The following is a 56,411-nucleotide window of genomic DNA, read 5'->3' as shown; positions in this document are numbered from 1 at the left end:
ATTTCGTCGGTGCGCCGGTAAATGCGGTCGATCGCGGCCAGCACTTCGGTTTCGTTGACGACGGCCAGCTCGATGTTGCGCTTGACCAGGCGCGTGATTTCGTCGTACGCGAACAGGTCGGTCGGATCGGCCAGGCCCACCAGCAGCGCGCCGCGCCGGTCTTCCAGCGCCAGCGCGCGGAACCGGCGCGCCTGCGTTTCGGGCAGCAGGCGGACGATATCCGGATTGGTATTGTAGAACTTGAGGTTGATGTACGGGATGTCGAGCTGCTTGGCCAGCGCGCCGGAGATCTGTTCCTCGGTGACGTAGCCGCTCTCGACGAACACGCGGCCGAGCTTGCGGCCGGTGCGCTTCTGGTCTTGCAGCGCAAGGCCGAGTTGATCTTCGGACAAGAGCTTTTGTTGAACAAGGATTTCGCCTAGTCGGACTTTTTCTGGTCTTGCCATGGGCTTACCCTCGCGTTATGCATGTTGCGAACCATTCTATGCCAGAAACGAATAAATTTTGTCATAAGGAATGATTTTGTGTGTCGGGTGTGCCCAGGCATTGTGAAACCGCGACACTATCGCTTATTCAACAGGCAAGGCGATCATCGGCTAGAATTAAAAAGAACAGCATCAAACAACGCAAGCTCACCCCCACATCGTCCTCGCGAACGCGGGGACCCATAGAACGGCTGGACAGAGCAAATGTTCCTTGGGTCCCCGTGTTCGCAAGGACGACGTAGGGGGCGCTCACACCTCGGAACTTATATGCCCCCCTCCCCCCGCCGTCGCATCTACCTCATGCGCCACGGCAGCGTCACCTACTTCGACGCCGCCGGCAAACCCGTCCTCCCCGAACTGGTTCCCTTGAATGAACTGGGCCGCGCCCAGGCCAGCGCCGCCGGCCGCCTCTTCGCCGAGCACCAGGTCAGCTTCGACCGCGTGATCGTCTCCGGCCTGCCGCGCACGGTGGAAACTGCCAAGCGCGTGCTGGCGGAAACGGGCCAGCACATCCCCCTCGAAACCTGGCCCGAGCTCGAAGAAATCCGCGGCGGTCGCCTCTCCACCATCCTTGATGCCGACCTGAAAGCCGCCTTTACCGGCGCCTTTGAAGGCATGGTCGGCGAAGACAAGCGCTTTCTGGGCGGCGAATCGGTCGGCGAACTGATGGACCGCATCCATCCCGCCGTCACGCGCTTGCGGGCCGATTCCGGCTGGGACACGGTGCTGCTGGTACTGCACGGCGGCGTCAACTGTGCGATCCTGTCGCTGGCACTGACGGGCCAGCGCATGTTTTTGGGCGCGCTGGCGCAAACGGCCGGCTGCATCAACGCGCTCGACGTGGGCGAAGCCGACGCCGACTGGGTGCTGCGCTTCATGAATTACGCGCCGCCTGCCCCGCTGCAAGGCGACACCCGCAGCACAACGATGGAACAGTTATACGAGCAATACCGCAAATCGCGCTGAAGGCCGCCACAAATAAATAGTACGGGCGTGCTTTTCATCGGCTAGAATAAGGCTACCAATTCCAGGGAGAAGCTTGTGTTCGAAGAAATGATGGGGACCAAACCGGTATCGGAGCGCCAGCGCTTCGACGTGGACGCGCTCGACGCGTACATGCGCCAGCACGTGGAGGGTTATCCGGGCAGCCCGGCAAGTGCGATAAGTGTGGAGCAGTTCAAGGGCGGCCAGTCCAACCCGACCTTCAAAATTACGGCAGGCGGCCAGCATTACGTGCTGCGCACCAAGCCCGGCCCGGCCGCCAAGCTGTTGCCCTCGGCCCACGCCATCGACCGCGAGTTCAAGGTCATGGACGCGCTCAACAAGGCTGGCTTTCCCGCTCCGCGCCAATACGCGCTCTGCCTGGATGAAACAGTCATCGGGCGCGCCTTTTACGTGATGGAATTCATCGACGGGCGCGTGCTGTGGGACCAATCGCTGCCCGGCATGACGCCGGCCGAGCGCGCTGCCATCTATGATGAAATGAACCGCGTGATCGCCCGGCTGCACACCACCGACTACCAGGCCATCGGCCTGGGCGACTTTGGCAAACCCGGCAATTATTTCTCGCGCCAGATCGAACGCTGGACGCGCCAGTACCAGGCCTCGGCCACGGAAACCATCGACGCGATGGACCAGTTGATTGCCTGGCTGCCCCAGCATATTCCAGCGGGCGACGACACGGCTATCGTGCACGGGGACTTTCGCCTCGACAACATGATCTTCCACCCCACCGAGCCGCGCATTCTCGCCGTGCTGGACTGGGAATTGTCGACGCTGGGCCATCCGGCGGCCGATTTTTCTTACCATTGCATGAGCTGGCATATCGCGCCCGGCCAGTTCCGCGGCATTGCCGGGCTGGACCTGAAGGAAATGGGCATTCCCAGCCAGGAAGAATACATCGCCTCGTATTGCGCGCGCACCGGCAAGACGATCCGCATCGAAGACTTCAATTTCTACCTGGCTTATAACATGTTCCGGCTGGCCGGCATCATGCAGGGCATCATGAAACGCTATGTCGACGGCACCGCCTCCAGCGCCCAGGCGCTTGAGAACGGCAAGGCCGCGCGGCCGATGGCCGAACTGGGCTGGACATACGCGCAGCGCGCAATCTCACTTTCCAAGGATCAAGCATGAACTTCGACTATTCCGACCGCTGCAAGGAACTCCAGGGCCGCCTGCTGGCCTTCATGGACGAACACATCTATCCGAACGAAAAGATGTTTAAACAGGAAGTTGATCACAATGGCATTACCAAAGGTAATCGCTGGATCCCCACCGAGCTGATCGAACGCCTCAAACCATTGGCGCGCGAACAAGGCTTGTGGAATCTGTTCCTGCCCAAGTCGGCGCGCGCGCCGGAAGGCTTGTCCAACCTTGACTATGCGCCGCTGTGCGAAATCATGGGCCGCGTGGTGTGGGCGCCGGAAGTATTCAATTGCGCCGCGCCGGATACGGGCAATATGGAAACCATCGAGCGCTTCGGTACCGAAGAGCACAAGCAGCAGTGGCTCGAACCCTTGCTGCGCGGCGAAATGCGCTCGGCCTTTGCGATGACCGAGCCGGGCGTTGCCTCGTCCGACGCCACCAATATCGAGACGCGCATCGAGCGCGATGGCGACGACTACGTCATCAACGGCACCAAGTGGTGGATTTCCGGCGCGGGCGACCCGCGCTGCAAGATTTTTATCGTGATGGGCAAAACCGACCCGAGCGCGGCGCGCCATGCGCAGCAATCGATGATCCTGTGCGCGGCCGACACGCCGGGCATCACCATCGTGCGCCCGCTGCCCGTGTTCGGCTACGACGACGCTCCGCACGGGCATTGCGAAATCACCTTTGAGAATGTGCGGGTGCCGGCCTCGAACCTGCTGCTGGGCGAAGGGCGCGGTTTTGAAATCGCGCAGGGGCGCCTGGGGCCTGGCCGGATTCACCATTGCATGCGCGCCATTGGCGTGGCCGAGCGCGCGCTGGAATTGATGTGCGTGCGTCTGGGCAGCCGGGTCGCGTTTGGCAAAAAGATTTCGGACCAGAGCATCTGGCGCGAGCGCATCGCCGAGTCGCGCATCCAGATTGACACGGCGCGCTTGCTCACGCTCAAGACGGCTTCGCTGATGGATACCGTAGGCAACAAACACGCGCAAGCCGAGATCGCCATGATCAAGGTGCTGGCGCCGAATGTGGCGCAGCAGGTGCTGGACTGGGCGATCCAGGCGCATGGGGCCGCTGGCGTGTCGGACGAATTCCCGCTCGCTTACCAGTGGGCGGGCAATCGCACGCTGCGCCTGGCCGACGGTCCGGACGAGGTGCATCGCAATGCGATTGCCAAGCTGGAGCTGGCCAAGCATATAAAGCTTGGCGAAAGTTTGGCGTTGCCGGTGACGCGGTCGTAGAGCGCAAGGCGCGGGCGGCGCTTGGCGCAATGCGCCCTACCGTGCACGAGATGCCACGGTTGTCATGACATATGTCGGGGTGGCAAACTGTAGGGCGGAAAAGCGCGCAGCGCGCATTCCGCCAAGCGCCGCCTGCCCCTGCGCACCACAGCGCTTTCGTAAAGTACTACCAAGAAAGCTTGCTCTCGGCTACCATCAGGCATATGGTGCCGCTTCCGCGGCGCCGTGATGTGGCGGAGGCAGTACCGGTGCACTTAAAGCGACGTCATACCCAACCTTCGATCCGCGCCAAGACGGCCAAGCTGGTGCTTGCCGGCCTGGTGCCGTCCTTGATCGGCTTTGGCACCCTCGCCTTCGACTCGTTCCAGCGCGAACGGGCCAACCTGCTGCACGAAGCCGAGCGCATCGCGCAAGCCTTGCGCAGCGAACTCGAACGCGAGCTCGATACAACCGAGATCGCCGGGCGCGCGCTGGCAACTTCGCCCAGTCTGCAAACGGGCCAGCTCGATGCCTTCCGCGCCCATGCCCGCGCCATGCTCGATGCAGGCTTGCCGGCCAACGCTTTTGTGCTCAGCGACACCACCGGCCGGCCGCTGGCGCATACCGGCTTCGACCCTGGTGCCACCCTGCCGCCCAACCCGAACGCGGCCTCGATCGTGCGCGCCGCCGCCAGCGGCCTGGTCGCAACGTCCAACCTTGCCCACCTCGGGCCCGGCCAGCAATGGCTGCTCTCGATCGAAATACCGGTGCGCGTCGACGGCGCGGTGCGCTACGTGCTCTCGGCTCACATCGCGCCGGCGCGCCTGGGCACGCTGCTGCCCGCGCTGCACTTGCCCGCGCAGTGGTCGGCCGCCGTCTATGACGGCGCCAACGTCACCATCACGAACACCAGCACAAGCGCCGTCGGCGCGCCCGAGCATATCGGCACGCGGGCCAAACCGGCCCTGGCCGCCGCGCTGGCCAACGCCGATGCGGGCACGCTGGAACTGACCGCGCGCGATGGCCTGCCCGTGTTTTTGGTCTACACGCGCCTGCCGCAGCGGGGCTGGGTGGCGGCGATCGACGTGCCGCGCGCCGCCGCCAACGAAACGCTCAGAAATTCGCTGGCCAGCGTATTTCTGAGCGTTGGTGCGCTGCTGGTGATCGGCTTTGCCATGGCCTGGCGCATGGGTGCACGCATCGGGCGCTCGATGCGGGCGCTGAGGGAACCTGCCATCGCGCTCGGTCGCGGCGAACCGGTGCTCATTCCCGAGTTGGACATCCGCGAAGCGGCCGAAGTCGGTTCCGCGCTGCGCCACGTGGAGCAGGAACTGCTGCGCTTTCGCGCCGGGCTCGAAGACGGGGTGCGCGAGCGGACCGAGGAACTGGAAAACGCCAATGCGCTGATCGCCAACGTGTATGCGACGGCGCCCGCCGGCTTGGCCATGCTCGACACCGACCTGCGGGTGGTGATGGTCAACGACTACCTGGCCGCGATCAATAACCTTCCCGTGGCCGACCACATCGGCAAGACGCTGCCCGAACTGCTCGGCGAGCAGGGCGTGGAATACGAAAAGGCTTACCGCACGGTGCGCGACACCCAGACGGCGCTGCTGGCAATCGAGTCCCACGGTCAAGTGCCGTCCGAGCCGGGCGTCGAGCACCACTGGATCGTGAGCTACCATCCAATCTTTAACAAGGACCACAAGCTGGTGGGCGTGTCGGGCCTGGTGGTCGATGTGAGCGAACGAAAGCAGCTCTCCGACAAGCTGCGCGACGTCAGCGAGCAATTCCACGTGCTCTACGAAATGTCGGGCGACGCCCACATGCTGCTCACGCTCAACGATGGCTACGTGGGCGGCAACCGCGCCGCCGCCGTGCTGTTCGGCTGTACCGACGTGGTGCAGCTGATGACGCTCTCGCCGGCGGCCACCTCGCCCGAATTCCAGCCCGACGGGCGCCGCTCGGACGAGAAGGCCGAGCAGTTCATCCGCTACGCCCTCGAGCGCGGCAGCCACCAGTTCGAGTGGCTGCACCAGCGCATCGACGGTTCGCTGTTTCATGCCGATATCCTGCTTACCAGCCTGAACGCGGGCGGCAAGGGCGTGATCCAGGCCACGGTACGGGACATCAGCGAGCGCATCGCCGGCGAAGCGCGTTTGCAGTCCCTTAACGAGCAGCTGGCGCACGCGCTGGACCGGGCCGAAAGGGCCAGCAGCGCGAAAAGTGAATTCTTGGCCAACATGAGTCACGAGATTCGCACCCCGATGAACGCCATCATGGGTCTGGCGCGCCTGCTCGAAGAGTCGCCGCTGGCGCGCCGCGAGCGCAGCTATGTGGCCAAGATCAAGATGTCGACCCGCTCGCTGCTGGGCATCCTGAACGATGTACTCGATTTTTCCAAGATCGAGGCTGGCCAGCTGATGCTCGAATACACCTCGTTCCGGCTCGACCAGGTACTTGACAGCATTTCCGTGCTGCTAGCCCCGAGCGCCGCCAACAAGGGCCTGGAACTGGTGTTCGCCGTGGCGCCGGACGTGCCCCTGCAGTTGACGGGCGACCCAATGCGGCTCGAGCAGGTGCTGCTCAACCTGGTCAGCAACGCCATCAAGTTTACCGGACAGGGCGAGGTGGTGTTGACGATCCGCGCCGCCGGCGCCGTGGCCGACGACCATATCACGCTCGCCTTTTCGGTGCGCGACACCGGCATCGGGATTGCGAGCGAACACCAGGGGCACATGTTCGCCGCTTTTTCCCAGGCCGACAGCTCGACCAGCCGCAAATACGGCGGCACCGGCCTGGGTTTGGCCATCTGCCGCCGCCTGGTTGCCCTGATGGGCGGGGTCATCGGCGTTACCAGCGAACCTGGCAAGGGCGCCGAGTTCTTTTTCGAGTCGACTTTCGGCGCGCCGGTCGGGGCGCCCTTGGCCGCCCTGCCGGACCTGCCCGGCCTGGCCGAACGCTGGCTGCTGGTGGTTGACGACAACGCCAGCGCGCGCGCGGCGCTCGCGGCCCAGTGCACCGCCTTCGGCTGGCATGTCGACACCGCCGCCGACGGCCACCAGGCGCTCGCGATGCTGCGCGCGGCCAATGGGCCGCAGCGGCACTACGACTTCATGCTGATTGACGCGGCCATGCCGGAACTGGACGGCATTTCAGTGCTGACCCATGCGCGCGCCGAGCGCGGCGTGGAACTGCCGCGCACCGCGCTGATGGTGGCCGAGCCCACGCGCGAACAGCTGGCGATGCTGTCGGAAGACTTGAAACTGGACGCCACGCTGTTCAAGCCGGTTACCCGCGAAGCGCTGATCGCGGCCCTGGTCGAACTGCACACCGGCCGGGCGCAGGGGGCGCCCGGCCAGGCGCAGGCGCTGGCCGGACGCCTGGCCGGCATCTACGTGCTGCTGGTCGAAGACAACCAGCTCAACCAGGAAGTGGCCAACTACCTGCTGCTGCACGCCGGCGCGGCGGTCGATATTGCGGGCGATGGCCGGGTCGCAGTGGAGATGCTCAGCGCCACGCCCACCCGCTATGATGCGGTGCTGATGGATATCCAGATGCCGGTGATGAACGGCTACGAGGCGACCGAGGCGATCCGCAAGATGGGCATGGCCGACCTGCCGATCATTGCCATGACGGCCAACGTGATGGAAGACGACCGCGCGCGTGCCATGCAGGCCGGCATGAACGCGCACATCTCCAAGCCGATCGACGTCGACAGCTTGATCGAGACGGTGGTGCGGGTGACCGGCGGCGCTCCCGAGGCACCGGGCGCACCGGTGCGCACCGGCTACCACGGCACCGACCATGCCACGCCGCTGCCGGCCAGCATTCCGGGCATCGATCTGCGCTCCACGCTGCCCCGTTTCGGCGGCAACTTTGGCAATTTTGTCACCTTGTTCAAGCGATTCGAGCGTTCCCAGGGCGGCACGCTGGCCGAGGTGCGCCAGCTGCTGCGCGCGGGCGAGCGTGAAGCGCCGGTCGCGCTGGTGCACCGGCTGCGCGGTGTGGCTGCCAACCTTGGCGCGGCCGACTTTGCGGCCTTGGCGCTCGACTTTGAACACGCACTGCGCAGCGGCGGCATGGCCGACCTGATCGAGCGGCTCGATGTGCTCGACGGCGAATTGGCCAGGCTGATGGCGGCCGCGCGCCAGCTCGACATGCCGCGCGGCGTTGAAACGGCCGCGCCGAAGGGCGATGGGCGCGCGCTGCACAGCAGACTGGCGGATCTGCTCGGATTACTTCAAAATAGCGACCTGAAGGCCATGGCCGAGTTTGAAGCGCTGCGCGCCGAGTTGGCCGCCGTGACCGCGCCGGACGAGATGGCGTCCTTGGCAGAGTCGGTCGCCACACTGGCCTTCCCCGGCGCGGCGGAGCAGATCCGGGAACTAATGAATAGAAAAGGTACGCCATGAGCTGGAACGATATCGCACAAAAGGGGCGCGTCCTGATCGTGGACGACGCGATGGAAAACATCCAGATTCTGCACCATGCGCTGCAAGATGAGTACGATGTGCTGTTTGCCATGAACGGCGCCAAGGCGCTGCTTATCGCCCAGAACCAGTTGCCCGACCTGATCTTGCTTGACGCCGTGATGCCCGACATGGACGGCTACGCGGTGTGCGCGGCGCTGCGCGCGTCGGCCGTCACGCGCGACATTCCCATCATTTTCGTCACCGCCCTCAAGACCCCCGAAGACGAAACACGCGCGCTCGACGCCGGCGCGGCGGACTTCATCAGCAAACCGGTCAACGCGGCGGTGGTGCGCGCACGCGTGCGCACCCAGCTCACCGTCAAGCGCCAGAGCGACGTACTGCGCGCACTGACGCTCACCGACGGCCTGACGGGCGTATCGAACCGGCGCGCCTTTGATGAAAAGCTGCAGGGCGAATGGCGCCGCTGCGCGCGCGCGCGCATGTCGATTGCCTTGATTTTGGTCGACATCGACCATTTCAAGCTGTTCAATGACCACTACGGCCACCAGGCCGGCGACGCCTGCCTGCAGCAGGTGGGCGCGGCCATGCGGCGCGCGGCGATGCGCCCGCAAGACATGGTGGCGCGCTACGGTGGCGAAGAGTTTGCCGTCTTGCTGCCGCAGGAAGACCTGGCCGGCGCTGAAGCGGTGGCGCGCAGGGTGCTCGAGGAAATCGCCGCACTGAACATCGCCCATGAACATTCGTCGGGCTGCCGGCAACTGACGGTCAGCATGGGCGTGGCAAGCGAGATGCCGAGCGAACTGACTGATCCGGGCCAACTGATCAAGGCGGCTGACGCGCTGCTGTACGAAGCCAAGGCGCGGGGGCGCAACCGCTATCTGACGGGCGCCAAGGGCTGAAGAAGTGTGCGCGTCTGCCTGCGCCTCTTTATGTCTCCCTGCCTGGCTGCCTGCAACGCAGGCACGTCCGGAACCAGCCATGCATATGCAAGCTTAGCTTGTATTTCGACTGAGTAATTTCGCCGCCTGCTCCCGAAAAAGAGCGTTTCGTCGCAAATTGCGCCCGCTACCTCTTGTGTTTACGTACCATCCAAATTGACAACACTTCAATCCCTGGAAGGCGCTAACCCATGACAACAGACCTGAACAAGCCGCTCGCGCCCGTCGCCGGCACCGAGCGCATCGCCGCGCTCGACGTCGTGCGCGGCTTCGCGCTGATTGGCATCCTCTTGATGAACATCGAGTTTTTCAACCGCGCCACCACCGACATCGGCAGCGGCATGCAGCAAGGCTTGTCGGGCGCTAACTTGTGGTTCAGCTACTTTGTCCAGTATTTCGTCGTTGGCAAGTTCTGGACCATGTTCTCGCTGCTGTTCGGCATGGGCTTTGGCGTGATGCTGATGCGGGCCGAAACGGCGCAGCGCAACTTCATCGTTCCCTATCTGCGCCGGATCGCCGCGTTGGCCACCTTTGGCGCGCTGCACCATATTTTTCTGTGGAGCGGCGACATCCTGTTCAGCTATGCGGTGGCGGCCAGCGCCCTGTTGATCGTGCTGTACGGGCGCGCGCTGTTCATTTTCCTCAGCATCCCCGTATTGATCGGCGTGGGTTTTATCCCCGGCCTGGACTGGGCTTACGGCGTTGCTGGCGGTGTTGCCTTCTTCGGTTTTACGGCCTGGCTTCTGCGCAGCCCGGACCAGATTCGCATGTTTGGCAAGAACGTACCGATTTTTAAGATCGTCGTCGGCCTGATCATGGTCGTCTCGGTCGCGGCCCTCTTGGTCGGCTTGCTGGTTCCATCGTTGCCGCGCGAAGCCAAATTTGGCCTGTCGATCTCCGGCTTCGCCTTCCTGGTGCTGGGCATCTTGATGGCACGCTTTCACAACCCCGTCCAAGCGCGTCCATGGCGCATCGGCGTCGGCGTGTACGCATTCAGCTTTTTCATGATGGCGGCAATCGGCGCGACCCAGTATTACTTTCCCAACCCGGACGACGCAGTGATTGCCAAAATGAGCGCGGCGGGGACCGCGCCCGTCGCTGCTCCGGCAGCTGCCACCACCGTGTCCACGCCAGCTCCCGCCGTCAAAGGCGCCGTCAAAGGCGCCGTCGCCGCCAAAAAGCCGCAAACTGACGCCGAGCGCATTGCCGAGCGGCGCCAGAAGCGAGACGAACGCCTGGCCGAGCGCAAGACCAAGATGGACACCGAAATCAAGGTACTGACCAAGGGCAGCTGGGCTGACGGCGTCAAGATGCGCGCCGCGCAGTTTGTCGAGCACGCACCCAACGAAGTCGGTTTCGCCACCGTGCTGATCGGCATGTTCCTGCTGGGCCTGTGGTTTGTCCGCTCGGGCGTGATGGCCAATACCCGCGCGCACCTGCCGCTGTTTCGCAATCTGGCGCTGTTTGCGCTGCCGTTCGGCGTGGGCCTGGGCCTGATCGGTTCGCAAATTACCACCCACGCCACGCCCGGTACGCCGAACGGTTACCAGTTTGCCTCTGGCCTGCTGATGCTGGGCAACCTGCCAGCCTGCCTGGGCTATGTCAGCGTGATTGTGCTCATGCTCAACAGCGGCCTGTTCGCCGGCATCAAGGTGCTCGCCCCGTTTGGCCGCATGGCCTTGACCAATTACCTGACCCACAGCCTGGTCTTTTCGACGCTCTTCTACGGTTATGGACTTGGCCTGTTCGGCCTCGAACGCATCGGCCAGCTGGGCTGTGTGATCGCCATGGTGGTGGTGCAAGTGCCGCTGAGCCACCTGTGGCTCAAGCACTTCCGCTACGGTCCGATGGAGTGGCTGTGGCGCGCGATCACCTACTGGCAAATCCCTGCCATGCGCGTCAGGCCGGCCAGCAGCCAAGGCCCCGCGCTTCAGGTGGCCTGATTCAAACTGGGGCGGACCGGCTGGTCCGCCCTCTTGCCTTGCCGATTAAAAACGCGCCGCGCCGCAAAATCATTTGCTGTGCGGCGCTGTCATTACGTACTATGCAAGCTCATAAAAATATACGCAAAGGGGCAACCTTGGCCACATCTGTCGACACCCACCCGTCCATGCTGCTGGCCCCGCTGGAACGCGGCGAGCGCATTGCCGCACTGGACGTCGTGCGCGGGTTTGCCCTGATCGGCATTTTGCTGATGAACATAGAATTTTTCAACCGGCCCACGTCCGACATCGGTAGCGGCATCCCGACCGGACTTTCCGGGGCCAACCTGGTTTTCAGCTTGTTTGTCCAATATTTTGTCATCGGCAAATTCTGGACCATGTTTTCGCTGTTGTTCGGCATGGGCTTTGGCGTCATGCTGACCCGCGCCGAAACGGCCGGGCGCAATTTCCTTGTGCCGTATTTGCGCAGGATCACGGCGCTGGCCGTGTTCGGCGCCCTGCACGGCATCCTGGTGTGGAGCGGCGATATCCTGTTCAGCTACTCGGTCGCAGCACTCTGCCTGCTCGTTGTGCTGTTTGGGCGCGGCAAGTTCATCGTGCTCGCCATTGCGCTGCTGGGGGCCGCCGGCCTGCTTCTGAAACTGACGTGGACCTATCAGATCGCCGGCTGCCTGGCCTACTTCGGCTGGATGGCCTGGTACCTGCGCTGCCCCCAGCACATTGACGTGTCCAAGCGCAGCGTTCCGGTTTTCAAGATCGTCACGCGCCTAAACATGATGGCCGCGGCTGCGGCCATTGCGGCCGGCTTTCTGATTCCTGGCCTGCCGCGCGAAGCGAAGGTCATGATGCCTATCGTGGGCAGCATGGTGCTGCTGCTTAGCCTGTTGATGATACGCTACCACGCGCCGGTGGCGGCCCGGCCGTGGCGGATCGGCGTTGCCATGTACGTGTTCAGCTGCCTGATGCTGATCGGCTTTGGCGCCGGCCAGTATTATTTTCCGGAACCGGTGGCCGCCGGCGCCCCAAGCCCCGCCGCCGCCCTGCGCAGCGCGGAGCGCGCCAAGGCGATCACCGAACACAAGGCGGAAATGGCGGGCGAGGTGGCCGTGCTGACCAAGGGCAGCTATGCCGACGCCGTGGCCATGCGCAGCACACGCTTTATCGCCCATGCGCCGGGCCAGTTCGGCTTTTCAACCATTATCGTGTGCATGTTCCTGCTCGGCTTGTGGTTTGTCCGTTCCGGCGTGATCGCCAATGCCGGCGCGCACTTGCCGCTGTTTCGCAAGCTGGCCCTGTTCGGCTTGCCGCTTGGAATAGGGCTGGGCCTGCTGGGCGCGACTATCGCCGTGCGCGCCGTGCCGGGGACGCTGGACGGGCACATCCTGGCCACGGGTCTGCTGCGCCTTGGCAACCTGCCCGCTTGCTTGGGCTACGTGGGCCTGGTGGTCGTGATGCTGCACAGCCGCTCGCCGTTCGCGCGCATTGCCGTGCTGGCCCCGTTCGGCCGCATGGCGCTGACCAACTACCTGACCCACAGCGTGCTCTTCACGCTGGTCTTTTACGGCTACGGCCTGGGCTACTACGGCATTGAACGCAAGTGGCAACTGGCCTGTGTGGTGGCAATGCTTGCCTTGCAAATTCCGTTCAGCCACTGGTGGCTGTCGAGATGGCGCTACGGCCCCATGGAGTGGCTGTGGCGCGCGATCACTTACTGGCAGCTGCCCGCCATGCGCATTGCGAGCGCCGCCAACCTCCCCCTGCGCCCGGCCTGACCGTCGCGCCCGACCCAGCTTTGAAGAAAGAATACTGCATGGTTTCTCGCGTTCGCATTGTTGCCGCACTGGTTGCGGGCCTGTTCCTCCTGGACGCCTCGCAGGCACTGGCAGGCGCGCCCGCGCGCGCCATTGCGCTGCCGGGCCTGAAGCAAAACGCCAGCATCCTGGTAGACCGCTGGGGTGTCCCCCACCTGTATGCCGCCAGCGAAGACGACCTGTTTTTCGTCCAGGGCTTCAATGCGGCGCGCGACCGCCTGTTCCAGATCGACCTGTGGCGCCTGCGCGGCCTGGGGCAACTGGCATCGGTCTTTGGCCGCAGCTACGTGGACCAGGACCGGGCTGCGCGGCTGTTCCTGTACCGGGGCGACATGCAGCAGGAGTGGCACGCCTACGGCGACGGCGCCGAAGCGGTGACGGGCCGTTTTGTGGCCGGCATCAACGCCTATATAGACTACCTGGCCGCGCATCCCGCGCAGATGCCGTTCGAGTTTCGCCGGCTTGGCTATACGCCTTCCAAATGGTCGGCGGCCGACGTGGTGCGCATCCGCAGCCACGGCTTGACGCGCAACCTGCTCGCGGAAGTGGCGCGCGCGAACACGGTGTGCAAGTCGGGCCTGGCTGCCGACCAGATTCGCTACGGCTTGACACCGGCCTGGGTCACCAAGGTGCCGCAGGGCCTGGACCCGTGCCTGCCGCCCAAGCTCTTGGACGTGTTTACGCTGGCCACTCAGGCGGTCGTCGTCGGCGATGTGGCGCCGTCCGCGCCGCTGGCCGCCTTGACGGCGAGCGCGCCAGACCAGGACGCGTCCATGGAAGGCAGCAACAACTGGGTGATAGCGCCCCGGCGCACCACGACCGGACGCGCGATCCTGGCCAATGACCCGCACCGCGCCTACTCGGCGCCGTCGCTGCGCTATATTGCGCATTTGTCGGCGCCGGGACTGGACGTGATCGGTGCGGGCGAGCCGGCGCTGCCGGGTATTTCGATCGGCCACAACGGCAAAATCGCCTTTGGCCTGACCATTTTCAGCATCGACCAGGAAGACCTGTACGTGTACGAGCTCAATCCGGCCGACGCCAGGCAATACCGATACCGCGGCGCCTGGGAGAACATGCAGACGGTGCGCGAAACGATCGCGGTGCGCGGCCAGGCGCCGGTGACCGTGGAGCTCAATTTCACGCGCCACGGCCCGCTGATTTTCTCGGAGCCGGACAAGCGGCGCGCCTTTGCGGTGCGCACCGGCTGGATGGCGCCCGGCATGGCGCCCTACTTCGGCAGCATCGACTACATGCGCGCGCGCGACTTTGCCCAATTTCGGCGCGCCATGAAGCACTGGGGCGCGCCGACCGAAAACCAGGTGTATGCCGACACCGACGGCAATATCGGCTGGGTGGCCGGCGGCCTGGTGCCGATTCGCCCCAACTGGGACGGCCTGATGCCCGTGCCCGGCGACGGGCGCTACGAGTGGGCCGGCTATTTGTCCGGCGACAAGCTGCCGTTTTCGTACAATCCCAAGGCCGGCTGGTTCGCCTCGGCCAACGAAATGAACATCCCCGCCGCGTTCCCGTACAAGGAACGCAAACTCGGTTTCGAGTGGCCGCACAATGGCCGCTACACGCGTTTGCAGGAGCAGCTATCGCGCAGCGGCAAGAGCGGCATTGAAGACGCGATGCGGCTGCAAAACGATGTGTATTCGGTGCCGGCGCGGCGCATGGTGGCGTTGCTCAAGCCGCTGGTGACGATGGATGCGCGCGGCGCCGCGGCACTGCGCCTGCTCAAGGACTGGGACTACCAGGAACGGCGCGATTCGGGCGCGGCGGCGCTGTACGAGGTGTGGTGGTCGCGCTATCTGGGCGGCGCCTTCACGCACGCCGTGCTGGGCGCAAAAGACGCGGCCAGCGTGCCCGCGCCGGACCCCACGGTACTGATCGATACCCTTGAGCGCCCGGGCTCGCGCCTGGGCAAGGATGGCGCGGCGGTGCGCGACCAGGTGCTGCTGGGCAGCCTGGTGGCGGCGTATGCGGACATGGAACGGATGCAGGGACCGGATGCGGCGGCGTGGCAATGGGGGCGGCTGCACACCCTGTATCCCATGCACGCGCTGGGCGCCGGCGCCGACCAGGCGCTGCGCGCGAAGCTCAATGTGGGGCCGATTGCCGTGCAGGGCGGCGCCTACACGGTGAACCAGTCGAGCTATCGCAACACGGACTTTGTGCAGAACAACGGGCCGTCGTTCCGGGTGGTGGTTGATGTGGGCAACTGGGACAATTCGCGCGCGATGAACATGCCGGGCCAGTCGGGCGACCCGGAGAGCGCGCATTACCGCGATCTGGCACCCAAGTGGGCCGGCGGGGAGTATTTTCCGCTGCTTTATTCAAGAGCGGCGGTGGAGGCGGCTGCGGAGTTGAGGATTGATTTGGTGCCGGGACGGTAGCGCTGGGGGTTGAATGCAGCCCGGAAAAGCGCACCGGGAGCTGCGCCTCCGCTACATCGTCCCCGCGCACGCGGCGGTGCGAGGACGATGTGGCTTTTATCGCCTACGGATAGCGCCGCATGATGAGTTCGGCGACGCACACGGGCTTGGCGTCGCCTTCGCGCTCCATCAGCACGCTCCATTCGAGCTGGGCGCCTTCCTGAAGCTGGTCGATCTTCAACAGCGTCAGGCGCGCGCGCACTCTGCTGCCCACCGGCACTGGTGCGGGAAAGCGCACCTTGTTCAAACCATAGTTGACGACCATCTTCGCGTCCGTCATGCGCAGCGATTGCTCAAACAGGCTCGATAACAACGACAGCGTCAGAAACCCATGCGCAACCGGCGTCTTGAACGGCGACTCGCGCACGCAGCGTTCGGGATCGACATGGATCCACTGGTGGTCGTCGGTCGCGTCGGCGAACATGGCGATGCACTGCTGGGTAATTTCCACCCACGGCGAAAGCGCCACTTCCTGCCCCACGAGCGCGCGCATCTCGTCGAGCGTTGCGAATTCACGCATCAGGCGCTCCCGCCGGGCGGCGCCCGAACATACCCATGCCTTCGACCGTGCAGACCAGTTCCCCGTGCTGGTTCAGCGCGCGCCAGATCGACCAGACCACGCCGCGGTCCGGCTTGGAGCTCGAGGCCTTGACGGCGGTGGTCAGGTAGCTAACGGTGAGCGTGTCGCCGGCGCGCACCGGCAACAGCCAGCGTACCTTGTCCAGCCCGGGCGAGCCCATGCTCGACGAGGCCGCCATCAGACCGTCGACCACCATGCGCATCATCATGCTGCAGGTGTGCCAGCCGCTGGCGATGACGGCGCCGTACATCGATGCGGCGGCGGCGTCTCGGTCGACATGGAAGGGCTGCGGATCGAACGCGCTGGCAAAGGCGATGATCTCCTCCTCGGTCACGGTGCGTGAACCGAGGGCGATCTCCTGGCCGGCGTAAAAGTCTTCGAAATACCAGTTCACGGTTCGCCATCCGTGGCAAAACCCGGCTGCGCAATAAAACGCTGCAGGTGGTGGTCGCAGTCGCCCAGCGTCAGTTCGATCATGGTCAGGCGCTTGAAGTGGTGCGCGGCCATGACTTCGTTGGTCACGCCCATGCCGCCATGCAGCTGGACCGCCTGCTGGCCGACGAACTTGAGCGCCTGCCCGACGCGAAACTTGGCGGCCGAAACGGTGCGGCGGCGCTCGGCGGCGTCGCCCGACGCCATCTTGACGGCGGCCAGGATCGCCATCGAACGGGCTTGTTCGAGGTGGATATACATGTCGGCCATGCGGTGCTGCAGCGCCTGGAATTTGCCGATCGGCGCGCCGAACTGGGTGCGCGTCTTGAGGTAGTCGAGCGTGGCGGCGAAGATCGCCTCCATGGCGCCCAGCGCTTCGGCGCACAACAGCGCAGCGCCATAGTCGGCCGTGTGTTCCAGCGTGTCCCAGGCCGCGCCCTCGGTGCCCACTAGCGCCGCAGCCGGCAACTGCACGTTGGTGAACGTGATATTGGCCGCGCGCAGGCCGTCCAGCGTGCGAAAGTCGGTGATGGCAACGCCTGCGGTGGACGATGGCACCTCGAATAGCGAGATGCCCGCCGTGTCGCGCTGCGCGCCGCTGCTGCGCGCCGATACGAGCAGGCTGCACGCCTGCGCGCCGTGCAGCACGATGCTCTTCGTGCCGTTGATGACGTAGGCGCCATCTTGCGCCGTGGCCGTGGTGGCGATGTCGGCCAGGTCGTAGCGCGACTGTTTTTCAGTAAACGCGCACGCCAGTTTCAGTGCGCCGACGGCGACTTGTTCGAGCAGTTGCGGATGGCCCCCGCCAGTCTTGAGCGCTTCGGCGCCCATGACCGTGGCCAGGTAGGGCTCGACCACCAGGCCCCGTCCCAGCTCCTGCATCACGACCAGCATGTCGAGCGCGCTGCCGTTGAAGCCGCCCTGTTCCTCGGGCACCGGCAAGGCCGTCATGCCCAGTTCGACCAAGGTAGCCCAGGCCGCGTCGGACACGCCGGACGGCGAGTGCACGATCTTGCGGCGCGCGTCGAAACTGTAGTCCTTGGTGACCCAGCGCTTGAGCGCGTCGGCAAAAGCCAGCTGCTCTTCTTTGAAGTTGAAATCCATTCAGTACCTCACAGGCCCAGGATCATCTGGGTGATGATGTTGCGTTGAATTTCGTTGGAGCCGCCGTAGATGGAGGTCTTGCGAAAATTGAAGTAGTAGCCGGCCAGGGGCGCCGCGTCGTCGTCGCCGGCCGCGCTATGCTCAGTGTCCGATTCGAGGTAGGCCGGGTCGAAGGCGAGCGCCATCGGCCCTGCCGCCTCGACCATCAGTTCGGTCAGCGTCTGCTGGATCTCGGTGCCGCGCACCTTGAGCACCGACGCTTCCGGTCCCGGCGCCTTGTGTTCCTGCGCCAGCACGCGCAGCACCGTCATCTCGAGCGCCATCAGTTCGATTTCAAGCGTGGCCACCTTGGCCGCGAAGTACGAGTCCTGCAGCAGCGGCTTGCCGTTCTTGGCCTGGGCCGACGCGTAGCGCTTGACGAAGGCCAGCTCGCGCTTGGAACGCCCGACCGCGGCAATGCCGGTGCGCTCGTGGCCGAGCAGGTACTTGGCGTAGGTCCAGCCGCGGTTTTCCTGGCCGATCAGGTTTGCCGCCGGCACGCGCACATTGTCGAAAAAGACTTCGTTGACCTCGTGGTCTTCGTCGAGCATCAGGATCGGGCGCACCGTCACGCCAGGCGTGTGCATGTCGATCAGCAGGAAGGAGATGCCCTCCTGCTTGCGCACGCCGCTGTCGGTGCGCACCAGGCAAAAGATCATGTCGGCGTGCTGGGCCAGCGTGGTCCAGGTTTTTTGTCCGTTGACGATGTAATGGTCGCCGTCGCGCACGGCGGTGGTCTTGAGGGAAGCAAGGTCGGAGCCGGCGCCCGGTTCCGAGTAGCCCTGGCACCACCAGTCTTGGCACGACAAAATGCGCGGCAGGAAGTGGGCTTTTTGCGCGTCGCTGCCAAAGGCCATGATGACCGGCGCGACCATATTCACGCCGAATGGCAGGATGGGCGGCGTGCCGGCCCGGGCGCATTCTTCGTCGAACAGGTGACGCTGGACGGGGGACCAGCCGGGGCCGCCAAATTCAACGGGCCAGCCGGGTGCGACCCAGCCTTGCGCGGCCAGGATCTGATGCCAGCGTACATAGTCCGGTTTGGACAAGCGCAAATGCATGCGCACCTTGTGCTGCAGGTCGGCCGGCAAGCTAGCGTCGAGAAAGGCGCGCACCTGGTCGCGAAAGGCCAGATCCTCGCTCGTATAGTTCAGGTCCATTTACTCTCCTTGTTTTCGCCGCCAGAAAAAAGCACGACCGTTCACAGAATTGTACATGAAATCATTCCGCCTGCAAGCACCAATTCACCACCTCCCCCGGGGTGGAAGGACAGGCGAAAAAAAACCGCTCAGCTTGTGGCTGAGCGGCTTTCGGTGCGACCGGGTGGGTCGATTTACTTGTTGCGGCGGCGCGTCATGAAGCCAGCGCCCAGCAAGCCGGCCAGCATCAGCATGCCGGTCGCAGGCTCAGGTACTGCTGCCAGGGCTGCGGGGGCATTGGCGCTGTCGATGCCGTCAGCGCCCAGCACGATGGCTGGCATGTCGGTCGCGGCAGGCGCGGCGATACTCGCCTCGGGGGCGGCCTTGGCCGTTTCGGTGAAGGCTACCGGTGCCGCCGCAGCTTGCGCCGGAGCCGTCGCGCTCGCTGCTGCGACAGGCGCTGCTGAAAAACCTGAACCCGACTGCGAGAACAACATCATCGACGTCGAACCAATGTCGCCCATGCGCGACTGTGCGCTCCACGAGCCGCCAGGACCGGCCAGCGACGACTGGAACGCCATCACAGGCGCAGCCGAAGTGGCAGTAGCGAAAGCGAAAGCGGGCTGAACCGACGCGGCGGAAGCCTCCACCGTACCGGCGTTGGCGAATGACGCTGTAGCAAACAGCCCGGCAAAGATTATGTGGCGAACGATCATGAAACTCTCCTGAATATTGTTAGTGTTGGTAGCGCTGCATTTGAGTAACCATCCTAGCATCAGTAGAAAATAGACAATGTTCGATTGAAATTCAATTGTGCCAAGCAAAAAAAAGGGATCTCCCTATGAGGAGACCCCTTTTGCATTGCGACAATTTCAACAACACAACAACGGATGTGTGATATCCGCAACAAGTTTTTTAATCGGAAGCCTTGCTTGGCATGTAAGGCATCAGGCGCGTCGCGAGCCGGTTGTCGGTCTTGACCATCCCCACCGCGTCGCTCAGGATGTGCGCGGCCTCGGTCAGCATGACATCCTTGGCGTCCTTGGCCGCTTTTTCGGCCGCCAGTTCCGCTGCCAGATTGCGCTCGTCAGCCTGCAAACCGTCGTCCTGACGGCGCTTGGCCTTGGCCGCAGCAAGTACCTTGTTGCGCGCGGCATCGCCGGAAACAGCGGCAATCGCATTCTGGCGCTCTTCGCGCTGCTTGGCGCGCGCTTCCTGGGTGTCGCGCTCCTTGCGGCGCACCACTTCATTGAGCGACACCGAGTTTTCCTTGCGCAGCTTGCGCACTTCAGCCAGGTCTTCCTCGAGGTACTGGAAGTCACGGTCTTTGGCAATGCGCGCGTCATGGCGCTTTTGCAGCGGCGCGATCAGCTCTTTCAGGTCGCCCGACGGTACGTACGATGCCGGCTTGATCGCCACCCACGGCAAGGCATTGTCATAGCTGGACTCGCCGAAATTCTCGACGTCCGACAGCACCGGCAGCTTGATGTCGGGGCTGACGCCGCGCAGCTGCGTGGTGCCGCCGTTGATGCGGAAAAACTGGGCGATCGTCATCTTCAACTCGCCATACTTGGGTTTTTCGCCCGCTGGCGCATTGCGGTCAAAGTTGACCAGCGACTGCACGGTCCCCTTGCCAAAGCTGGACTCGCCGATGATGAGGCCGCGCCCGTAATCCTGGATCGCGGCGGCGAAGATTTCCGACGCCGAAGCCGAGCCGCGGTTGATCAGCACGCCGACCGGACCGTCCCACGCCAAGCCCGGAACCACGTCGTTCTCGACGCCCACGCTGCCGTCTGCCGAACGCTGCATCACGACCGGGCCCTTGTCGATGAACAGGCCGGTCAATTCGACGGCTTCGGACAGCGAACCGCCGCCATTGTTGCGCAGGTCGATCAGCACGTTGTCAACCTTGGCCTTTTTAAGTTCGCCCAGGATGCGCGCTACGTCGCGCGTGGCGCTCTTGTAGTCCTTGTCGCCGCGGTGGCGCGCTTCGAAGTCGAGGTAGAAGGTGGGCAGCGAAATGACGCCGACGCGGCGCTTGACGGCGCCATCGGCCACTTCGATGATCGATTTTTTGGCGGCCTGCTCTTCCATGTTGATTTTCTTGCGCACCAGCGCCACGGTATTGTGCTTGCCGTCGGGGCCGGCATCAACCGGCAAGATGTCGAGCTTGACGGTGGAATCCTTGGCGCCGCGAATCAGCCCAACGACGTCGTCGATGCGCCAGCCGAGCACTTCCGTGAACGGGGTTTCGCCCTGCGCCACGCCCACAATCCGGTCGCCCACTTTCAGCTTGCCCGACAGGCCGGCCGGGCTGCCCGGCACGATTTCGCGGATGACGGTGTATTCGTCGCGCGACTGCAGCACCGCGCCAATGCCTTCGAGCGACAAGCGCATGGCGATGTCGAAGTTTTCAGCCGAGCGGGGACCGAGGTAATTGGTATGCGGATCGATCGAGGTGGCGTACGCGTTCATGAAGAGCTGGAACACGTCTTCGCTGTCGACCTTGCCCACGCGGGTGGCGTAGTTGTCGTAGCGCTTGTCGAGCGTCTCGCGGATGGCTTTTTCTTCCTTGCCCGCCAGTTTCAGGCGCAGCCAGTCATTCTTGACGCGCTTGCGCCACAGGTCGCGGATTTCATCTTCGGACTTGGGCCAGGCTGCCTTTTCCCGGTCGATCTGGAAACGCTCGTCGATGGTGAAGTCGAGCTTACCTTTGAGCAGTTCGCGCGCATAGGCAATGCGCTCGGCGAAACGTTGCTGGTAAGCGGAGTAGATCACGAACGGCAAGGTGATGTTTTCGTTGCGGATCGCGTCGTCGAGCTTGGTGCGGATAGGCGCGAACTGGTCAATGTCGCTTTGCAGGAAAAACAGCTTTTCGCCGTCAAGCGACTTGAAATAAGCGTCGAAAATCTTGGCCGACATGGCGTCGTCGAGCGGCGTGGCCTTGTAATGGCGTTTTTCAAACCACATGGACGCCAGCACGGCCGCCTGCGCCTGCGCGGGCGCGGCCCTTAACGGGGCGCCGGTGAATTTATCTGCTTGCGGCACGGCCGCTTGGGTGGTCATGGCAAACGCCAGCGCGACCATCAACATACACTTCTTCATTTGTTTCTCTCCAGGCGTGTTTCTCGTGGTATCCACTAGCGCTGATTCTATCAGCTTCGCCGATGGCGCAGAGCCAGCTTGCGCCAGCTTGCTTAAGACCAGCTTAGCTGGCCTGTGGGCAACTGGGCCAGGGACTTACAAACTAAAACAGTTGCGCGTGCCAATGCCAGGCCAGCCAGGCGCCAGGGACCAGGATGAACAGGCAGGGCCAGGAGCGCAGCGCGATGCGCCAGTCGATGATGGATGGCCAGAACGACAGGAACTGGGGCGCCAGCGCAAAGGCGATCGCCACATCGAGCAGGTGGAAAGACCAGCCCGCGCCGGTGCGCCACCACGCGACAGCCAGTGGAATGAGGATGATCAGCAGCGGCGCGAGCGCGGCCGGGGCGGCGTTGTACCAGCGTACGCGCTTGAGCGCCACGGAGCCGAGCTCCCAGTGCTTGCCCTTGCGGCGCGGAATGATGGTAACGGCGCCGGGACTGGCCCCGGTCACCAGGCCGACCGTGAAATGGGCCAATTCGTGGCAGGCGGTACCGGCCACCGTGAACAAGAAGAAAAAGGGATGCTTTGCAGCCAGAAAGCGAATGACGAGCGCCAACAGCGCCGATGGCAACAGGTACAGCAATATGTCGCCATGCTCGCAGGCAAAGGCAGGCGCGAGGGCGCGGCAGGTGGCGGAAAAGGCCATGGCCGCGCGTCAGGCTAGCCGGCGTAAAAGCAGCGGCCGCACGCCTGGCGATAGCTTTCGTTACCGCCGATGCTCACTTGTTCGCCTTCGCGAATGCGCTTGCCGTGCTCATCGATACGCACATTCATGGTCGCTTTTTTGCCGCAGGTGCAGATGTTTTTCAGTTCTTCGATGTCGTCGGCCAGGGCCAGCAGGTAGGCCGAGCCGGGGAAAGGATCGCCGCGAAAGTCGCTGCGCAGGCCGTAGCAAATGACCGGCACGCCCTTTACTTGGGCCAGCTGGTGCAGCTGCTGCACTTGCAGCGTGGTGAGGAACTGTGCTTCGTCGATCAGCAGACACGCCACTTTAGGGGCGTCTGCGAGGAAATCGGTGTCGGCGTCGAAAGTTTCAACCTCGCGCTGCGGTCCGAGGCGCGAGGTGACCTTGCCCACGCCGTAGCGGCTGTCGATGGCGGCGGTGAACAGGCGCACTTGCTGGCCCTGTTCTTCATAATTGTGCGCCACTTGCAGCATGGCCGTGGACTTGCCGGCGTTCATTGCCGAATATCTGAAATAAAGTTTTGCCACTGCGATGATCCTGAATGTCTCGAGGGCGGATTATAGCAAGCGGGCCGGCGCCGTCCGCCATATAGGAAAGCGACGACCGTCTCCCACATCGTCCTCGCGAACGAGGCTGCAGCAAAAAGAGTAGCAGTGCAGCAGAGCCACATCGTCCTCGCGTACGCGGGGACGATGTAAGGCAGCTCACTGCCCCGGGTGATATTTGCGCTCCAGGTTTTTTTCGATGTCCTCTTTGTAGAACAGCACATCCTTGAATTCGCCCCGGCTATACATCAGCGCCTGGTCGGCAAAATGGGGCGACGCCGGATTGCTGCTGTTCCCGCCCGCCAGAATGCTCTTGGCCCGCACGCGCGGCCCGAACTCCACCGCCGCCACGAAGCTGTTCCCCCGGTCGCCATAAATGCGCTTGGTCGTTTGCGGCGCCGACATCCCGAACGACGCCAGCGAACCCCATACCGCCGAAGGAAACGCCACCGGCAAACTCGGTTTGGCGTCGTCATACTGCTGGCGCACGTCGCCGCTGATGCGCTGGAAGCGGTTGATCTCGCCCCAGGGCGTTTGCCAGGTGCCAAAATCGGCCTCCAGCCTGGCGCTCGCGCGCGCAAGTGCCTGCAAGCGCTCCTGCGCCGTCAGGCGGTCGCGGATATAGTCGGCCACCGGCACTTCGCGCGCGCGGGCCGCCGCTGCACCGGCGGCGACCATCTGCTGCCCCCAATACACGGCCAGCGAGGTGGGCACGGACGTCACCGAATAGCGCAAGTCCCAGCCACGCAAGGCCGCAATTTGTCCGGCCAGCGACGCCTTGAGCGGGTCTTGCGCCGGCAAGGCGTCATAGGCCGCCAGCAGCGGGGGCAAAAGCGCCTCGAAGGCGGTCAGGTAATTGTCGTAGGCGGACGCGATCAGGCTGTCGAGCGTGACGTCGCTGGCCTGCCCGAGCACCCGCAGCGCATGCAGGCCACGCGCGTTTTCCGGCAGCGACCACATATAGTTGGGATAGTCCTGTTGGCGCGGGCTGCTGGCGCCCGCCGCGCGAAACGGCCAGTTGTTCGTATTTTGGATCCAGCCATTGGTCGGATTGAACAGCGTGATGGTGTCCTTGATGTCGTGCAGGCCGCGCCACTCGGTGGCCGGGTTGCTGCCGTCGACCGGGTGCTTCCAGTCGAAGGACGCTTCGCGCCGGGGCAGAAAATTGCCGTGAAAGTAAGCGATATTGCCGTCGGCGTCAGCGTAGACGGTGTTGTTCGACGAATTGGTCCGCAGCTGCATGGTCTGGTAAAAAGCCTGGTAGCTCCTGGCCTTGGTGCGCGAATAAGACTGCGTCAAGGCCTTGAGCGGCTCATTCATCATCTTGACGGCGACCCACTTGCCGTCTTGCGAGCGCACGATCGGGCCGTGATGACTGAAGTAGGCGGTCACGGTCTTGCTGGCCATGCCTGCTGGCGTTTTGTAAGGCAGCGTAATGGCGACCGCCTTCATTGCGCGTTCGCCCGCGCCGTACTTGTAGAAGACCTTGCCGTCCTTGTCGACGATAGTCTCAAGGTACTCGTCGATGACGTCGCCCCCGCCGGACGTATGCATCCAGCCCGCCTTGTCGTTAAAGCCCTGGTAGACAAAGAACTGGCCCCATGTCACGGCGCCGTACGCGTTCAAGCCTTGTTCGCTGACGACGTGCACTTCGGGCCGGAAGTAGAACGAGGTGTGCGGATTGATCAGCAGCAGCGCCCTGCCCGACTTGCTCAGTTTGGGTGCGATGGCAAAGCCGTTCGAGCCGCGCGGCTCGGCTTCGAAAGGGGCCGCGCGTGCGAGCTGCGGCTTCTTGCCGTAAAACGCTTCCAGGTCCTTGAGGTCGATCTCTTCGATGTCGCCGCCGATGCTGCCTTCGCTGAACGAAAGCGCCATCCATGGCTCGAAACGGGTGATCAGCTTCGGTTTGACGTCGGGGTGCGTCTGCAGGTAAAAATTGAGGCCGTCGGCCCACGCGTTCATCAGCTTCTTGAGCCATGCGGGGCTGGCCGCATATTGGGCTTTCATTGCGTCAGGGGTGATGTACATTTTCATGCGCAGGTCGCGCCAGATGGCCGCTTCGCCCTCCACTTCGGCCAGCCGGCCCAGGGCGTTGATGTAATTGAGTTCGACCCGGTTGAAATCATCCTCGGCCTGCGCGAACATCAGGCCAAAGACCGCGTCGGCGTCGGTTTTTCCGAACACGTGGGGGATGCCCCATTTGTCGCGCAGGATGGTGACGCGCTGCGCGCTGTCGGCCAAGCGGGCCTGCTCGGAAGCCGGCCGGGCATGCGCACCAGGCAGCGCCGTGGCCAATGCGCAAACAAACAAGGTCGATCCAAATAAGCCAGTTCGCAACATCGTGTCACCCCAGTAAACATGAAAATCACTTGGAAAAGGCGCCCAGCGCCTTCCGACCGCGCGCCGCCAACAACTAACTTCCCAGCTGCGCCTTGAGCGCCAGGTTCTCGGCGGTCAGCGTATCAACCTTTTCGCGCAGCGCCGCCACCTGGGCGCGCAGCTCGGTTTCGGCATCGACCGCCGGCTCCTTGGGCGCCCTGCTGCCCGCCTTTTGCTCGCGCACCTGCTTGGCCGCCTGCTGCAGCTCCTTGCGCCCGCCCGCCACGGCGGCATTTTGCACCGCTTCGGGCAGCGAGGCCACGCTGGCCGCCGCGTTGATGGAAATGGTCCCCGCCCTGACAGCTTCCACCAATTGCGGCGTGGCCGCTTTCTGGATCCGCTCGATCTGGCTGATGGTATTGCTCGACACGCGCGCGGCCTTGGCCACGTCTTCGCGCGTGTTCCATGGCGGCGACTCCGGCGCGGCGGCGGCTTCGCTTGCCGGTACGGCTTGGGGATCGGCGGCGCGCTGGGCCACGCGGGCGGCGACGATATCTTTTTTGCGCAGTGCGAGCACGCCGCGCTGGTAGTCCGAGACGCTGCGCCGCGCCAGGTGGTTGTCGATCATCCACAGCATCACGTCGTCGAGCGAGGCGAAGCTGGTGTTTTGCACGGTGCGAAAGGCGATGTTGTGCTTGCTGCAGATCTCGTAGCGGTTATGGCCGTCGATCAGGACCTCGCCCCACAGCACGAGCGCATCGCGGCAGCCTTCGGCCAGCAGGCTGCGTTCAAGCGCGGCGTATTCGTTGTGGGTCAGTGGATCGATGAAGGAACGCAGTTCCTCGTTGATGGTGATGTTCAATGCGTGTCCTTGTATGTACCGTGGCGCGCCGAGCTGCCGGCGCCGCCACGCATGCTACACGATTGACGCGGACGGGGAAAGTGGCCAGCATGCGCACCGATTGTGCTAAAATCTCGCGCGTTGCCCGGATGGTGAAACTGGTAGACACCCGAGACTTAAAATCTCGTGCTCGAAAGGGCGTACCGGTTCGATTCCGGTTCCGGGCACCAAGAACTTGATTCACATTGTTTCATACAGCATCGAAACCCGCCTCTCTCATAGGGAGCGCGGGTTTTTTGTTGTGCTACCTTGTTGCATGACGTAGTATCAAATATCACGTGTTTCTTGGTAGTTTTGTTGGTATCTCGAAGACGTGAAATCCACATACCAACAACAGGCTCGATATGGCACTGACCGCCACCGCCCTACTCCATGTAAAACACAGCGGCGCAAAGGCGGGCGATAAGCTCACCGATGGGCAAGGTCTGCACCTGCTGGTGACAGCCGCCGGCAAATACTGGCGTCTCAATTACCGCTTCAACGGCAAGCAGAAAACGCTGGCGCTGGGCGTCTACCCTGCGGTAACGCTCGCCAAGGCCCGCAAACGCCGCGACGAAGCCCGCGAACTGCTTGTCGATGGAATTGACCCCGGCCAAGCGAAAAATGACGCCAAGCTTGCCAAGGCCGAATCAGAGGCGAGCACGTTTGAGACTGTCGCCCGTTCATGGCTGAACAAGACGGCGGGAAATCGGGCCACCAGCACGCAGCAAAAGAACACTAGCTGGCTGGAAAAGAACGTATTCCCGTTCATTGGCAAGATGCCTATTTCGACCATCAAGCCGCGCGACGTGCTGGCCACGCTGCAAAAGATTGAGGCGCGCGGGGCCATCGAGTCGGCGCACAAGATCAAACAATTGTGCGGCCAGGTGTTCCGGGCCGCCGTCGCCAGTGGACTCGCTGACCGAGACGTGACCGCAGACTTGCGAGGCGCGCTATCGTCGATCCCAAAGGCGAACTTCGCTGCGATCACTGAGCCATTGCACGCTGGCGCGCTGCTGCGCTCCATCCATGCTTATACCGGCCATCCCTACGCCACAGCAGCGCTCAAGCTCTCGCCGTTGGTGTTTGTGCGACCGGGCGAACTTCGCAGCGCCGAATGGGCAGAAATAGACCTTGAGGCGGCGGAATGGCGTATTCCGGGCGTCAAAATGAAAATGGGCCAAGACCACCTTGTGCCACTTTCGACGCAGGCTGTAGACCTGCTGCGCGCCATGTACGGCATGACCGGGGACGGCAAGTATGTTTTCCCTAGCATTCGTACAAGCGACCGCTGTATGAGCGAGAACACCGTCAACGCCGCGCTACGCAGCATGGGCTACGCAAAGGAAGTGATGACCGGCCACGGCTTCCGCGCGATGGCGAGAACAATCATGGACGAGGTACTGGGCGAGCGCGTAGACCTGATCGAACACCAGCTCGCACACGCCGTCAAAGACCCAAATGGGAGGGCCTACAACCGCACCGCCCACTTGCCGGCACGTCGCAAAATGATGCAGCGTTGGTCCGACTACCTGGACAAGTTGCGGTGCGGCGCTGACGTGATTCCACTGCACGGCAACGCAGCATAGATTGACCGACTTACGCCAGCCCTAGGCTGATCCCCGAATACCCGCTTACCTGGCGGGTGGGCTGGCACCTATTTCACCAGGTACGCTGAGGAGCGTATGTGATACACGACTTTTTCGAACATTGCCACCTTCCCGATCGCACTAAATGGGAATCACCTTTCAAGAATTTTGAACTTGAGACTGAAACATTCGACAATTTGAGTGAGACATTCGGAACTCAAGTCCTCGAACTCATTGTAAGCACGAGGAACATTTGCGCTTATAGGCACTTATCGAAGGGCGGAACGGCGTCTGATTGGCGACAAACCTGCCTTAGCAATATGTATTACATTCGCTTGGCAAATTTTGCCCAACTTGCCTATGAGTTTGGGTGTAAAAAAGCAGAAATTGACACGATGCTACGACGAGATGTATCAAGCATTCAAGCATGGGAGTGCTACATCGATGCGATCGGCCAAACATTTTTTGACGAAGTATTCATCAAGGCGGAGCGTCTTCCTCGACAAGCGCAGCTACTGGGAATATGTGTTCTCCAAATTTTGGACGACACCCTTTCTGTGATCCGCAATGATGGATTTTGCATCAATACAGCCAATGCCCTCTTGCTGGCCAGTCGCATCCTTGGAGACGCGAAAAATATAGATAATGAAATTCAGCAAAATGAGTTCGAGCAAATTGTCGTGGATAGTACTGAGGAGTCATTAAACTACATGAGGGCAAAGGCAGGCGGAGATGCTCGCTCGGCAAAGATCAAAGCGTGCGAACAGGAGACCATTCGCCTATACAAACTCGGAAGATGGGGGAGTCTCCCAGAAGCAGCTCTCGCGATAACCCCGCAAGTCGTTGAATTTTCCAAGAACCATACAAAACTACAGCCATCGACCACTAGGCCGCTAAAGTGGATTCGCGCTTATGTCGCGTCGCTAAAAGGTCAGCCTTAGCTTTGCTAGAGTTAGCTTGAGCTAAGCACAGGTTAACCCGGTCCTAGGTAAAGCTGCATACATCTAACTTCAAAACAATCACGATTCAATCATTGCCTTACGGGGCGTCTTCAAGGATTGAATCATGTCACAGCAAGTTATCCGTATCGCCGAACTGGCAAGCACACCGGCTAAATCGGGCAAACTTCCCGTTAGTCCCGCAACCGTCTGGCGCTGGGTGCGCGAAGGCAAATTTCCAAAGCCATTTAAACTGGGCGAGTCTGTCACTGTATGGCATCTGGCCGAGGTCGAAGCCTTCATCACGCAACGGGCGGGGGGCGTCCAATGAGCGCCGCTACTTGCACCGTGCTCATGCGAAAATCAGCGCCACCAAGCACCAGCACGCTCGTTCATTTCTACATGGGCAAGCCGGTAACGGACTCGCTGACAATCGCGCAAGAGTTCGCCAGCCGTCATGACAACGTGCTGCAAAAGCTCGATGGCCTGATTGCGGACGGCACAGTAGGACGCCTAGATTTTAAGGAGTCCTCCTATGTGAACGAGCAGAACAAGAAGCAGCGAATGATCGAACTGACCGAGCGCGGCGCACTAATCGCCATGCCGTTTATCGGAGGCAGGAACTCGCGTGCCGGCCAGGTGCGGCTTGTCGATGCGTTCATCACCATGCGCGACGAATTGGCCAATGAAGCCGGCGACTGGGCCGACTCGCGTAAAAAGGTTTCGGCAGGCTACGCCATGATGTGCGAAACGGTACAAGAGGTGCGCGCTGACGATGGCAAGACCACCAGCGCGCACCACTATGCCAACGAAGCCAAGCTGGTTAACTGGGTACTGTTCGGGCGCTTCGAGGCCATCAACCGCGACCACATGGCGCAAGCCGACCTTGTAATGATGGACAAGGTAGAAGCGAAGAACGCCATCTGGATCGCGCGGGGGCGCACCTATGCCGAGCGCAAGGCGGCGCTACCGGCTTTCCTCGCCACGCTGCGCACGAGGCGCATCAGGGGCGCGCAATGACCGGCGGAATAGCGGGCGAGCCGTCCGACGAACGCGCCGCCGTGCTGGCCGACCTGCTGCGCGTCATGCCAGGCAACGGCAGCGAGATACAGCGCCATCGAATGCTGACCGCCATGCAGCAACTGGGCAGTGTCACCAGTTACGAGGGTTCGCGCTATCTCGACTGCTACGACCCACGGGCGCGCATTTATGAGCTACGGCTTGCGGGGTATCGCATCGACACCATCATGCGCGCCATGCCAACTGAAAGCGGCGTGCTGCACCAAGTCGGCGTGTACGTACTGGAAGGGACGGCCACCTACCCCTTACTGGATGGCCTTGACGATGCCGAGGTGCCAGCGTGACCGGTGCAATGCGTTTGGAGTGCGCCTATGGGCTGCTGGCGCGCTTCGCAGGTCACAACGTAGGGGTTGACCTTGCCATGATGGGTTTGGCCGTACTGTGGGGCGTGGATCGCTTCCTGTCGAACATGGCGGGCAACTAGATGACCCGCACAAAAGAACGCGCCTTGAAAGCGGCGAAGGAGGCGCGCGGCGGCGGCGGGTTCCTGCCATTTCGCACTGACGTGCTGCACAGCGAGGCGCTAAGAAATCTCTCGCCCTATGCCACCAAGCTGCTACTGGATTTGGCGAGCCAGTGGCAACTAGGCCGAAACGGCGACGCCAGCGCGGCGTTTGAAAAGGTAATGCGCGCGCGGGGCTGGCGCTCGAAGGCGACGCTGAACAAGGCGCTCAAGGAACTGCGCGATTCCGGTCTGATCGTGATGACGCGGCAAGGCTCGCTCCACCAGTGCAGCTTGTACGGCCTGGGCTGGCTGGCGATTGATGAGTGCGGCGGCAAACTCGACATGAAGGCGACCACGCGACCGCTGAACGGCTGGCTCGATCCGCCGAAGCCGCTTGAAAACAAAGCGCCCAGTACGCCACGTGTACCTACTGCGATGAAAAAGGGCGATCTAGGTACGCCACGTGTACTAGGCGCCTGAACAAACAAGCCGCTTAGGTACGCCAGGTGTACCTAAATGGCCTGTTTTGGGCCTTCGTCTGGTACGCCACGTGTACACCTCTATAGATTTACCATCTCCTACCGGAAGCAAGACACGAGGATGACAGCAAGCAAATGAAAGGCAGGAACATCATGACAAGCACGACCAAGCGTAAATCGCCCGCACCAGCGCCAGCGCCAGCGAAGGCCAATGTGCTGACCGTCACACAGGAGGAAGGAAAAAGCCAGGAACGCCAGAAAGCAGAACTTGGCCTATCGTCCACCGTCGCCAACGCCGTGACATCATCGAACTTCGCGCAGGGATCGTTTGGCGTGGTGGAGTTATCGGAGGCAGTCGGCGTGATGCGGGAAAAGATCGCCAGGGTGAAGGCCGGCGACTTGTCCGACGTGGAAGCGACATTGACCGCGCAGGCGGCGACGCTCGACACCGTGTTCAATGAGCTGGCGAGACGGGCCGCGCTGAACATGGGCGAGCACCTGAGCGCCACCGAAACCTATCTGCGGCTGGCCTTAAAAGCTCAGGCGCAATGCCGCGCCACGCTGGAGACGCTGGCCGAAGTGAAGTATCCCAAAGCGGCAACCTTCGTTCGCCAGCAAAACGTCGCATATCAGCAGCAGGTGAACAATGGCGACGATAATGCGACCATTACGCGCGCGGGCACGCGAGGGCGAGAGGGGGGCTAAAAAGTCTACGCGCCGCCTACCGGACACCGCTCCGTATCCTTCGTTCTATCGCTAACCCACAATATCCCCGCGTGCGTGCGCGTGCGGCAGTCCATCGAATCAATCAAACGAACTATTGGAGGCTCGCCATGGCGAACGGATGGACACAGGAGCGACGAGCACGGCAGGCCGCACTAATCCGCACCTGGAGGCCCTGGGAGTGCTCTACGGGGCCTAGAACGGCGGCAGGCAAGGCGCGCAGCAGTACGAATGCCGACAAGCCGGAATCGTTCAACAGGCGAACGCGGGAGTTGAAAAGAGAGGTTGCCGCGCTGCTGGCGCAGGCGAAGGAAATCGGGAGCATGTGTCGGTAGGACGACGTAGCAATCGCCAGCACGCCGTTACGCTAGAAAAGATGAGCGTGACAAAAAAAAGAGACACATTTTTTTCTGTTGGTATTTATGTTGGTACTTTCTTAAAAAAACACGATTTCTCACAGGTAAATGTAATTCCGGTTCCGGCACCACAGCTTGTAGGTTGATATTAATCAACTTGTACTTTAATGTTCATTAAGTACAAAAAACCCCATCTCTCAAATGAGACTGGGTGCATCTGGTCCTGTAACGTCCGTTGCGGCACGTTGCAATCCATCTTTTTTGCGTCCGTACTTGCGTCCATAGGCGATAAGTCATCAACCACATGGACGCAAAATGCCGAAATTAGCCAAACCGTTCACTGACGCTGCGCATCACCTGCCGCCATCATCATGAGCGATATTACGGCCATGAAAGTCTTCATCATTCTTACCTCGCTCCTTCATCAAGCGCTATCCCGATGCGTGGAACCTGAACCATTACGCAAAATTCGCCTGCCTGGCGCGGGACAAACCGAAAGCGCGCGAACTTATCGAACGCATTGGTAATGACATCGTTCCCGACGCATGGGAACCTGCATCGCTGGGTGTCAAGTGCATGCAATGGGCGACTCAGGCCCACTTCGCCGGGCGATGATCGCAGACCGCCAAATCCCTTCAATCCGCTCACTCCATGGTGACCGATGAATATGACTTCAGGCTGACCGAATTGGGTACTTCCGCCATCGACAAGATGCGCAGATGGGGAATGACCCGTTCGGACAGCATGCGCAGATGGCGGCGCAGGTCCGGTGTGCAAAGTAGTACCGGTAGCATATTGCTCTTCATCATTCTCTCCGCCTGCGTTGCGAGCCGGCCCAGCAGCAGTTCCGCGTATTTTGGCTCCACCACCAGCGTGGCGCCGGCGTCGACTTCGCGGATACTGTGCATCAGGCTGTCTTCAATGGCGGGATCGAGCGTCATCACATGCAATGCGGTCAACTCGCCCAGCAGCGACTGGCAAATGGACGGGCCAAGCTTCTGGCGCACCACTTCGGTCAGGTAGCCCAGGTCCTTGCTGTTGCGCCCGACATCGGCAAGCGTTTCCAGCACCAGTTCCAGGTTACGGATCGACACTTTTTCGCGCAGCAGGTTCTGCAATATTTTCTGGATGTCGCTGATCGATACAATCGTCGGCACCAGCTCTTCGACCAGGCCGCTCTGCTGGTCACGCACGCGCTGCAGCAGCCGGTCGGTCTCGGTGCGCGTGAGCAGCATTGCCGATTGCTGCTTGAGCACCTCGCTCACGTGCGTAATAAACACCGTGGTCGCGTCGACCAGCGTATAGCGCGACGCCCGGGCCAGGTCCTCTTCGCTCTTGTCGATCCAGATCGCCGGCAAGCCGTACGTGGGTTCCCGCGTCTCAATGCCCTTTATCGCGCGCGGCTCGCCGCCGGCATGGATGGCAAGGGTCCGATCAAGCATGATCTCGCCGCGCCCGGCCAGTACTCCGAACACGTGCAGCTCGTACGCATTGGCCCCCAGAGCCGGCGCATCGCGAAAGCGCACCCGTGGCAGCACCATGCCCGACTCGAGCGCGAACTGCCGGCGGATGGCGCTGATCCGTTCCATGAAAAGCGTCGTGTCACTGCTGACAAACGGGGCGAGGTTGACGCCTACCATCACCTCCACCGGCTCCACCTTCAGCAAGTCGTAGGGATTCTGCTCGCCGGCTGCGGTGGCCGTCACGTTCTTGCCTTCGGGCGCGGGCTGGTCTTCCCGCGCGCGGCGCTTGACAAGGTGGGCGGCCAGTAGCAGCGTGGCAACAATCGCCAGCACGGGCACGGCCGGTATGCCTGGCAGGAACAGCATGACCGACAGCGCGGCGGCGACGATATACATTGTTTTAGGGAACGAGGTGAGCTGACGCAATACCTCCGTGGACAGGTTGCCGTCAGACGCGGAACGGGTGACGATGATGCCGGTGCCGACCGCGATCACCAGTGCCGGGACCTGGGTCACTATGCCGTCGCCGACGGTCAGCAGCGTAAACGTCTTGAGCGCTTCATCCCAGCGCATACCCATTTGCATGACGCCAATGACGAGGCCACCAATAATATTGATCAGCAGGATAACGATGCCGGCGATCGCGTCGCCCTTGACGAACTTGCTGGCGCCATCCATGGCCCCGTAAAAACCGGTTTCCTTTTCCAGCGTCTTGCGGCGCCGTTTGGCTTCCTCCTGGTCGATGAATCCCATGTTCAAGTCGGCGTCTATGCTCATCTGCTGGCCGGGCATGCTGTCCAGCGTGAAGCGCGCCGCCACTTCCGAGACGCGTTGCGCGCCATTCGTGACCACCACGTACTGGACGACGACCAGGATCAGGAAAACAATCATGCCGATCACGTAGTTGCCGCCGATGACGTACGAGCCGATCGAGGCGATCACGTTGCCGGCGTTGGCGTCCGTCAGGATCAGGCGCGTGGCGGCGACATTCAAGGCTAGCCGGAACAGCGTGGCGATCAGCAGCAGCGACGGGAAGGTCGAAAACTCCACCGGGCGCGTAATATAGAACGTCAGCAGCAAGATCAGCAGCGCGAAGCTGATATTGACCAGGATCAGAAAATCGAGCAGGCCCGAGGGAATGGAAATGAACAGCACCGCCAGGATGCCGACCACCAGCAGCACCATCACCATGTCCGAGTTGTTCGTCAGTATTTTACGCATCATCGGCCTGCCTTTCGGTTTGCGCGTTTCACCTCGCGCATGGCGTACACCCACACCATGATTTTCGCTACCTGGGGATACCACGCTTCCGGCACGTAGCCGTCGTTGTCGACTTCCTTGAACAAGGCGCGCGCCAGCGGCCTGTTCTGCACGATCGGGATCTGGCAGCGCACGGCCGTCTCGCGCATCTTCGCGGCCATCTCCCCTGCTCCCTTGGCGATGACTTGCGGCGCACCCGAAGTCCCATGCTGGTAGGAAAGCGCGATCGCATAGTGGGTGGGATTGGTAATGAGCACGTCCGCCTTGGGCACGTTGGCCATCGAGCGGCTGCGTTTGAGCACTTCCTTGCGCAGCTCGCGGATGCGGGCGCGGATGCGCGGGTCGCCGTCGCGGTTCTTGGACTCATCCCTGACATCGCGCTTGCTCATACGCATGTTCTTGGCGAACTCCCAGCGGGTAAACAACAAGTCCACCGCGCCGATGGCAAACAGGGCCAGCACCAGCTTGACCAGCATGCCGCCCGCCAGCGCAATGAGCACGCCCGCATACGTCTTCGGGTCCATTGACGTCAATGCGATCAGGTGGGGAATGGCGTCCTTGACCAGCGTGTACAGCAGCGACCCGAGCACGACCAGCTTGATCAGGCTTTTGCTCGTATCGAACACGGTGCGCACCGAAAAAATCCGTTTTAGGCCCGTCATCGGATTGATCCGGTTCAGGTCGGGCTTGAGGGGGTAAAAGCTGAAACCGAATCCCGTCTGCAGCAGCGTCACGGCCACCGCCGTGACCACGAGCGTCAGGAAAAACGGGCCCAGCACCGTCAGCATGCCGACCGCCAGGTGGCCCAGCCACGCCGCGCTGGCGTCCACGCCCATCTCCCGCACCGACACGCGCGCGAGGATTTGCTGTTGCATGCGCAGCAGTTTGCGCAGCACGTCCCAGCCGCTTGCATACAGCGTGGCGGCCAGCGCTGCCATGATCGCCATGGCCGTGAAGTCCTGACTTTTGGAGACAGATCCTTTTTTTCGCGCCTCCTCCAGCTTGTAGGGGGTCGCGTCCTCGGACAGGTCGGCGTCGCGTTCGGCCATCAGAGCACCTGTTCCCAGAAAGTGAAAATGGCGGCAAATACTTTGCTCATCGACGGCCCCAGCGTCATGATCGTCAGCGCGAACAGCGCGATCCCGGCCACCAGCTTGACCGGCACCAGCACAATGAACACATTCATCTGCGGCAGCACGCGCGAAATGATCGCCAGCCCCATTTCGACCAGCAGCAGGCATAGCATGACGGGAATGATCAGCGCCACGCCCAGCGAAAACATCAGGCCGAACTGGGCAAGAACGGCGGCGCCGTTCAGCGCCCCAAGGCCGGTCCCGGGCGGCGCCTGGCGCAATGAAAAGGCGATGCCGCGCAAAAACGCGTGGTGCGCATCCATGCTGAAAAACACGACCACAGCAACCATGTTGAGCATGGTGGAAAACAGCGGCGCGCCGGCGCGGGTGACGGGGTCGTACACGGCGCCGATGCCAAAGCCGCTCTGCACGTCCAGGATTTTTCCGGCCACGGCAAATGCGCCAAAGGCGGCCATGACGCCAAACGCAAGCGTGGCGCCCACGGCCAGTTCGCTCAATGCCGCCAGCATCACGGGCCCGATGCTCAGCGCCACCGGCGGGCGCGCAAGGTGCATGCCCGAGACCAGCATGGTGGACAGCATCAGGGTGAGCAGCACGCGTACCGTCACCAGGCCGTTCAAGCTGGTGAAAACGGGCGACATCATGAGCAAAACGCCGATGCGCAGCGCCACCAGAAAGACCGACAGCATCCAGGCCGGGTCGATGGTAATCGTCATGGGGCGCAATGGGCTAAAAATAGAGCGGGATGCTGGCGATCAGGTTGGCCGAATAGCCCACCAGGCGCTTGAGCATCCACGGCCCGCACACTACCAGCACCACCACGGCCGCGACAATCTTCGGGATGAACGTGAGCGACGCTTCCTGGATCTGGGTGACCACTTGCACCACGCTGACCAGCAGGCCCACCACCAGCGTGGCCGCCAGCAGCGGCGCGGCGATCAGCAGTGCGTTCCAGAGCAGGTCCGCGAGCAACTGCAGCGCCAAGTCCGCGCGCACGGCTAATGCGCCGTCAAGCGCTGCACAACCGCAGCGAGGTTTTCGCCGTCCGGCGTCTGGTGGGCGCGGACCAGGCGCAGGGCGAGCACCTTGAAGCGCTCCGGGTCGTCCGCGTCGCCGCTTTGCACCATTTCGGCGTAGCGCGCCGACAGGCAGGATGGATCGAGCCGCAGCGCCGTCTTGATCGACGCTGCGGCCAGCGCGTGCTGGCTGCGGCGGGCGGCGACGGCGGCCATCGCCCCATGGCTTTCGCCAAAGTTGCGGTCGAGCGCGAGGGCGGCGTCAAACGCCTGTTCGGCCCCGGCCACATCGTGCGTGAGCAAGCGGCACCAGCCAAGCGCGTGCCAGCTGCCGATGTGGCCCGGCATCAAGCGCACCGCGCGCTCCAGCTGCGGTATGGCGCCTGCCATGTCCCGCTCCAGCATGCTGGCCATGCCCAGGCCCGACCAACTGCGCCCTTCGCCCGGGTTGTGCGCCAGCGCTTCGGTAAAGCGTTCGCTGGCCCGCGCCGCATCGGCGCTCCCCAGCGCGAGCGTGGCACTGGCCACCAGCGCTTCCAGCGGCCGCGCGTCGCCGGCAAGGGCGCGCTCTGCCAGCAGGGCCCCTTGCGCGAACCGTCCCGCGTCGACGCATAGAAGGCTCGCGGCGGCGCAATAATTGGCGTCGTCGAGATAACGATCCGCGTACGACTCGATGAGCGCAGCACCTTCGTCGTACTGCCCAAGTTGGTGCATGGCGCGCACCAGCAGGGTCGCTCCCTGGGGTGGCAGCGCCGGATCATCGCAATAAGCACGGAGCGTGGCCAGGGCCGTTGCATGCTCCCCGGCGCTGAACTGGCACAGGGCCAAGCTGTAGACGACATTGACGTTGACGTTGGGGTTTGAGGCCAGCAAACATGCGAACAAGGGTTCAGCCTCACGCCAGCGGCCTTGTGCGACCAGAACATGGCCGCGGCGGTACTGCAGCAACGGGTCGGCGGGGTGGGCGGCGCGCGCATGATCGGCGTGGCGCGCCGCGCGCGGCAAGTCATCGGTTGCCACGTTCAGCTCGATTGCGATGGCCAGCAGTTCCGGGTTGGCGGGGTCGCTGGCGAGGTAAGCCTCGGTGCGCTCCAGCCGGGAAACAAGGTCCTGCTGTAGGGACGACGTGTGCATGTTAAACGCTCCGCAATCAGTGGCTGGTATTGCCGGTGTAGGCCGACAGCAGGATGTGCCGGCCATCCTCGCTTTCGTGCGCTTTGGTGCTGTCGGCGGCAGCGGCGCCCTGGCCCGCAGCCAGACGCGCCATCTCGTCGAGGATGCGGCGCATGTCGACGTTGAGCGGCAGGATTGCCGTATTGCGCGCAATGCCCAGTTCCAGATGCGCGCGCGCCTCGGCGATCCGGTCGCCGATCAGGTGGCACAGGCCAGCGCCGAAGTAACGCAGCGGTTCGCCCTCTGGCAACTCGGCCAAAGGCGCAAGCACGCTGGCGGCGCGGTCGGTGTCGGCGGCAGCCAGCCACAGCAGGCCCAGTTGGAGCCGCGCTACCGAAAGCGTGGGATCAAGCGCCAGCGCGCTCGCCATCAGCTCGACGGCGCGCTCGTACATGCGGATCTGCGCATACTCGGCGCCAAGCAGGTAATGCGCCTTTGCCGTGGCGTCATCCCGGGCCACGGCCTGCTTCAGGCAAGCGATGGCAGAAGCCGAGTCGCCTCCCTGGCTGGCATTGACCGCCAGTTGGAACAATTCGTCCTGGTCAAGCGTGGCAAGGTCGGCAGTGCGCGGCATGCTCAGTCTCCCATTTTCTTGTGGCTTTGAGGAAAGTAGTGCTTGCCGAAGGTTAGCAGTACAGTTCCAGCCGACAATTGAGCTAGAACAAACCACGCAGCTTGTGCAAGGCTTCTCCGTGCAGCTGGGAAATGCGGCTGCGCGTGAGCGACAGGTTTGATGCCACCTCATCGAACGACAGGTGCTGCAGGTAGTGCAACTGCATCACGCGCCGGTGACTGGGAGCGAGCGAGCCGAGCGCCGTGGTGACCCGGTCCCTGAGCTGCTTCAATTCGAGCGCCGTGTAGGTATTGTCGGGATAGGCGCCCTCTTCTTCCACATACATGGATGATTCTTCAAGCGCGAAGCCGACCGCCAGGCCGAACGCGGTGTCCGCCAACCGTGCGAATACAGCCTCCGGACCCGCCAGGGCATCGGCGCCGACGTCGAGCGCGGCGGCGCGCTCCCCGTTGACGCGCTTGCGCGCCGCAATCTGGCGCGACACTTCGCTGGCCGACTCCAGACCGGTCAGCACCGCGCCGGTGATCCTGCTGGCGGCAAAAGTCTCGAACAGCACGCCCTGGCACGGGTCGAAGCGATCGACCGCCTCAAGCAGCCCGACGCTGGCGTATTGCAGGTAGTCGGCAAACTCCGTCGCGTCGGTCGCGCGCTGCGCATTGCCGGCGTTCGGGCGCCGCGCGTAGACCCGGGCCGCCATCACGCGCGTATAGCCAAGATACGCTTCGACGAGCTGCTCGCGCACGCGCAAATCGCCGCTGCGCTGAAACGCGGCCCACAATGGCCGCGTGAGGGCGGCATCGGGGCGCACGGAGCGGCGCGGCGTCGAGACGGTATGGCTGGCCATGGGTCAGGCAAAGGTGCCGAGCAAGGCGCGCACGACGAGGCTCCAGCCGTCGATCAGCACGAACATCAATATCTTGAGCGGCAGCGAAATGGATGCTGGCGGCACCATCATCATCCCCAGCGCCATCAGCGCGCTCGACACAATGAGATCGACCAGCAGGAACGGCAGGAAGATCACGAAGCCGATCTGAAACGCGGCGCGCAATTCCGAGAGCATAAAAGCGGGAACGAGCTGCACCATCGAGATGTCATCCATCGTGGACGGCTGCTCGGCCTTGGCCAGCTCCACCATCAATGCCAGGTCCTGCTCGCGCGTCTGGCGCACCATGAACTCGCGCAGCGGGGTAAGCGCCTTGCCGGCCGCAGCCTGCGGCGCCAGCTGTCCGGCCAGGTAGGGCTGCAAGCCTTCCGTGTTGATTTGGTTGAGCGTGGGCGCCATCGTAAAAAAGGTGAGGAACAGCGCCAGGCTGACAATGACGGTGTTGGGCGGCGTATCCTGCATGCCCAGCGCATGGCGCAGCATTGAGAGCACGATCACGATGCGCACGAAGGCAGTCATTGACATCAGGATGGCCGGCGCGAGGCTCAGAACCGTCAACCCGAGCATGATCTTGATGGCCGACGACATGTCGCCGCCCTTGGCCGCGCCGCCCATGGTGATCTGCAGCCCCGGCAGGCTGACCGCGCCGTCCAGCGCAGGCGCCGGGGTTGCGCTTGCACCCAGCGCCGGAGCGGCGAGCATAACGGCGCCGGCTACTGTTCCCAGCAGGAGCAGCAGCGACCAGGAGCCGCGCGACCGGCTCACTGCGTTTCCCCGGCTGGCGCGCTGGCGATGCAGGTCACGCCGTGCTCTCCTTGGGCCAGCAGATAGTGGGTGTTGTTAAACAAAACCACCGACACCACTGCGCGCGGACCCAGGCGCTGGCTTTCCAGCACCGTCAGCAATGGCGTGCGCCCGCCCTGCGGCTGGCCCAGGCGCAGGCGCAGGCGCTTCCTGACCACCAGCACGGCCGCGATTGCAATGAGCGACACGACCAGCACGCCCACGCCCGACGAGCCCAGCGACGGTTCGCCCGCGGCGCTGTCGCGCTTGAACGGGATCGCATTCTGGACGGCGTGCGTGCCCGGCTTCATGGCTGTATCGCCGCCGCCACTTCCGTCACGCGCACGCCGAATTTGTCATCGATAACTACCAGCTGTCCGCGCGCGACGACGATGCCGTTGACGATAATGTCGATCGGCTGGTCGACGCTCCGATCGATTTTGAGGATGTCGGATGCCTTCAAGCTCATCAGATGGCCGATAGTGGTGTGCGCCTGACCGACAACGACCGACACGTCGACGGCAATGCTGTCGAGCAGCTCATTGCCGGAACTGAGCAGTGTAGGGCCGCTTGTGGCGCGCGCGGCCAAGTCCGGCAACTCAACGTTCTGGGTGGCGCCGACAGCGCAGTTGTTCGTTGAACTAGGCATGGGAGGCTTCGCAAAGGTTGGATGATTGAACGAGTTCGGCAGCAAAACTGTCGCCGCATCGACCGAGGTAGGCGACCAGCAGCGCCTGCCCGCCGGGCGTGCACAGCGTCGCCGGCGTATCGCTGCTGGTCGACAGCGCGATCACGTCGCCTTCCGACAACGACAGCAGGCTGCCCAAACCCACGCGGGCCGCGCCGACGGTCAATTGCAGGGCCACCGGCACCTGGCTCACGCAAGCGGCGTAGTCGACCGCTGCCAGGGGCGTCAGCGCGGCTGGCGCTGGCTGCAGCGTCTGCACCGCGGCGTCATCGAGCAGAATCCGGCACTGCTGGCATCCCACGGTGATCGAGGCCAGCACTGCGCCCGTGCCACGCCGCCGGATCGAGGCGGGAAATTCGCCCCCGGCGCTGTGTTCAGCGCCATGAGGGCAGCTCAGCGCGGCGCCGGCGAGCGCATCGAGCAGAGCGTCGCGTGCGGCGCACGCCGCTGCCGGGCCCAGGCTTGCCGGCGCGGGCGGGACCGAAACAACGGGTGCGTCGCCGAACATGATGGCTTCTAAACCGGAGGCCAGATCGGCGCCAAAGGCGAACCAGCACTGCCGTTCGCCCACCCGCACTGCGCGACCCCAGGACTGTGCCTGCGCTCCCGGCGCTGCGGCCTTGGCGTCGGGCGCCGCTTCCCAGGCACGCGCCACGCTGACCGACACCGCTCCTGCGTCGATACCCCACTCGTCTGACCATGACGAGGTCGCGCGCGCCAGCGCGTCCCGCACTGCGTTCAAGGCACCATCACTGACCAGGCGGTAGGGAACGGCATGCATCAGCGGTTGCCTTTCATCTCGAACAATTGCTGGATCATGTCGTTGGCGGTGCTGATCACGTGTGACGACGCCTGATAGCCGCGCTGCATCAGGATCAGGTTGCCAAATTCCTCGGCAAGGTCCACGTTGGAGCCTTCGCGCCGCCCCGGCGTCAGTTTGCCCAGGCCGCCGGTGCCGGCGTAGCCGTAATTGACGGTGGCGCCTTCGGCCAGACGAAACGCACTGCCGCCTGCCTCCGCCAGCGACGCCTCGGTCACGAAATCGGCCAGCGCCAGGCGCGCGCCGGTTGCGCTCTGCCCGTTCGAATACTGGACCGTCAGCACGCCGTCGGCGCCAATACTCTGGTCGGTCTTCACGCCGGCGGCATAGCCATCCCCCGACAGCGCCCGGATCGGTACCGCGCTGCTGGGCAGGTTGACCAGCGCAGAAAAGTCGAGCTTCACATCCGACGCGGCCATCCCGGCCGGCGCATAGGAAAACGTCAAAGCATCCTCACCCGCCACCGGCGCGCCGGCCGCGAAGCGAATAAGCCCGGTGGCCACCGTGGCATTGGCAGCATCCTTGACGGTGATGTTGTAGGCTCCCGCGCCATCGTTGTGAAAACTGAGCGTGACCGGGTGATCGGCGCCGTTCGCGTCCAGTATCGTGATGCCCGCCACGCTTGTGTCGATGGGTGGGGTGGCGACGGTGGTAGACAATTCGCCTGCGAATTTGACGACGGCGGTCGCCTTGGCCGGGTTGCGCGCCATGCCCGCGAGCGTGATGTCAGACAAGCGACCGCCGGCGTCCATCCCCTGCACATGGTCGCCCGCCGCATTGACCAGGATACCCTGGTCGTTGAAACCGAAGTCGCCCGAGCGGGTGTACAGCAGCGCCTCGCCGCGTTTGACGGCGAAAAAGCCGTTGCCGTCGATTGCCAGGTCGAGCGGATTGCCAGTCCCCTGCGAGAGACCCGCGCGGAAGTTGACCTGGGAGCCCAGCGACGCCAGGCCAGAACCCGTCTGCGCCGGATTGCCCGAACGGTCGAACTGGGGCGAGCTGCCCGCGTTTTGATCAAACACATTCGCAAACTGCAGTTGCGAACTTTTGAAACCCGGGGTATTCACGTTGGCCAGGTTGTTGCCGACCACGCGCAAACCCTTCGCATGATTCAACAGACCACTGGTGCCGATATGGATGACGTCAAACATGGCGACTCCTTAGCGTATGTTGAGAATTTGCGCGAGGGTGACCTCGACCGGCGCACCGCTGCCCGTGCTAATGGAGAGCATCGGCTGGCCCGACGCCAGGGAGAGCGCGGAGACGCGCCCGGAAATGAGCTTGCCGCCGTAGGAAGCGTCAACTGTCCTTCCGAGCAGCCCGATCGACTGGGTCGACGATTGCGCCGAGAGCATGGCATCGATCTTCGTGTTCAGCTGGCGGCTCTGCTCGAGCGTGGCGAACTGGGCGATCTGGGCGACAAACTCCTGGTTGTCGACCGGTTTGAGCGGATCCTGGTTGTTCAGTTGCGAGGTCAGGATCTTGAGGAAATCCTGGATGCCGATATTGCCCGATTGGCCGGCGGTGGCGCTGCCGACGGCGGCAGTCATGCTGATGGTCATTGGGATTTTCCTTTGCGGTCAATACTGCGGGATTGGGAATGCGGCGTCGGCACATCGCGCACCTCGCCTGGGGTGTCATGCTGGCGCTCTTGCTGTCGCGCGCCACCGGGTGCCAACACCGCGTGCCCGTTGATGGTCAGCGCAGCCATTTTCTGGCCGGCGGCGTCCATCTCGGTAGACAGGGCCCGGGCGACGCGCTGCGCCTGCGCGGTGCCCAGCGTTGCATCGCGGATGAAGGCATGCACTCCGTCCTGCCTGAAATACAGGTTCATGATGTGTTGCTCGAACACGGGCCGCTCGCCAAAGTGGGCGGCGTCGGGCGCGCAGCTTGCCTGTTCGCCCGCCAGTTCACCGCTTTCGGCGGACAGTGCGCCCGCTGGAAATTGCGGCTGGCCGGCCCCGATGCCAGTTAACGCAAGTGGCGCCGGCGCCACCGGCCTGCAGTAATCGGCGCACGGACCCGCTGCGCTGCGCTGACCAGTGGCTGCGGGCGTGGATGGCGCCAGCAGCATCGTCGGACGCAGCGCCGGCGGCACATCGCGCAACGGCGGCGCGTGCGGCAGCGGTATTGGGGCGCCGGTGCGGCCTGTGACATGGTGGCGCGCCTCGCCGCCAGCCGGGGCGGTCTTGGCCCCCTCGTTCGTATTCTCTGCAGCCCGGCCGGCGGCGCTACCGGGAGCGGCATCGGCAACGCCGGCCGGGCTTTCCCCTGCCTTGGCGACGCGTCCATGCTGGGCATCTGCGCCGGCTGAGAACATCGAGCGCTCCAGTTCCAGCATCCACCGCCCTTGGCGCGCTTCGGCGCCGCTGCGGTTCAGCCGCGCCCCATGCGGCGTGGCCGCCGTGCCGACACTGTCTGCATTAATGGCCATGGCTTGCCGCTCCGGTATGTAGGGTGTTCCATTGGTCGTCCGCCAGCTTGAAGTCCGCGCTCATGCGCATCCGGTGAAACCGGTCTTCCATGGCGTCGCGGTGCTGCTCGGCCGCGTCCAGCGAGCGCCGCGCCGTCACCACCGTAGCGATGACGTCATCGCGCGCGGCGGCAAGCGCCGTCATCCGTGCTCCATGTTCGCGCAACTGGCGGACAAGGTCGCCCAGGTGGCGCGCGTGCATGGCAAATCGCTGCACCGGTTGCGCGCTGGTCTCCTGCGTGACAGCTTTCCACAGGCTGTCCGCCGCTGCGTACTGGCTTTGAAGCGCGGCGCCCTCGGCGGCCAACGAATGCAATTGCGCGTTGTGCTCGGCGAGGATGCGCAACAAGTCGTCCAGCTTCCAGCGGCGCGTCAGTAACAAAGGTTCGAGCGCATAGCGAAAGCGGGCCTGCTTCATGGCGCACCCTCCGCGTGAGCGGCGCGCAGGCTGGCCATGGCGCTCTCGCGCGTGCTCGACTCCTGCACCGGCTGACGCAAAATAGCGCGCACCGCCGGCGTGAGCGCCAGCGCCCGGTCGACTGCCGCGTTGCTGCCCGCCTTGTAGGCGCCCATGTCGACCATTTGGCGGTTGCGCTCATAAGTCGACAGCAGTTCGACCGTGGCCGTCATCAAGGCCTGGTCGGCGTCGCTCACCAATTCGCAGGCCAGGCGGCTGGTGCTCTGCAGGATGTCGATCGCCGGGAAATGGGCTTCATGGGCCAGGTCGCGCGACAGCATGATGTGACCGTCGAGGGTGGCGCGCACGATGTCGGAAACCGGTTCATTGAAGTCGTCCCCTTCCACCAGTACCGTGTACAGGGCGGTGATCGAGCCGCCCGAAGCCGTCGTTCCACAGCGCTCGCACAGCGCTGGAATGTCGGCGAACACGGATGGCGTGTAGCCACGCGCGGTGGGCGGCTCGCCGGCGGCCAGGCCGATCTCCCGGCGCGCCATCGCAAAACGCGTAATCGAGTCCATCATCAACAGTACTTGCAGGCCCCGGTCGCGGAACGATTCGGCAATCGCCGTGGCCGCGTGCGCCGCCCGCGTGCGCGCCAGCGCCGGCTGGTCGGATGTGGCCACCACGACCACGCTGCGCTTCAAGCCTTCCTTGCCGAGGTGTTTTTCGACGAATTCGCGCACTTCGCGCCCGCGCTCTCCAATCAGGGCGATCACATTGATATCGGCTTTCACGTCGCGCGCGAGCATGCCCAGCAGCGTGCTCTTGCCCACGCCGCTGCCCGCAAAAATACCCATGCGCTGGCCGCGCCCGAGCGGAAGCAGCGTGTCAATGGCGCGCACGCCGGTTTCCAAGAGATCGGTGATGCGCGGGCGCGTCAAGGGATTGATCGGATCGGCCACCAGCGGGTGCACCACTGTCGGCGCTGGGGCGGGCAAGCCGTCGAGCGGGATGCCAAAGGCATCGATGACCCGTCCCAGCAAGGCCGCTCCGACACCGATGCCGGCCTGGCGACCGGTGGCAACGATTTCGTTACCCACGGCGATGCCGCGCAGATGACTGTAAGGCATGAGCACGATGCGGCCCGGCTTCATGCCGACCGCTTCCGCCGCCAGCGTTGCGCCGCCGTCAACGGCGACTTCGCACACCTCGCCTATCGTGACGTCCGGTCCAATTGCCTCGATGCACTGGCCGGCGATCCCGGCCACCCGGCCCAGACGGCGCACGAGGGGTGCGTTGCGCGCGGCAGCAAGATAGACGTCCATCATGCGGCATCCTTGGACGAAGCGCGCAGTGCGCGCGCCGCCTTCAAGGCGGCGGCCAGCAGCGCGAGCTGGGTCTCGAAGCGCGCGTCGAGCGTGCCGCCCGCGCTCTCGACAATGCACCCGCCAAGAGAGACCAGCGGGTCGGGCGCATAGCGCAGGCCTTCGCCTGGCAGCGCGCCTTCGTTGAGAAGCGCCGCGTCGTCCGGATGCAGACGTACCGTCAACTGGTCGCGGGAACGGTTGGCGGCAATCGCGGCGCTCACGGCGGCGGCGATGGTCGCGCGCGCGACGCCCTGTTCACCGATGATGCGGCACACGGCCGCAAATGCGATATCGACCATGGCCAGTTCGGCTCTGGCGATGGCCGCGCTGCGCGCTTCTTCAATCTGGCTGGCCAAGCCCCTGCACCGCTCGACCTGGGCCGCATATTCCGCGCGCCCCGCCTGCTCGCCCATGCCGGCGCCAGCGGCGTAGCCGCGCCGCTCGGCCTCGGCCTGGACTGCGGCCAGCGCGAGCGCGGCCTTGTCCGATGCCTGGCGCAGCGCTGCGATTTGCTTGTCACGCTGTTGCAGAGCGATGGTGTGCTCGGCGGCGGCTCGCGCGAGTTGGGTATCGTAATCGTGACTGGTGGCTGCCGGCTGGGCTACAGCAGCCACCGACGAGGCGAGATAGACGCCCGGCGTTCCGGTGCGCGGCATCGGGGCTGCAGCAACTGCGGCGGCCACGGGGGCGACGGCAGCGCCTGACGCCGTGTCCGACGAAGCAGCTGCAGGCGCGCAGGCGCGACCAATGCGACGCGCAAAGGGCGACAGCGGCGCGTGACGGATTATCGGGTCCATGGCAGCCACCTCCTCAATGACAGCGCCAAGCGCGCGATGCGCGCTGTGGACGCGTCGCGCGGCGCGCTGCGGCGCTCCCCCAATCTGGCGTTCAATGCGTTGACCAGAAACTGTTCGCACGCAGGTGCGCGGCTGACGCCGGAATCGATCGTCATTTGCACCTGTCTGCTGCGCGGTGTGGGCAACATGGCGAGCATTGCCTCGGTCCAGGGCCAGGGTTCAATGGCCACAAGCTGCGCGATCAAGGCGGGCGGCTCGGTTGAAACTGCCGCAAACACCTGCGCGGCGGTTGCGCCGCGCAGCCGAGCGCGCGAGTCGGGAATGCTGGCGGCATGCTGATGCTCATGCGCGGGTGAGGCTTTCTCCGAATCCGTCGCTTCGACAACCGCATCGGACGCCTGATCGATTGGTGTGCCGACTGCCATATTGGCCGCCTTGTCAAAGCCTAAGGCGCTCAGTTCGGCCAGAAAGCCACGCAAGATGCGTCGGTCGCCAGGCGCCAGTTCGGTCAGGATCGTCTCCTGATCAGCCCTGGCCAGTGCGTACAGGGCGGCAGCGGCCTGGCGGTGGCCGCTCATTTCGGCACGCCCGTGACGGCATCGTCGACGCCCTGTGCGCTAACCCAGCGGCGCACGTCCTGCAGCACTTTTTCGCGCTGCTCGACGCTCAGCAGGACCGGCGCCGGCGCGCGGCGGCGCAGCAGCGCGTGCACCAGGACGGCCAGCGCGATCAGCGTGACCAGCGCCGCCAGGATCCAGACCACCACTTCCGCCGAGGCGCGGTCCGCCACGCTGCGCGTACCTGCCGACGCAATGCTCACCGCTGCCGCCGGCACCGTGGCTGGTGCGGCGTTTGGCAGATCCGGCGTTGGCAGCGCGGGCGAGGCGATGGCGCTGACCAGCCGGTCCATCGAGTTGACGACAATGGCGTCACCGCGCTGCGCATTGAAGCCGAGCGCCAGGCCGACCACTTCGCGCAGCTTGGCCAGTTGCGCGTCGGTGAGCGCCTGCTTGACCACCACCGATACCGTCATGCGGCGCACCGTGCCGGCAGCGACCGAGGTCTGTTCCACGCGGCGCCCGACCTGATAGTCCGATTCGCTGGTCGTGACGGTGGCACTGGCCTGCTTGCCGGCTGGCGCCGCATCCTCGCGCATCGACTGCCGCTCGCGCACCGTGACGCCCGTTGGCGCGCCCTCGGGCGCCTTGCCCTTGGCGGGAATGACTTCCTCGGTCGTCAGTCTGGCGCGGTCCAGGTTCAAGACGATGTCGACACTGGCAATGGCCTGTCCGGGACCGAAGGTGCGATCCAGCACCGCCGTGACCTTCTTGACCATGTATTCCTCGGTGCTGCGCTTGGCGTCGAGCTGGGCCGAGCCAGCACTGCTCGCATCGACGCTGCCCGCGCCACTTTCCTCGTCGCCCTGCACGCGCGTCAACGCCACGCCATGTTGGTCAAGCACGGTCACGTCGCCGCTGGCGATGTCGGTGACCGATGCCGCAACCAGGCGCTGGATGCCGGCCACCTGCGCTTCGCTCATCGCCTGGCCATTTTTCATTGTCAGCGTAACCGATGCCTTGGGCTTGGTGACCGATTTTTTGAACAGACCGTTTTCCGGGATGGCCAGGTGCACGCGGGCGTTTTGCACGCCGTCGATTGCCAGGATGGTGCGCGTCAGTTCGCCCTGGATCGCGCGCAGGTAGTTCACTTTCTGGACGAATTCGGTCATGCCGAAGTCGGCGTTGTTGAACACTTCAAATCCTACCGCCCCGTGCAGCGGCACCTCTTTGCCCATCAGCGCCAGGCGCGTCTTGTAGACCATCTCGCGCGGGACCAAGATGGCGGTCCCGTTTTCGCCAAGGCTGTACGGCACCTTCATTTTGTCCAGTTCGGCCGTCATGGCGCCAGCGTCGCGTGGGGCGAGGTCGGCAAACAGTATCTGGTGCTCGGGATGGTAGGCCCACACACCGAGCGCGATCATTACTGAAACGATCGCCACGCTGCCGGCGACCAGACCGGTGCGCGCGCCACGCCCAAGTCCGGTCCACATGTCGATAAAGTGCGCCATGGCGGGCCTCTAGACCTGAGTCCGCATGATTTCCTGGTACGCCTCGAGCATCCGGGTGCGCACCTGGGCGAGCAGCTGGAACGACAGCTTGGCTTCTTCCATGCGGATCATCAGATCGTGCAGATTGCCCGCCTCACCGCTGGCCAGTTTTTGCACGCCATCCTGCGCCGCGATTAACGTGTCGTTGACCTGCCCTACTTCGTGGGCGAACCACTGCGCAAACCCGCCGGCGGGCGGTTGGACAGGCGATGCGGCAAGCAGCGGCTCGTCGATTGCATTGATGGGGGCGATGGCGCCGATGCCTTCGATACTCATTATTTTCCTCCGATTTCGAGTGCGCGCGCGGCCATGGCCTTGGCTGCCCCCAGCGCGGCGACATTCGCTTCATAGGCACGCAAGGCGCTGTTCAGGTTCATCATTTCGGCCGTGTGGTCCACACCTGGGTAAGCCACGAAGCCCTTGGCATCGGCATACGGATGGCCTGGTTCGTAGACCATGCGTGGCGCGACGTCCTGCGGCTCGACGGACGCGACGCGCACTCCGCCGCCCGAGAATCTTAATTGGCCGTACTGCTGGCCGAACTGCTGCGCAAACGACAGCGTGACGCTCTGCGCGAGCAGTTGCAGCGGACGGTAGACAGCACCCGGAGTTGCGCCGGCGCTGTGCATATTGGCGATGTTGAGGGCGGCGATGTCCAGCCTTGTCTTTTCGACCGCCATGCCGCTGGCACTGATGCGAAAAGAACCGAGATATTCCATCACCGCTTCCCTTCGTTGATGGCCATCCCGATTAGCTCGAACTGCTTATTAAGGGCCTTGAGCAGCGCTTGCTGGTGCAGCACTGTTTCCGACAGTTCCGTCATCTCGCGGTCCAGCTGTACCGGTTCTGCCGCGTCGGCCAGTTCCAGCACGGGACGCAGCGTCGACAGGTCAGTTAGCGAGGGCGCCGCACCGCGCGGCAAGTCGGCCGTCATCTGCACCATGCGCGACTCGAAACTGACGCTGGCACGCCGGTAGCCGGGCGTGTTGGCGTTGGCGATATTGTGGGCGATAGCCTGCTGGCGCATGCCCGCCGCGTCCAGGGCGAGACTCAGCAAGGCGGTCATGTTGTCGATGGCGGAAATCACGTTTGCCTCCGGTTTATTGGACAATGAGTTCGGCATGCAGAGCGCCAGCAGCTTTCACGGCGCGCAGGATGGAAATGATGTCGCGCGTGTTGGTTTTGAGCCTGGACAGCGACTGCACCAGGTCGCCCACGGTATTATTGGCTGTTACATAGCCGGCGCCGCCCGTTTCCTCGACTGTCACGCGGCTGTTCGACACGGCCAGCGACTGTACGCCTGGCCCGCCCTGGCCGATCACCCAAGGCTGGGAGACCGTGTTGTCGGTCAGGATAGAGACCTTCAGCTCGCCCTGCGAGACCACCACTTTGGAGATGCGCACGTCGCCGCCCGAGACGATGGTGCCGGTGCGCTCGTTGATGACGACCTTGGCGCGCCGGTCCGGCTCGACCATGACGTTTTCGATATCGGCCAAAAAGTCCGTCAAGTGTTCGCGCCGGCCCGCGGGAATCTGGATGTCGACGCCGGAGCCGTCGCGCGCTACGGCAGCTTGTCCGCCAAGCTTTCCGTTGATCGCCGCAGCGACGCGGCTGGCCGTTGTGTAGTCAGGTTCGGCGAGCACGAACGTCACGCTGCTGCGCTCATCGGCAGCGCTGGAGGCAACGCCAACTTCCACTATCGCGCCGCCCGGAATCGACGCGACGGTAGGATGGTTCTTCTGCGTGACGTTGCCATTCATATCGTACTTGTAGCCGCCGACCGAGAGCGCACCCTGTGACAGTGCATAGATTTTCCCGTCTGGGCCCTTTAGGGGTGCCAACATCAGCGCCCCACCCACCAGACTGCGTGCGTCACCGATCGAGGTGACGGTGACGTCGATGGCGTCGCCTGGACGGGCGAACGGCGCCAGCGTTGCCGTCACCATCACGGCGGCGACATTACGGCTCTGCACGTCGTCGGCAGCGATGGTCAGGTCGAAGCGCGACAGCATGTTGGCGATGCTCTGGCGCGCCGTCTTGTTGCGCGACGAGTCGCCGGTGCCGGCCAGGCCTGTCACCAGGCCGTAGCCGTTCAGGGCGTTGTCGCGCCAGCCGGACATCTTGCCAATATCCTTGATGCGGATCGGTTCTGCAGCGGCGCTGCCGGCCAGGCACAGCGCCAGGGCCAATCCGCCCGCCGTGGCATACCAGGCTCGCATCGTCACACTCCAAACAAAGTTAGAAAGCGCTGCCACCACGCGGGGCGCTGTTTGTCGGCCAAGTCGCCTTGGCCCGTATACCGGATGCGCGCATTGGCGATGCGGGTCGAGAGCACGACGTTGGTGTCCGAGACGTCCTGCGGGCGCACGCGACCCTCGATGACGATTTCCTGGCGTTCGTTGTTAATGCTGACGAGCTGCTGCCCCAGGATGGTCAGGTCGCCGTTGGGTGCCACAGCGTGGACATACACGGTAATTTGCGCCAGCACCTTGCCTTCGCGCTGCGTGCGCCCACGCCCGTCGGTGCGGCTGTCAGCGCCGATGCCGGCGCTGTAGCCCTTGCCGGTTCCCTGGACGTCTAAATTGACGCTGGCGTCACGGCCCGCGCTGGTGTTTGCCGTGCTGCTCGCGCTTGCGCTTTCGTAGACCAGCACTGTAATTAAGTCTCCCACGCGGCGCATGCGCAGGTCCGACGTCAGGGCCTGGTAGGCGCCGGCCTTGTACAGGCTTTCGGCGGCGAACGCCGGCCAAGCGCTGATCGAGGAAAGCAGCAGCAGCGTCGCGCCTGGGAAGCGAATGTTCACTGGTTGGTCCTATTCGATGACGACGGCGCCGGACTGGCTCACCCGTCCAGTGACAAGGTCGCGCGCGCCGACGGGGCGCACGCTTAGCATCTGGCCGGGAAGCGCGTCGTTCATAGCGACGCCCGCCATGTCGATGCCGATCTGGCCAGCGCGCATTTGCAGCTTCACGGAGTCGCCGCGCAGCACGCTGCCGCCGGCGAGCATCGAAGCCGGGGTCAGTGGCTGTCCGGCGCGAATCCCGCGCGCGGCGCGAAACGGCAGCAATGGCTGGTCGGCCGATACCACGGGGCCGCTCGCCCCGTCGGTTTCGCCCAGCATGAAATCTTGGGCGCTGGCGGTCGCACCAGGTGCAATTGCGTGTCGCGCGACGTACGACTGGCGGCGCAGCGTCACGACCAACTGGACCGCGACTGTGCGATACAGCTCGCCCTCTACAAACAGATCGACCCACACCGACGTGCTGCCAGCATCTCCAACTGGCGCCGGCACGGGGCGCGCCTTGACCGTGACTACGCCGACCGGCACCTCATAGTCGGTCAGCGGGGCCGCGAGCGCGACGTCCAGTGTGGCACCGGCTGTGCCGTACTGCGCTCTGGCGGCAGCCAGCGCCGCTTGCGATATATCCTGCGCCGCCACCGTTTGTGCCTGCGTGCGGACCGCGACGGACGCGGCACCTTGCCACTTGAGCGAAGCGGCAGTGGTGCTGTGGCGACGGATGGCTTGCTCGATCTGCACCCGCGTCAGGCGCTCCATCTGGCCGACGAGCGGCGCGCGTCCAAGTGGAATTGCGCCCAAGGCCTGCGCCTGGGCGCTTGCCGCATGCACCTGTGCCACGTCCGAGAGCGTGATCCGCCGGTGAGTGACCAATGCATCCTGCCGCAGTTCGAGTACGGGGTCGGCATCGGCGACCGGCTGGGCCGATGCCTGCAGGGGCAACGCTGCGAAGGCAGCCAGCAAGGTCGCAGTATTAAGTGGCATGGCAATCCTCTTATTTGCGCAGGTTGTTGCTCATGGCGAGCATCTCGTCGGACGCCTGGATTACCTTGACGCTCGACTCGTACGCGCGCTGCGCCACCATCAGGTCGACCATCTCCTCGACCAGATTGACGTTGGAACCTTCGATGAAACCTTGTGCGATGGTGCCGAGGCCATCCCCACCCGCCGGGCCGGAAATCGGCTCGCCGGATCGTTCCGAGGGCCGGTACAAATTGCCGCCAAGCGCTTCCAGTGCGCTGGTGTCCGCAAAGCGCACCAGCTCGATGCGGCCGGCTTCGAACGGCTCGTCGCTCGCTCCAGTGCGCACCATCACGCGCCCATCCGGCTCGATCGTGATGCCGCGCGCGTCGTTCCCGATGTGGATCGATGGCTTGAGCGCCTGGCCCGTGGCGGTGGCGAGCAGCCCATCCTTGTCAATGGTGAGCGTGCCGCCGCGGGTATAGGCAGCCGTGCCGTCCAATGCTACGACCTCAAAAAAGCCTTCGCCGCGCACTGCGACGTCCATTGGCGCATCGGTCTTTTTCAATTCACCCGCGATGAAGGATTTGAGGATCGAGGAGATGCCCACGCCGCTGCCTTGCCACAGGCGCCGGGCGCCCTCGGTCGCTCCTGCGGCGCCAGCCAGGTCGCGGTAGACCAGATCTTCAAAGCTGACACGCCCCTTCTTATAGCCCGGGGTGTTTACGTTGGCCAGGTTGTTGGAGATCGTGTCGACCTCTTTTTGCTGCATGTGCATGCCGGTGGCGGCGATGTAGAGCGAATCGTTCATGGTTTAGAAATCTCCCAGCTTGCGAATGGTTTTTTCCAGCGTCTCGTCGTAGCCTTGCACGACGCGCTGCAAGGCTTCGAAGTGGCGCACGGTTTCGGTAAGGCGCACCATTTCCTGGGGCGTGCTGACGTTGGAGGTTTCGAGAAAGCCGATCCGCAGGCTGGAAGGTGCTTTGGGTTCCTGGACACGCGCCGCGCCGGCTTCGTAGATGCCGTTACCGACCGGGACCAGCGCTTCCGGGTTGGCGAAGTGGACGAGCTTCAGGCGACCGGCGATGCGGCCGTCTTGGAAGACGTCGCCGTTGGGGGCGATCGTAAAGGGGGCGCCGGTCAGGCGAATTTCGCCCGTCGCGCCCATGATCGGGGCGTCCTGCAGCGTGACGAGCCTGCCCTGCACATCGGTGCGCAGGCTGCCGGCCTTGGTGTAGGCGACTCCGGTAGGGGTGGCAACTTCGAAGAAGGCGGCGCCTTCGATGGCGACGTCGTGACCGTTTCCGGTGTGGCGCAACGCGCCCGAGGACGGGTCGACCATGGTGACGACGGGGCCGGCGGCCGGGCGCACGGTTGAGCGGTCGGCGACGCCCTGCTCGAGCCGGGCTGCAAAGCCCGGCTCGAGCAGGGCTGCAAAGCCCGGCGAGACCGTGATCTGACGTTTAAAGCCTGGCGTCAGCACGTTGGCCGTGTTGTGGCTGATCGACTCCATGCGCGCCTCGTCGGCCTGCATGCCCGCCCTTGCGATTGCCATCACGTCCATTGTAACCCCCAGTTGATGTTCTGAACTAGGAGCAATCTTTACCCATGGAACGTTGGTCTTCCTTGCGTTCGATCAATTCGGCGGTGGTTGCAGATGCGAAATATGTTGAATCGCTAATGATCCTCGGCCTCGGCCCTTTGTCGGGGAAACTAGTGAATTTCATCCACCGTGGCGCGCGCGACGCCTTTGGTCACGATGGCGCACGCCACAGCGCATATCGAAATAGTCCTGCTGAAGCGAAACAACCTGGTACCGTAGCCTGGGCCGGCACCCCGTTGACATGCGACGCCTTGGCGGCAATAGTGCATGCACCAAGTCGGCGCCGCCTGCGGACGAACGACCAGTTGGCGCGCCGTTTCACCATTTAGGACAGTGCACCTTCCTGCCCCTCCGGAATGGACGCACGATTAATGCATTGTGCCGTTGCCACACCGAGCTTTTGCAACTCGGCCGCCAGTTCATCCGCGTGCTCCTGAACATAGCAACCGAATTTGATTTCTTCCCGCGCTACCGCGCAGCGCCAGAGGGCCGAAAAACCGGCGGCTTGCAGTTGAGGAAACATGTCGCTCACCTGAGTGACTTCCTTGACGGCCGGCTTGGCCGCCCAGCGGCCAGTGAGATAAAAACAAGGCGCAGTGCTGCGCACGGAACCGTCAAGGGCAAGCGGTCCCTCCTGCACCAGGATATACGATTGCTTGGCGCACCCCTGGCAGCGGTAATTGAGCCGATTGCCTTCCCTGCTGGTTTGTTCCCGGTACCCCGAACCGCATGCAGAACACTTCTCCATATCATCTCCTGAACAATTAAATTGGGAACCCGGCGCCACAGTCGGCGCCTTTGGACAGTTACAACGACATCTTCAAGCCTTGCCACACCGCCTTGACGTCTGTCATGATATTGAACCGGCCGCGCTGTAGCGGATCGTTCGCCAAATGTCGGTAGGACGGAGACCGGTTAATCAGGTGCGACAAGCCCAAGTCGGTGTTGCCTTCCGTCGGAAGGTGGGACGACTTCCTATACGGCGCGCCGACTGCGCGCCAGTCGACCAATCCCTGTTCTCGGAATGCCTCAAATTCGTGTCCCCGATGCCAGCCTTTAAAGTCGGGCGAAATATATTGAAGGTAATGCGTACCTTCATGGACGGCCGTGCCGGCGGCGCCCATGAGATCCATGCGTCCGTTGGTAAATGTGCTGGCGTCCGTCAAGCGACGTCGAAATGGCGCCGACAAGTCGGGCCAATGCGGGTATTGTTCCCCCGTTGCCAGCACCGTACGTCGGTGCCGGCCGCCGGCGACGCGAGCCGTCGCCACAGCGCGGACCTACTCGTCTGCAGTCTGTGTCGTCACCAGCCCCAACGGGTTTAGAAGGGTTTCCAAGTAGGCGTTATGGCTTTGGATATTGCATCCGAAATTGATTTCCGCGTGCGCCACCGCCTGGCGCCACAAGGCGGAAAAGCCGGCGGGCTGCACTTGAGGAAACTGCTTGCGCACTTCAAGCACCTGCGGCACTTCCGGCTTCCCTACCCAGCGCCCCGTGAGCCAGTACATAGGTTCCATATTCGGCTCACTGCCGCCGGGACCCAAACGCGACGTAACCAGGATCCACGATTTGTGGCCGCACACCTCGCAGCGGCAATCGCGCCGCGAGCCTACTCTGCCGATTACAGTCATGCCTTCGTGGCCGCACTCGGTACATGTTTTCATATCGCTCCCGCTATGGTTGTTGGATCGACGATGCGACGCGTGCGCCTCCTTTTGATGGGGTCGTTCGCCATATGGCCGTAGCCAGTGTTCGTCCTGAGGACATACATAAGGCCCCAGTCAGTCAGTCCTTGCCTGACTACCTTGCCGTCCACGATGGTCTCCTTGTAGTCGGCCCCGTAGTGCCGTTTGTCTATCTTGCCCTGGATGCGGTGCGCCTCGGCTTCATGCCCAAGGCGAAATTCCCTGACACCGGATTGCCATTGGATGTAATGCCACACTTCGTGCGTTACGACGCCCGCGACGCGTTTCGTATCCAACACGGAGCCACCACGGTAAATGTTCACTTCATTGGGCGTGGCAGGATCGAATGTGCCGAGGGTACCGGACTCCGCCCGGTGAGGTTTGCCATGCGCGTCAAGCCCCTTGGGGCGATAGGTGTGAAGAATGTTGAGCTTGACTTTCCCCGATGACCCCCTGTGTCAGACTACTTGTCGGGTGTGTTTTTTGAAAAAATTATGTCCTGATCTTGGTTGTTGTGGTGGAATTTAGGGTTCGTTCTTGTGCTTTATTTCTAACATCGTTTCCGG

General features: G+C 63.4%; 58 protein-coding genes and 1 tRNA gene (1 of these 59 running past the window's edge). 17 read left to right on the top strand and 42 right to left on the bottom strand.

Annotation, left to right across the window (positions count from 1 at the left end):
- Positions 1-446 carry the 5' portion of a GspE/PulE family protein gene (locus ACP7BV_RS14845; RefSeq protein ID WP_426104857.1) on the bottom strand. 1,258 nt of this gene lie to the left of the window's left edge, so only the first 446 of its 1,704 coding nucleotides appear in the window; it begins with the start codon at positions 444-446; its stop codon lies off the left edge, out of view.
- A 306-nt stretch (positions 447-752) separates the two neighbouring features.
- Between ACP7BV_RS14845 and ACP7BV_RS14840 the strand changes: the two genes are divergently transcribed.
- The 8 genes from ACP7BV_RS14840 to ACP7BV_RS14805 all read left to right on the top strand — a co-directional run bounded on the left by ACP7BV_RS14840 (position 753) and on the right by ACP7BV_RS14805 (position 15,383).
- Complete coding sequence (locus ACP7BV_RS14840; RefSeq protein WP_426104856.1) at positions 753-1,451, top strand: histidine phosphatase family protein; 699 nt, start codon at positions 753-755, stop codon at positions 1,449-1,451.
- A gap of 90 nt (positions 1,452-1,541) precedes the next feature.
- Positions 1,542-2,621 carry a phosphotransferase gene (locus ACP7BV_RS14835; RefSeq protein ID WP_426104954.1) on the top strand — a complete coding sequence of 360 codons (1,080 nt, stop codon included), beginning with the start codon at positions 1,542-1,544 and terminating at the stop codon, positions 2,619-2,621.
- On the top strand, positions 2,618-3,877 hold the full coding sequence (locus tag ACP7BV_RS14830) for an acyl-CoA dehydrogenase family protein (protein ID WP_426104854.1): 1,260 nt from the start codon (positions 2,618-2,620) through the stop codon (positions 3,875-3,877). The genes ACP7BV_RS14835 and ACP7BV_RS14830 overlap by 4 nt, the downstream gene beginning before the upstream one ends.
- 248 nt (positions 3,878-4,125) lie before the next feature.
- Entirely contained in the window at positions 4,126-8,271 is a 4,146-nt protein-coding gene (locus tag ACP7BV_RS14825; protein WP_426104852.1) for a response regulator, read from the top strand.
- Complete coding sequence (locus tag ACP7BV_RS14820; RefSeq protein ID WP_426104850.1) at positions 8,268-9,191, top strand: diguanylate cyclase; 924 nt, start codon at positions 8,268-8,270, stop codon at positions 9,189-9,191. The genes ACP7BV_RS14825 and ACP7BV_RS14820 overlap by 4 nt, the downstream gene beginning before the upstream one ends.
- Before the next feature lie 230 nt (positions 9,192-9,421).
- Entirely contained in the window at positions 9,422-11,173 is a 1,752-nt protein-coding gene (locus tag ACP7BV_RS14815) for a DUF418 domain-containing protein (RefSeq protein WP_426104848.1), read from the top strand.
- A 137-nt stretch (positions 11,174-11,310) separates the two neighbouring features.
- Positions 11,311-12,945: a DUF418 domain-containing protein gene (locus ACP7BV_RS14810; RefSeq protein WP_426104847.1), complete on the top strand. Its 1,635-nt coding sequence runs from the start codon at positions 11,311-11,313 to the stop codon at positions 12,943-12,945.
- Positions 12,946-12,983: 38 nt separating this feature from the next.
- On the top strand, positions 12,984-15,383 hold the full coding sequence (locus ACP7BV_RS14805; RefSeq protein ID WP_426104845.1) for a penicillin acylase family protein: 2,400 nt from the start codon (positions 12,984-12,986) through the stop codon (positions 15,381-15,383).
- A 103-nt stretch (positions 15,384-15,486) separates the two neighbouring features.
- Here the strand turns inward: ACP7BV_RS14805 and ACP7BV_RS14800 are convergent, their stop codons facing one another.
- The 10 genes from ACP7BV_RS14800 to ACP7BV_RS14755 all read right to left on the bottom strand — a co-directional run bounded on the left by ACP7BV_RS14800 (position 15,487) and on the right by ACP7BV_RS14755 (position 26,274).
- Positions 15,487-15,942: a MaoC family dehydratase gene (locus tag ACP7BV_RS14800; RefSeq protein ID WP_426104843.1), complete on the bottom strand. Its 456-nt coding sequence runs from the start codon at positions 15,940-15,942 to the stop codon at positions 15,487-15,489.
- Positions 15,935-16,396 (bottom strand): MaoC family dehydratase, encoded by a 462-nt coding sequence (locus ACP7BV_RS14795; RefSeq protein WP_426104841.1) that lies wholly within the window; start codon positions 16,394-16,396, stop codon positions 15,935-15,937. The genes ACP7BV_RS14800 and ACP7BV_RS14795 overlap by 8 nt, the downstream gene beginning before the upstream one ends.
- A complete protein-coding gene (locus ACP7BV_RS14790; RefSeq protein WP_426104839.1) occupies positions 16,393-17,538 on the bottom strand; it encodes an acyl-CoA dehydrogenase family protein in 1,146 nt (381 codons plus the stop codon). The genes ACP7BV_RS14795 and ACP7BV_RS14790 overlap by 4 nt, the downstream gene beginning before the upstream one ends.
- Before the next feature lie 8 nt (positions 17,539-17,546).
- Complete coding sequence (locus ACP7BV_RS14785; RefSeq protein ID WP_426104837.1) at positions 17,547-18,737, bottom strand: acyl-CoA dehydrogenase family protein; 1,191 nt, start codon at positions 18,735-18,737, stop codon at positions 17,547-17,549.
- A gap of 173 nt (positions 18,738-18,910) precedes the next feature.
- Positions 18,911-19,432: a PEP-CTERM sorting domain-containing protein gene (locus tag ACP7BV_RS14780; RefSeq protein WP_426104835.1), complete on the bottom strand. Its 522-nt coding sequence runs from the start codon at positions 19,430-19,432 to the stop codon at positions 18,911-18,913.
- A 199-nt stretch (positions 19,433-19,631) separates the two neighbouring features.
- Entirely contained in the window at positions 19,632-21,821 is a 2,190-nt protein-coding gene (locus ACP7BV_RS14775; protein ID WP_426104834.1) for a carboxy terminal-processing peptidase, read from the bottom strand.
- A gap of 142 nt (positions 21,822-21,963) precedes the next feature.
- Positions 21,964-22,509: a hypothetical protein gene (locus tag ACP7BV_RS14770; protein WP_426104832.1), complete on the bottom strand. Its 546-nt coding sequence runs from the start codon at positions 22,507-22,509 to the stop codon at positions 21,964-21,966.
- Between the two features lie 14 nt (positions 22,510-22,523).
- Entirely contained in the window at positions 22,524-23,075 is a 552-nt protein-coding gene (locus ACP7BV_RS14765) for a thymidine kinase (protein WP_426104830.1), read from the bottom strand.
- 177 nt (positions 23,076-23,252) lie between these two features.
- Entirely contained in the window at positions 23,253-25,403 is a 2,151-nt protein-coding gene (locus ACP7BV_RS14760; protein ID WP_426104828.1) for a penicillin acylase family protein, read from the bottom strand.
- Between the two features lie 103 nt (positions 25,404-25,506).
- Positions 25,507-26,274: a hypothetical protein gene (locus ACP7BV_RS14755; RefSeq protein WP_426104826.1), complete on the bottom strand. Its 768-nt coding sequence runs from the start codon at positions 26,272-26,274 to the stop codon at positions 25,507-25,509.
- A gap of 122 nt (positions 26,275-26,396) precedes the next feature.
- Here ACP7BV_RS14755 and ACP7BV_RS14750 point away from each other — a divergent pair.
- From ACP7BV_RS14750 to ACP7BV_RS14715, 8 genes are all read left to right on the top strand, one after another.
- Positions 26,397-26,483 (top strand) — tRNA-Leu (locus tag ACP7BV_RS14750).
- Between the two features lie 174 nt (positions 26,484-26,657).
- Positions 26,658-27,881, top strand: coding sequence for a tyrosine-type recombinase/integrase (locus ACP7BV_RS14745; protein ID WP_426104825.1), 1,224 nt, complete (start codon positions 26,658-26,660; stop codon positions 27,879-27,881).
- A gap of 98 nt (positions 27,882-27,979) precedes the next feature.
- Entirely contained in the window at positions 27,980-28,822 is an 843-nt protein-coding gene (locus ACP7BV_RS14740; RefSeq protein ID WP_426104824.1) for a hypothetical protein, read from the top strand.
- 124 nt (positions 28,823-28,946) lie between these two features.
- Positions 28,947-29,150 carry a helix-turn-helix transcriptional regulator gene (locus ACP7BV_RS14735; RefSeq protein ID WP_426104822.1) on the top strand — a complete coding sequence of 68 codons (204 nt, stop codon included), beginning with the start codon at positions 28,947-28,949 and terminating at the stop codon, positions 29,148-29,150.
- A gap of 71 nt (positions 29,151-29,221) precedes the next feature.
- Entirely contained in the window at positions 29,222-29,839 is a 618-nt protein-coding gene (locus ACP7BV_RS14730) for a Rha family transcriptional regulator (protein WP_426104821.1), read from the top strand.
- Positions 29,836-30,183, top strand: a complete 348-nt coding sequence (locus ACP7BV_RS14725; RefSeq protein WP_426104819.1) for a helix-turn-helix domain-containing protein — start codon at positions 29,836-29,838, stop codon at positions 30,181-30,183. Before ACP7BV_RS14730 ends, ACP7BV_RS14725 begins: the two co-directional genes overlap by 4 nt.
- 140 nt (positions 30,184-30,323) lie before the next feature.
- Complete coding sequence (locus tag ACP7BV_RS14720) at positions 30,324-30,824, top strand: hypothetical protein (RefSeq protein ID WP_426104817.1); 501 nt, start codon at positions 30,324-30,326, stop codon at positions 30,822-30,824.
- A 152-nt stretch (positions 30,825-30,976) separates the two neighbouring features.
- A complete protein-coding gene (locus ACP7BV_RS14715) occupies positions 30,977-31,528 on the top strand; it encodes a hypothetical protein (protein ID WP_426104816.1) in 552 nt (183 codons plus the stop codon).
- 1,018 nt (positions 31,529-32,546) lie between these two features.
- Here the strand turns inward: ACP7BV_RS14715 and ACP7BV_RS14710 are convergent.
- The 27 genes from ACP7BV_RS14710 to ACP7BV_RS14580 form a co-directional block, all read right to left on the bottom strand.
- On the bottom strand, positions 32,547-34,589 hold the full coding sequence (locus ACP7BV_RS14710; protein ID WP_426104815.1) for a flagellar biosynthesis protein FlhA: 2,043 nt from the start codon (positions 34,587-34,589) through the stop codon (positions 32,547-32,549).
- A complete protein-coding gene (locus ACP7BV_RS14705) occupies positions 34,586-35,674 on the bottom strand; it encodes an EscU/YscU/HrcU family type III secretion system export apparatus switch protein (RefSeq protein WP_426104814.1) in 1,089 nt (362 codons plus the stop codon). Before ACP7BV_RS14705 ends, ACP7BV_RS14710 begins: the two co-directional genes overlap by 4 nt.
- Positions 35,674-36,435, bottom strand: a complete 762-nt coding sequence (locus tag ACP7BV_RS14700) for a flagellar biosynthetic protein FliR (RefSeq protein WP_426104813.1) — start codon at positions 36,433-36,435, stop codon at positions 35,674-35,676. The genes ACP7BV_RS14705 and ACP7BV_RS14700 overlap by 1 nt, the downstream gene beginning before the upstream one ends.
- Before the next feature lie 13 nt (positions 36,436-36,448).
- Positions 36,449-36,715, bottom strand: a complete 267-nt coding sequence (gene fliQ / locus ACP7BV_RS14695) for a flagellar biosynthesis protein FliQ (RefSeq protein ID WP_426104812.1) — start codon at positions 36,713-36,715, stop codon at positions 36,449-36,451.
- Positions 36,716-36,717: 2 nt separating this feature from the next.
- A complete protein-coding gene (locus ACP7BV_RS14690; RefSeq protein WP_426104811.1) occupies positions 36,718-37,869 on the bottom strand; it encodes a tetratricopeptide repeat protein in 1,152 nt (383 codons plus the stop codon).
- A gap of 16 nt (positions 37,870-37,885) precedes the next feature.
- Complete coding sequence (locus tag ACP7BV_RS14685) at positions 37,886-38,482, bottom strand: hypothetical protein (protein WP_426104809.1); 597 nt, start codon at positions 38,480-38,482, stop codon at positions 37,886-37,888.
- An 82-nt stretch (positions 38,483-38,564) separates the two neighbouring features.
- Positions 38,565-39,326, bottom strand: coding sequence for a sigma-70 family RNA polymerase sigma factor (locus ACP7BV_RS14680; protein ID WP_426104807.1), 762 nt, complete (start codon positions 39,324-39,326; stop codon positions 38,565-38,567).
- Positions 39,327-39,329: 3 nt separating this feature from the next.
- A complete protein-coding gene (fliP, locus tag ACP7BV_RS14675) occupies positions 39,330-40,130 on the bottom strand; it encodes a flagellar type III secretion system pore protein FliP (protein WP_426104806.1) in 801 nt (266 codons plus the stop codon).
- The gene (locus ACP7BV_RS14670) at positions 40,127-40,459 is read right to left on the bottom strand and encodes a flagellar biosynthetic protein FliO (RefSeq protein WP_426104805.1); all 333 of its coding nucleotides are present in this window, start codon (positions 40,457-40,459) and stop codon (positions 40,127-40,129) included. Before ACP7BV_RS14670 ends, fliP begins: the two co-directional genes overlap by 4 nt.
- Positions 40,456-40,797 carry a FliM/FliN family flagellar motor switch protein gene (locus tag ACP7BV_RS14665; protein WP_426104804.1) on the bottom strand — a complete coding sequence of 114 codons (342 nt, stop codon included), beginning with the start codon at positions 40,795-40,797 and terminating at the stop codon, positions 40,456-40,458. The genes ACP7BV_RS14670 and ACP7BV_RS14665 overlap by 4 nt, the downstream gene beginning before the upstream one ends.
- Positions 40,790-41,617: a FliM/FliN family flagellar motor switch protein gene (locus ACP7BV_RS14660; protein WP_426104803.1), complete on the bottom strand. Its 828-nt coding sequence runs from the start codon at positions 41,615-41,617 to the stop codon at positions 40,790-40,792. The genes ACP7BV_RS14665 and ACP7BV_RS14660 overlap by 8 nt, the downstream gene beginning before the upstream one ends.
- Positions 41,617-42,807: a flagellar hook protein FlgE gene (locus tag ACP7BV_RS14655; protein ID WP_426104801.1), complete on the bottom strand. Its 1,191-nt coding sequence runs from the start codon at positions 42,805-42,807 to the stop codon at positions 41,617-41,619. The genes ACP7BV_RS14660 and ACP7BV_RS14655 overlap by 1 nt, the downstream gene beginning before the upstream one ends.
- 9 nt (positions 42,808-42,816) lie before the next feature.
- Positions 42,817-43,218: a flagellar hook assembly protein FlgD gene (locus ACP7BV_RS14650; protein ID WP_426104799.1), complete on the bottom strand. Its 402-nt coding sequence runs from the start codon at positions 43,216-43,218 to the stop codon at positions 42,817-42,819.
- The gene (locus tag ACP7BV_RS14645; RefSeq protein WP_426104798.1) at positions 43,215-44,090 is read right to left on the bottom strand and encodes a hypothetical protein; all 876 of its coding nucleotides are present in this window, start codon (positions 44,088-44,090) and stop codon (positions 43,215-43,217) included. Before ACP7BV_RS14645 ends, ACP7BV_RS14650 begins: the two co-directional genes overlap by 4 nt.
- The gene (locus tag ACP7BV_RS14640) at positions 44,080-44,547 is read right to left on the bottom strand and encodes a hypothetical protein (RefSeq protein WP_426104797.1); all 468 of its coding nucleotides are present in this window, start codon (positions 44,545-44,547) and stop codon (positions 44,080-44,082) included. Before ACP7BV_RS14640 ends, ACP7BV_RS14645 begins: the two co-directional genes overlap by 11 nt.
- The gene (locus ACP7BV_RS14635; protein ID WP_426104795.1) at positions 44,544-45,857 is read right to left on the bottom strand and encodes a FliI/YscN family ATPase; all 1,314 of its coding nucleotides are present in this window, start codon (positions 45,855-45,857) and stop codon (positions 44,544-44,546) included. Before ACP7BV_RS14635 ends, ACP7BV_RS14640 begins: the two co-directional genes overlap by 4 nt.
- Positions 45,854-46,693, bottom strand: coding sequence for a FliH/SctL family protein (locus ACP7BV_RS14630; protein ID WP_426104794.1), 840 nt, complete (start codon positions 46,691-46,693; stop codon positions 45,854-45,856). Before ACP7BV_RS14630 ends, ACP7BV_RS14635 begins: the two co-directional genes overlap by 4 nt.
- Positions 46,681-47,271 (bottom strand): hypothetical protein, encoded by a 591-nt coding sequence (locus tag ACP7BV_RS14625; RefSeq protein ID WP_426104792.1) that lies wholly within the window; start codon positions 47,269-47,271, stop codon positions 46,681-46,683. Before ACP7BV_RS14625 ends, ACP7BV_RS14630 begins: the two co-directional genes overlap by 13 nt.
- Positions 47,268-48,761, bottom strand: a complete 1,494-nt coding sequence (gene fliF / locus ACP7BV_RS14620; protein WP_426104791.1) for a flagellar basal-body MS-ring/collar protein FliF — start codon at positions 48,759-48,761, stop codon at positions 47,268-47,270. Before fliF ends, ACP7BV_RS14625 begins: the two co-directional genes overlap by 4 nt.
- 9 nt (positions 48,762-48,770) lie before the next feature.
- Positions 48,771-49,076, bottom strand: coding sequence for a flagellar hook-basal body complex protein FliE (gene fliE, locus ACP7BV_RS14615; RefSeq protein WP_426104789.1), 306 nt, complete (start codon positions 49,074-49,076; stop codon positions 48,771-48,773).
- On the bottom strand, positions 49,076-49,519 hold the full coding sequence (flgC, locus tag ACP7BV_RS14610) for a flagellar basal body rod protein FlgC (protein ID WP_426104787.1): 444 nt from the start codon (positions 49,517-49,519) through the stop codon (positions 49,076-49,078). Before flgC ends, fliE begins: the two co-directional genes overlap by 1 nt.
- Positions 49,519-49,887, bottom strand: a complete 369-nt coding sequence (locus tag ACP7BV_RS14605) for a flagellar basal body rod protein FlgB (RefSeq protein ID WP_426104786.1) — start codon at positions 49,885-49,887, stop codon at positions 49,519-49,521. Before ACP7BV_RS14605 ends, flgC begins: the two co-directional genes overlap by 1 nt.
- A gap of 13 nt (positions 49,888-49,900) precedes the next feature.
- A complete protein-coding gene (locus ACP7BV_RS14600) occupies positions 49,901-51,019 on the bottom strand; it encodes a flagellar basal body P-ring protein FlgI (protein ID WP_426104784.1) in 1,119 nt (372 codons plus the stop codon).
- Between the two features lie 2 nt (positions 51,020-51,021).
- Positions 51,022-51,603, bottom strand: coding sequence for a flagellar basal body L-ring protein FlgH (locus tag ACP7BV_RS14595; RefSeq protein WP_426104783.1), 582 nt, complete (start codon positions 51,601-51,603; stop codon positions 51,022-51,024).
- Positions 51,604-51,612: 9 nt separating this feature from the next.
- Positions 51,613-52,581, bottom strand: a complete 969-nt coding sequence (gene flgA, locus ACP7BV_RS14590) for a flagellar basal body P-ring formation chaperone FlgA (RefSeq protein ID WP_426104781.1) — start codon at positions 52,579-52,581, stop codon at positions 51,613-51,615.
- 10 nt (positions 52,582-52,591) lie between these two features.
- Positions 52,592-53,368 (bottom strand): flagellar basal-body rod protein FlgG, encoded by a 777-nt coding sequence (gene flgG / locus ACP7BV_RS14585; RefSeq protein WP_426104779.1) that lies wholly within the window; start codon positions 53,366-53,368, stop codon positions 52,592-52,594.
- Positions 53,369-53,371: 3 nt separating this feature from the next.
- Positions 53,372-54,121, bottom strand: coding sequence for a flagellar hook-basal body protein (locus ACP7BV_RS14580; protein ID WP_426104777.1), 750 nt, complete (start codon positions 54,119-54,121; stop codon positions 53,372-53,374).
- Between the two features lie 44 nt (positions 54,122-54,165).
- On the opposite strand from ACP7BV_RS14580, the gene ACP7BV_RS14575 reads away from it, so the two are divergent.
- Positions 54,166-54,489 (top strand): hypothetical protein, encoded by a 324-nt coding sequence (locus ACP7BV_RS14575; RefSeq protein ID WP_426104776.1) that lies wholly within the window; start codon positions 54,166-54,168, stop codon positions 54,487-54,489.
- On the opposite strand, the gene ACP7BV_RS14570 is transcribed toward ACP7BV_RS14575, so the two are convergent.
- From ACP7BV_RS14570 to ACP7BV_RS14555, 4 genes are all read right to left on the bottom strand, one after another.
- A complete protein-coding gene (locus ACP7BV_RS14570; RefSeq protein WP_426104775.1) occupies positions 54,486-54,947 on the bottom strand; it encodes a hypothetical protein in 462 nt (153 codons plus the stop codon). The two genes, ACP7BV_RS14575 and ACP7BV_RS14570, sit on opposite strands and share 4 nt — an antisense overlap.
- Before the next feature lie 19 nt (positions 54,948-54,966).
- Positions 54,967-55,326, bottom strand: a complete 360-nt coding sequence (locus ACP7BV_RS14565; RefSeq protein ID WP_426104773.1) for a hypothetical protein — start codon at positions 55,324-55,326, stop codon at positions 54,967-54,969.
- Positions 55,327-55,440: 114 nt separating this feature from the next.
- Positions 55,441-55,668 (bottom strand): hypothetical protein, encoded by a 228-nt coding sequence (locus ACP7BV_RS14560; RefSeq protein WP_426104772.1) that lies wholly within the window; start codon positions 55,666-55,668, stop codon positions 55,441-55,443.
- Between the two features lie 152 nt (positions 55,669-55,820).
- Entirely contained in the window at positions 55,821-56,141 is a 321-nt protein-coding gene (locus ACP7BV_RS14555; RefSeq protein ID WP_426104771.1) for a hypothetical protein, read from the bottom strand.
- Positions 56,142-56,411: the final 270 nt, after the last annotated feature.

Origin of the sequence: Massilia sp. TSP1-1-2, assembly GCF_049896185.1 — a bacterium.
Classification (GTDB): domain Bacteria; phylum Pseudomonadota; class Gammaproteobacteria; order Burkholderiales; family Burkholderiaceae_D; genus Telluria_A.
The sequence above is the reverse complement of the archived record's forward strand: the minus strand, read 5'-3'. Positions and strand labels throughout refer to the sequence as shown.

Excerpts from the sequence above, each read along its gene's own strand:
- ACP7BV_RS14815 (WP_426104848.1), top strand. The coding sequence starts at position 9,422 with ATGACAACAGACCTGAACAAGCCGCTCGCGCCCGTCGCCGGCACCGAG.
- ACP7BV_RS14645 (WP_426104798.1), bottom strand. The coding sequence starts at position 44,090 with ATGGCCATTAATGCAGACAGTGTCGGCACGGCGGCCACGCCGCATGGG.
- ACP7BV_RS14770 (WP_426104832.1), bottom strand. The coding sequence starts at position 22,509 with ATGGCCTTTTCCGCCACCTGCCGCGCCCTCGCGCCTGCCTTTGCCTGC.
- flgA (WP_426104781.1), bottom strand. The coding sequence starts at position 52,581 with ATGCCACTTAATACTGCGACCTTGCTGGCTGCCTTCGCAGCGTTGCCC.
- ACP7BV_RS14660 (WP_426104803.1), bottom strand. The coding sequence starts at position 41,617 with ATGCATGCCGTTCCCTACCGCCTGGTCAGTGATGGTGCCTTGAACGCA.
- ACP7BV_RS14790 (WP_426104839.1), bottom strand. The coding sequence starts at position 17,538 with ATGGATTTCAACTTCAAAGAAGAGCAGCTGGCTTTTGCCGACGCGCTC.
- ACP7BV_RS14580 (WP_426104777.1), bottom strand. The coding sequence starts at position 54,121 with ATGGACGTGATGGCAATCGCAAGGGCGGGCATGCAGGCCGACGAGGCG.
- ACP7BV_RS14600 (WP_426104784.1), bottom strand. The coding sequence starts at position 51,019 with ATGCGAGCCTGGTATGCCACGGCGGGCGGATTGGCCCTGGCGCTGTGC.
- ACP7BV_RS14690 (WP_426104811.1), bottom strand. The coding sequence starts at position 37,869 with ATGCACACGTCGTCCCTACAGCAGGACCTTGTTTCCCGGCTGGAGCGC.
- ACP7BV_RS14720 (WP_426104817.1), top strand. The coding sequence starts at position 30,324 with ATGACCCGCACAAAAGAACGCGCCTTGAAAGCGGCGAAGGAGGCGCGC.
- ACP7BV_RS14715 (WP_426104816.1), top strand. The coding sequence starts at position 30,977 with ATGACAAGCACGACCAAGCGTAAATCGCCCGCACCAGCGCCAGCGCCA.
- ACP7BV_RS14635 (WP_426104795.1), bottom strand. The coding sequence starts at position 45,857 with ATGATGGACGTCTATCTTGCTGCCGCGCGCAACGCACCCCTCGTGCGC.
- ACP7BV_RS14560 (WP_426104772.1), bottom strand. The coding sequence starts at position 55,668 with ATGTACTGGCTCACGGGGCGCTGGGTAGGGAAGCCGGAAGTGCCGCAG.
- fliE (WP_426104789.1), bottom strand. The coding sequence starts at position 49,076 with ATGAGTATCGAAGGCATCGGCGCCATCGCCCCCATCAATGCAATCGAC.
- ACP7BV_RS14685 (WP_426104809.1), bottom strand. The coding sequence starts at position 38,482 with ATGCCGCGCACTGCCGACCTTGCCACGCTTGACCAGGACGAATTGTTC.
- ACP7BV_RS14640 (WP_426104797.1), bottom strand. The coding sequence starts at position 44,547 with ATGAAGCAGGCCCGCTTTCGCTATGCGCTCGAACCTTTGTTACTGACG.
- flgC (WP_426104787.1), bottom strand. The coding sequence starts at position 49,519 with ATGGAATATCTCGGTTCTTTTCGCATCAGTGCCAGCGGCATGGCGGTC.
- fliF (WP_426104791.1), bottom strand. The coding sequence starts at position 48,761 with ATGGCGCACTTTATCGACATGTGGACCGGACTTGGGCGTGGCGCGCGC.
- ACP7BV_RS14835 (WP_426104954.1), top strand. The coding sequence starts at position 1,542 with ATGGGGACCAAACCGGTATCGGAGCGCCAGCGCTTCGACGTGGACGCG.
- ACP7BV_RS14785 (WP_426104837.1), bottom strand. The coding sequence starts at position 18,737 with ATGGACCTGAACTATACGAGCGAGGATCTGGCCTTTCGCGACCAGGTG.
- ACP7BV_RS14630 (WP_426104794.1), bottom strand. The coding sequence starts at position 46,693 with ATGGACCCGATAATCCGTCACGCGCCGCTGTCGCCCTTTGCGCGTCGC.
- ACP7BV_RS14705 (WP_426104814.1), bottom strand. The coding sequence starts at position 35,674 with ATGGCCGAACGCGACGCCGACCTGTCCGAGGACGCGACCCCCTACAAG.
- ACP7BV_RS14775 (WP_426104834.1), bottom strand. The coding sequence starts at position 21,821 with ATGAAGAAGTGTATGTTGATGGTCGCGCTGGCGTTTGCCATGACCACC.
- ACP7BV_RS14670 (WP_426104805.1), bottom strand. The coding sequence starts at position 40,459 with ATGAAGCCGGGCACGCACGCCGTCCAGAATGCGATCCCGTTCAAGCGC.
- ACP7BV_RS14840 (WP_426104856.1), top strand. The coding sequence starts at position 753 with ATGCCCCCCTCCCCCCGCCGTCGCATCTACCTCATGCGCCACGGCAGC.
- ACP7BV_RS14650 (WP_426104799.1), bottom strand. The coding sequence starts at position 43,218 with ATGACCATCAGCATGACTGCCGCCGTCGGCAGCGCCACCGCCGGCCAA.
- ACP7BV_RS14780 (WP_426104835.1), bottom strand. The coding sequence starts at position 19,432 with ATGATCGTTCGCCACATAATCTTTGCCGGGCTGTTTGCTACAGCGTCA.
- ACP7BV_RS14805 (WP_426104845.1), top strand. The coding sequence starts at position 12,984 with ATGGTTTCTCGCGTTCGCATTGTTGCCGCACTGGTTGCGGGCCTGTTC.
- ACP7BV_RS14655 (WP_426104801.1), bottom strand. The coding sequence starts at position 42,807 with ATGTTTGACGTCATCCATATCGGCACCAGTGGTCTGTTGAATCATGCG.
- ACP7BV_RS14700 (WP_426104813.1), bottom strand. The coding sequence starts at position 36,435 with ATGACGATTACCATCGACCCGGCCTGGATGCTGTCGGTCTTTCTGGTG.
- ACP7BV_RS14745 (WP_426104825.1), top strand. The coding sequence starts at position 26,658 with ATGGCACTGACCGCCACCGCCCTACTCCATGTAAAACACAGCGGCGCA.
- ACP7BV_RS14680 (WP_426104807.1), bottom strand. The coding sequence starts at position 39,326 with ATGGCCAGCCATACCGTCTCGACGCCGCGCCGCTCCGTGCGCCCCGAT.
- ACP7BV_RS14725 (WP_426104819.1), top strand. The coding sequence starts at position 29,836 with ATGACCGGCGGAATAGCGGGCGAGCCGTCCGACGAACGCGCCGCCGTG.
- ACP7BV_RS14820 (WP_426104850.1), top strand. The coding sequence starts at position 8,268 with ATGAGCTGGAACGATATCGCACAAAAGGGGCGCGTCCTGATCGTGGAC.
- ACP7BV_RS14665 (WP_426104804.1), bottom strand. The coding sequence starts at position 40,797 with ATGCCTAGTTCAACGAACAACTGCGCTGTCGGCGCCACCCAGAACGTT.
- flgG (WP_426104779.1), bottom strand. The coding sequence starts at position 53,368 with ATGAACGATTCGCTCTACATCGCCGCCACCGGCATGCACATGCAGCAA.
- ACP7BV_RS14800 (WP_426104843.1), bottom strand. The coding sequence starts at position 15,942 with ATGCGTGAATTCGCAACGCTCGACGAGATGCGCGCGCTCGTGGGGCAG.
- ACP7BV_RS14710 (WP_426104815.1), bottom strand. The coding sequence starts at position 34,589 with ATGATGCGTAAAATACTGACGAACAACTCGGACATGGTGATGGTGCTG.
- ACP7BV_RS14830 (WP_426104854.1), top strand. The coding sequence starts at position 2,618 with ATGAACTTCGACTATTCCGACCGCTGCAAGGAACTCCAGGGCCGCCTG.
- ACP7BV_RS14730 (WP_426104821.1), top strand. The coding sequence starts at position 29,222 with ATGGGCAAGCCGGTAACGGACTCGCTGACAATCGCGCAAGAGTTCGCC.
- ACP7BV_RS14575 (WP_426104776.1), top strand. The coding sequence starts at position 54,166 with ATGGAACGTTGGTCTTCCTTGCGTTCGATCAATTCGGCGGTGGTTGCA.
- ACP7BV_RS14625 (WP_426104792.1), bottom strand. The coding sequence starts at position 47,271 with ATGAGCGGCCACCGCCAGGCCGCTGCCGCCCTGTACGCACTGGCCAGG.
- ACP7BV_RS14735 (WP_426104822.1), top strand. The coding sequence starts at position 28,947 with ATGTCACAGCAAGTTATCCGTATCGCCGAACTGGCAAGCACACCGGCT.